The following is a 57,671-nucleotide window of genomic DNA, read 5'->3' as shown; positions in this document are numbered from 1 at the left end:
GGCAGCAAGGAGGAGGGATCGGCGCGCAGGGGGTTATCAATCGATTCACAGAAACTGTTGAAAATCATGGTCGTACCCCGGGCTTTGCCTTCAAGGCCGTAACCAGCAATATGTGGTGTAGCAAAGGCCAACAGGGGCAGCAATGACATATCCACTTCCGGCTCATGCTCAAACACATCAAGCACAGCGGTTAATGCCTGCGTATTGAGTGCATGTTTAAGATCATCATTACTGACAATCGGGCCACGGGCGGCGTTAATCAGTATTGCACCGGGTTTTAACCGAGCTAATCTCTCTTTGTTCATCAGATGATGCGTTTTATGCTCACCCTCTTTGGTCAGTGGAGTATGAATTGTCAATACATCGCACTGCTCTATCAGCGTGTCCAGTGAGTGAAATGGCCTTTGGTCTCCCTGCGACGCCTTTATCGGGTCACACAACAGATATTTAATCCCCAAAGCATCCAGACATCCCGCCAGATAGGAGCCAACTTGTCCGGCACCAACAATGCCGACAACCCGATTGGTGAAGGTAAAGCCCTGCTGTTGCCCCAACACCATGAGAGCGCTCAAGACATACTCTGCCACACCAACCTTGTTACATCCGGGCGCTGCAGTGAACGTAATCCCGCGCTCACTCAGCAGGGCCTGATCGACGTGGTCCATCCCAGCTGTGGCCGTGCCGACAAAAGTCAGTTGATTGGCCTTTGATAGCAAGGCTCTGTTCACCCGAGTCACAGAACGAATCATTAGGGCATCAATACCAACGAGATCGTCGGCCGTCAGATCACGGCCGGGTTTAGCAATAACCTCTCCCAGTTGACCAAATAACGCTTCGGCATACGGCATATTTTCATCAATCAGAATTTTCAAATTTCGCTCCATCACCTTTTGATTCTGTAAGGTATTCTACGTTTTTATCGTCAAGTTAAAACGAAAAAACCCGGCCGAAGCCGGGTAAATCCAGGACCTGAATAGCTTAAAACCAGCTCTCAATGGAGATAAGCCGTGTTTGATTGACTCGCCAGATGGTCTCTGACCTGTCATCCCTGGAAACTGGCGAGGGTTTTTAGCCCTCAGGTCTTACCGCAGTATCAACTGCAGAACAGGCATAATTGCATCCGTGCCCTTATTTAACCTTGATTAACCTTCATATTTTTGGAAGACCAGCGTAGCGTTGGTTCCCCCAAAGCCGAAGCTGTTTGACATCACTGTCTTGAGCGGTTGTTCACGCATTTCGGTAACAATATCCAGCCCGGCTGCAGCTTCATCAGGCGTATCAACGTTCACACTCGGCGCGATGAAACCATTCTCCAGCATCAAGGTCGAATAAATCGCTTCATGAACACCCGCGGCACCCAGTGCATGGCCTGTCATCGCTTTTGTCGCTGAAATTGCCGGGCTGTTGTTACCAAAAATTTCCTGAATGGCACCGAGCTCTTTCACATCTCCGACCGGCGTCGAGGTGCCGTGAGTATTGATGTAATCAACACCTTCAACATTCTGCATCGCCATGTTCATACAACGCACCGCGCCCTCACCAGACGGTGCAACCATGTCAAAGCCATCAGATGTCGCGCCATATCCGACGATCTCGCCATAGATTTTCGCACCACGGGCCAGCGCATGCTCAAGCTCTTCAATGACCATCATGCCGCCACCACCGGAGATCACGAATCCATCACGGTCAGCATCATATGTACGCGAGGCTTTTTCTGGTGTTTCATTATATTTCGTCGACAACGCACCCATGGCATCAAACATCATGGTCAGGGTCCAGTCTAATTCTTCACCGCCACCAGCAAAGACAATATCTTGTTTACCCAACTGAATGAGCTCAAGTGCGTGGCCGATACAATGCGCAGATGTTGCGCAAGCTGAACTCATGGTGTAATTGACACCACGGATTTTAAAAGGCGTCGCCAGACAGGCTGAGACCGTTGACGACATGGTTCTTGGCACCATGTATGGACCAATGCGCTTGACACCTTTTTCACGCAGGGTGTCTACGGCAATGGCCTGATTAACTGAAGATGCACCACCTGAGCCTGCAACCAGGCCAGTACGGTCATTCGATACCTGATGTTCTTCCAGACCTGCATCTTCAATAGCTTGTTCCATTGACAGGTAGGCAAATCCTGCTGCGTCACCCATAAAACGCATTTTTTTTCTGTCGATATGATCGGCAGGATTCAGTTTGAGGTCACCCCAAACATTGCTACGTAGTTTCATGTCTGCGAATTGCTGAGAGAACGAAATCCCTGATTTCCCTGCTTTCAGCGATTCCAGCACTTCCTTCACGTTGTTACCTATGCTGGAAACAATTCCCATACCTGTAATTACGGCTCGTTTCATCATTTTTCCCTACACGTCTAGTTCGCAGTGATAATAGCGGGTTTGCTGTTCTTAAGTGGTCAGCTTTCATCTTTACCGCTACAATTCCCTGCCCCACTTACTGTGATATTTTTGAAGGCTAGCCTGTGACAAACCCTCGCATTGAACACGCCCAGATCCACTGGAATGAAGCTGGAACGCCCGTCTCTAATAATTTTGACGATGTGTACTTCTCAAATGCCAATGGACTGGAAGAAACACGTTATGTGTTCTTGCAACAAAACCACCTACCCGACCGCTGGCGTCATTTTGAGCGTCCCCGCTTCGTCATTGCTGAGACTGGTTTTGGTACTGGCCTGAACTTTCTGGCCGTGTGGCAATGGTTTGAGACGTTCCGCACTCAACATCCCGATGCCGCAGTCCATCAATTGCACTTTATCAGTTTTGAAAAGTACCCAGTCTCTGTCGATGATCTCGTGAAAGCTCATGCCTCATGGCCAGAACTTGCTGAGTACGCAGCAGAGTTACGCAAATTCTACCCTGCAGCAGTGCAGGGCTGTCATCGTCTTGTTCTGGCGGATGGCATGATCACCTTAGACCTTTGGTTTGGTGACATCAAAGACGCATTGCCGCAAGTGTGGACTAGTTCTGACGGTATCATTGATTGTTGGTTCCTTGATGGTTTTGCACCAAGTAAAAACCCAGAAATGTGGAGTAGCTCTCTGTTTGAAGGCATGGCGAGACTTGCAAAAAGGGAGTGTACTGTCGCTACTTTTACCGCGGCTGGATTTGTCCGTAGAGGCCTGATTGATGCAGGTTTTACTATGAAAAAGGCAAAGGGGTTTGGTACAAAAAGGGACATGCTGGTCGGTGAAATGCAGACCAGAATTAACGTAAAGACTCAGGATCCTTGGTATCACAGACAGCCTGCCAGTCATTCAGATGATATTGCAATTATTGGCGGTGGTATCGCCAGTGCAGCTCTCGCGCTCTCGCTAGTAAAACGTGGTAAAACCGTTCATCTATATTGCTCGGATAATGAAGCAGGTCAAGGCGCTTCCGGTAACCGTCAAGGCGCGGTTTATCCATTACTCAACGGCAGTAATGATGCCCTTAGTCGTTTCTTTGCCCCCGCATTTTTATTTGCCCGGCAATTTATTGATCAGGCAGCGGAGAAGGCAGAGTTTCAGCATGACTGGTGCGGCGTCACTCAACTCGGCTGGGATCAAAAGAGTGCCGAAAAGCTGCAAAAAATGCTGAAGGGTGATTTCCCAACTGCACTTCTTACTGAGCTCAGTCACGAACAAGTTCTAGAAACCACAGGCCTTGAGACTGGCCATGCCGGTGTCAGCTATCCGCTGGGAGGATGGCTTTATCCGCAGCAACTGACCCAGCAACTTCTCCGACTGGCGGGAGAGAAAGGACAACTACATTGCCACTACAACAAAAACATTCTGTCGCTGGTAAGGGAAAATGATGGCTGGAATCTTGAGACAGAGAACAAAACGTATTTCCATCGCACAGTAGTGGTTGCTAATGGTCACCGATTTAGTCAATACCCGCAGACCCAGCCTATTCCTGCTTATTCCGTCCGTGGTCAGGTTAGTCATATCGATACAACGGCCTCGTTGAGTAAGCTGAAAACTGTCCTTTGCTACGATGGTTATCTGACGCCAGTTAACCCTCATACCGGCACACACTGCATAGGCGCAACCTACAGCCGAAATGATGAAGATATGTCTTTCAACGATAGTGATCAGGTAGACAACCGTGAACGTCTTATCAATTGCATCAACGCTGACTGGCCAAACGAGATCGACACCGATCATGGTGCTGGAAGGGTGGGAATCCGATGCGCCAGTCGTGACCATCTGCCCTTTGTCGGCGATGTCTGCGACTTTGAGGCCGTGTGTGCGCAATATCAGAATCTAAGAGACACTAGAGAAGATGCAGAGCCTGTACCGGTTTACTCTGGGCTTTACAGTCTATTGGCACTTGGTTCGAGAGGACTCACCTCTGCACCACTTATTGGTGAGTTGCTGGCTTCACAGATCTGTGGCGATCCACTGCCTCTGCCCGTTGACGTCCTCAACGCACTCCATCCGGGAAGGATGTGGGTCAGAAAGTTGCTAAAGGGGAAGCCTGCTGTTTCGTGAATGAATAAGCGTAGATAAGCAAAAAGGCGCTTCTGCGCCTTTTTCATTTGCCTTTAGAGCTCACCTTCGTCAGATAGGTTAACCTCTTTGACAAATTAACCGATAGCATCCTGAAGACGTTGCCAAAGGTTAGCAACAATACTCTGGTCAACCGGGCTCAGCTCACTGGCATTATCTTTCAGGCTTTTTGCCACCCTTATCTTTAACGAGAAGATATCTTCTTCACCGTCCTGTTCGCAGTCCGCAGCTGCCAGAGAAATATGTCCACGCAGATAACCACTGGCGAACAACTCATCATCTGACGCGGTTTCTACCATCTCGTCGATCAACTCGAGGATTTTCTCTTCATATTCTTCGATCATCGGTCTTTAAAGCCTCTTGGACTGTCATTATTCAGATTACAAGCTCAGCGTTTCGCTCAGCTTTCAAACGATTCAGGTGCTAATGGCGCAATATCATAAAACGCTCTCAGTGCATCTGAAAATATTTTTGCTCTGGGTGGCATACCTTCGCTGAGGTATACCAGCACCTGTTCTCTGACTTTGCGAGTAAAACCCGCTCTGTCTGGCTCAATACCGCTGAGATTGTCACAGCTTACCTGAAAACGAAATCCACAGCTTGCCGACAGAATCCATTCAACCGCCTGTGGTTTCACTTCCACTTTCTCAAACTCTGCCTGAGTCTTATCATCACGTCATCCGGATGATACCAGTAACCATAGTCTTCCAGCAGCCGACGCTGCGGGCCTGCAATGCACCAGTGCGCGACTTCATGAAGGGCTGATGCATAAAAACCACGGGCAAAAATTATTCTGTGGTGGCGATGCTCTTCACTGGCAGGAAGATAAATCGGCTCGTCGCCACCAAGCAATAACTCTGTATTGTGAGATGGCATAAATGTCTGATTAAAAACGCTGATCAGGTGGTTATAGTCGTGATTCATCAATGTAATGGATAAGTTAGGATTAACACATGATTTTCAGCCGCGCATTGTACCCTGACAGAGGCATTTTGTCGCCGTTAGAGGCAGATTTCCCCACTCGCCAACATGTTTAATATGCATGAATCAAATTAATGCATAAAGTGTTAACATTTCATTGGATAGCGATATAAATCGCATTTAAACTGCCAACATTGTCTACTAACACCATAACCGAAAAGAATCATTACCATGCTGCTGACCATACTTTACATCATAGGTATCACTGCTGAAGCCATGACAGGCGCATTGGCTGCTGGCCGTAAGCATATGGACTGGTTTGGCGTTATGCTGGTTGCCAGTGCAACAGCGATTGGCGGCGGCACTGTGCGTGATATTCTTCTCGGTCACTACCCACTTGGGTGGGTAGAAAACCCACATTATCTGATGATCACCTGCGTTGCAGGTGTGATCACAACCTGTATGGCTGGCTGGGTAGCAAAAAATCATAAGTTCTTTGTTTCCATGGACGCATTGGGCCTGATTGTATTCAGTATCATTGGCTGTCGTGTCGGCATGGATATGGGGCTCCCTGCTTTCATCTGTGTAGTATCAGGATTGGTCACAGGTGTTTTTGGCGGACTGCTGCGGGACCTTATCTGTCGTCGTCCGCCCATGGTGCTCCACAAAGAGCTCTACGCTTCTGTCTCTTTTTTGGCGGGCTGGATGTACTGGGCGATGATGCACTACGGCATAAATGAGCTTATTGCGACTGTCAGCACCTTGGTGGTCGGTTTTTGCTTCCGTATGGCGGCGGCTAGATTTGGCTGGAGCCTGCCCGTTTTTCGCTTCGATGCAGAGCCTGAAAACAGTCACTGACTATATCGATTAGCTGGCCATATATATCTGCGCATAGCCATCCAGTAAAAAAAGAAAAAGCCGCTTTATGCGGCTTTTTCATTATTAGTAGCCCAAAGAAATAAGCGTGTCAAAACCACTAAATCTTTGGGGTATCAGTTACTACGCCAGCATTTTGTGCCCGGTGACGCAGCAGGTGATCCATAAGAACAATGGCGACCATGGCTTCAGCAATCGGCACAGCTCGGATCCCCACACATGGGTCATGACGACCACGAGTGACGACATCAACCGTCTCACCATCAACATTGATGGTTTCACCCGGTACCGTAATGCTTGAGGTAGGTTTAAGCGCAAGATGAGCGACAATATCCTGTCCGGTAGAAATGCCTCCCAGCACGCCACCTGAGTGGTTAGACTTAAAACCGTTCGGGGTCAGTTCGTCGCGGTGTTCACTGCCACGCTGTTTGACCACATCAAACCCGTCACCGACTTCTACCCCTTTAACCGCATTGATCCCCATCAACGCATAGGCAATATCAGCATCAAGGCGATCAAAAACAGGCTCACCCAGACCGACCGGTACATTTTCAGCAACGACAGTCAGCTTAGCTCCAACTGAATCACCCTCTTTTTTCAGCTTGCGGATCAACTCGTCCAGCGCATCAAGCTTGTTCACATCAGGACAGAAGAATGGGTTTTCCTCCACCTGATCCCAGTCAACCTGATCGATAGTGACATCGCCCATCTGAGAAAGGTAAGCACGCACCTCAATGCCGAATTGCTCTTTGAGGTATTTTTTGGCAATGCCACCAGCAGCAACACGCATTGCTGTTTCACGTGCTGAAGAGCGGCCACCCCCACGATAATCACGAATCCCATACTTCTGGTGATAGGTGTAATCAGCATGACCGGGACGGAACCGATCAGCAATTTTTGAATAGTCTTTCGATCTTTGGTCGGTATTTTCAATCATCAGACCGATGGAAGTACCTGTGGTTTTACCTTCGAAAACACCAGACAGAAATTTTACTTCATCAGCTTCACGGCGCTGAGTAGTGTACTTTGATGTACCAGGGCGGCGGCGGTCGAGGTCGACTTGCAGATCGGCTTCATTGATCTCCAGCCCCGGAGGACAGCCGTCAATGATACAACCCAGCGCCAATCCATGACTCTCACCAAACGTGGTTACCCGAAATACTTGTCCTATTGTATTGCCTGCCATTACTTCCCCTGTTTTAAGCCACTCACAACAGCAAGTAGCTCTGTTCAATCAAAATCTGACTGTTAATGAACCATATCAGGAGAGGATAAGCAAAGTAATTTTGCACAACACTCTGTTAACACCTTGTCATAGCCAAGGATGCGTTCCAAAAGTAGTGAATAACAGGGGGTGATTCGGCACTAGAGCAGTGAGGTGATATTTTCTATAGTTTGCGAGGGCTAAGGGTGAAGCAACAACCGTCACTTGTGTACGATTGTTGCTTTTCTATCTGTTGGCTTCTGGCTCAGTCTTTGTAAAGTTTAAACTGCTCAGATACGCTGATAAGGTCTCGGTAAGTCATCATAAATACGCCATGACCTCCATGTTCAAACTCAAGCCAGGTAATCGGCAAGTCTGGGTATTGTTGCTCAACATGGATCATTGAATTGCCCACTTCACAAATCAGTACGCCCTGCTCAGTCAAATAATCTGGCGCGTTGGCGATGATGCGGCGCATCAGCTTGAGGCCATCACTTCCCGCAGCCAGACCCAGCTCAGGCTCATGACGAAACTCATCCGGCAACGCATCCATATCTTCCTGGTCGACATAAGGAGGATTGCTGACAATCAGATCGTACTTGTCTTTTGGCAGATCGCGGAACAAGTCTGAGCGAAGCGGAATAACCTGTTGCTCCATGCCGTGATCCTGAATATTAATTTCAGTCACTTCAAGCGCATCAGCGGAGATATCTACCGCATCCACTTCCGCTTCAGGGAAGGCGTAGGCACAAGCTATGGCAATACAGCCGCTTCCCGTGCAAAGGTCCATAATGCGTTTAGGTTCAACAGGCAGCATAGGCGCGAACTGATTTTGGATCAGCTCACCAATTGGCGAACGAGGAACCAACACCCTTTCATCAACGAAAAACTCCAGCCCACAGAAGTAAGCCTTGTTAGTGAGGTAGGCTACTGGTGTACGCTCATTGATCCGACGAACAACACGCTCGACAATACGATGACGCTCGCTGGTTGTCAGGCGAGAAAAACGGGTCTCCGCTGGCACGTCGATGGGCAGATACAAGGTAGGGAGTACCAACTGAACGGCTTCATCCCACGCATTATCCGTACCATGACCATAAAATAGGCCTGCGGCATTGAAACGGCTTACCGTCCAGCGCAGCATATCCTGAAGCGTCTGCAGTTCATTGACTACTTCATCGACAAAAATCTTATCCAAGGTGGCCTCCACTAGCCGTAACAATCGCTTTTACCCCATTCAGTATCATTTCACAGCCAAATAGATTCAAACATCACTCTGCGACAGCACAGTTGCCGCAACAGACAGAATTTGAGGTACAATGCCTGTATTGGTCGTTGGAATCCGTTTTATGAGTAAGAAAAACCCAGACTCTGAATTATATGATGACTTCTCACTGTTTCGAGAAGAGGTACAAGGCGTCAAAAAACTGCAGCAGGATACCATAAACCCGCCAAGACGCCAGATTAGCAAACAAACCAGAGAATCCTCTGGTGTTCGTCGCGCAGCGGATCACAGCTTCCACTTCTCCGATGAATTCGAGCCCCTTTTAAAGGAAGAGGGCCCGACGCAGTATGCTCGCAGCGACGTATCTAAATACGAGGTGAAGCGACTGCGACGCGGTGTTTATGTGCCTGATATATTCCTCGACATGCACGGTATGACTCAGCAGGAAGCAAAGCGGGAGCTGGGCGCGATGTTGGCTGAGTGTGTTAAAGAAGGCATTAGTTGTGCCTGTGTCATGCATGGCATAGGCAAACATATCCTCAAGCAGAAAGCACCGCTTTGGTTGGCACAACACCCCGACGTGATGGCTTTTCATCAGGCACCATTGGAATTTGGCGGTGATGGTGCATTATTGGTTCTGGTCGAGGTACAGGAAAAATAACCATACAGTATCTCGTCGCAAAAAAAGCCACCGATAGTCGGTGGCTTTTTCGTCATTAAAAGTCTTTAATTTCGGCACAGGCAAAGCGATATTTTTTATTCGCTTCAACAGCTAATGATGGACGTTTCCTCTTGCCATCACTCTCCCGCTGATAGGAATATGGGTTCGTCAATACCCTGAAATCACCTTTATGTGGATGATTTTCACCATCCTCCCGTATCATCAACACATCATTAGGTTTCGTTTCACGGAGGAAATTTTTTGCGCTGAATAAAAGTTTATACGCCGTATACTTTTTGGATTCTTCTGTACCATAGAGCGCCCCGATAAAGTCTGTGCCTGTCATTAGCCTCATGTTGTTGTTTCGACAGAAACGGGCAGCCACCTCTGGTTTCATCATTACGCCCTTAACGAATTTTGCTAAATATTCATTTGTATCTTCATCTGCATAGCTTATTTCAACTGCATCATAATGATCGTTATCGGCAGCCAAATCCTCTGCCGTAATTGGGCGGTGAATCCGGATCTTCGCTGATTTTTTGTTGGTCTTTAACCATCCTGTTGCAGCATATTCCCAATACCCCAAACGCCCTACACCTCGCTCAGGACTGTCAAGATTGATTCCACCTTTAACACCATGATAAATCGCAAGTTCTGTACAAAAATCTTCTGTTGTTATTTTATTTTCTTGTGTTCTTTCGATACATATATTGACTGGTTTACTTTGCTCATATGAGCGATTCCATCGTCCGCTAACACTCTTCCAGATATTGTGGAATGTCCACTCAAAGTCTCCTGTTCCATCAAAGTTTTCTGTTGAGGCCTGCGAGAATATACCGTCGGCCCTCACACCAATTCGACTAAAACCAGGAAAGTGTCTAAATTTTAGTGTTAACCCCGGGTAGATACTGAAAAACTTATTTATGTCGTCTAACTTTCTCGCTTCTTTCCATGTACCCATAGATGTATTATCCAGACGCCCGCTTACTGCCTCGATATGTGGGATATAGATTTTCTGACTGCTACCGACAAAATCTCCGGTTGAGCCATCTTTGTATCGAATTCGCACACGCATTTTCACTGTGATGGAGGGACCACTGGGATCTATCTCCTTTTGCCAGTTTTTATAAATCCCAGCAATCAATGCTCTGTCCACATTCAGCGCATTATTGTAAAAGCGAGCGTCAGGAATGGACTCCAGCTCGTATGTTTCCCCAACAATATGTGAACCAACGGGTTTCACTATTTCGCTATCAACCGTAATTGTCTGTTTGTCGAAAAAATAACCTTTTGTATGAATGTTATATAATCCAAACGGTCGGGTTTCGTTCTTGACACTGACTTTTTGGCTGCATTCTTTCTTCGATGTTTTCGGCAGGCCCGTTTTCGCTCTAGCTATAAGGCAAACGGATATTGTTTTGCCCTTAAGTTTTTCAGGGACTTCAAATGTGTGAGAGTTTGTTTGCAGGCCATTCCAGAAGATCTTCGTGTCTGCCTTATTTTCACTGTCACCGTCTCTGTCATAGTAGCGGTACGACAATGTGAGTGTCTCCCCCGGCAATACTTCACTGGGAGCCTTGCCATTACGCAAAATCTCAACTGAGGATACCTCAGGCGCTTTTCCTTCAATCCCTAGAAATACTTTCTTATCAGAGCACTGAGTTGCCTTTTTACGCTCGCTGTCCATAAGGCAGACAGATATTGTCTTGCCTTCATAAGACTTTTTAGCAAATAGCACTGTGCTTGTTGCTAGGTGAACAATTTTGCCATCAACGTACCATTGAAGATTTTTATCAGAGTGGATGTAAGGTACGTTTGCTTCGATAAATTCACCGTCAACTTGCCAGGATAATTTATCGGATTGGGTAGTGGGCTCTTTGGTTTTTCCCGTTTCAGGGCTCTCGCTGCCCCCCCCTCCGCCACCGCCACAGCCAATTAAAGAGGCCGCGATGATTGAAATAAGCGAAATCTTGTGAAACATCTTCTGTTACCTATACGACCCGATACTGCCAATTACGCCCTGAACAGCAAAAGGTTTTGATATTTACGCAATTCCTCCATGAATAAAACGCAGTGATATTCAGCTTAAAAAACAGCGTCCACAATATAAAAAACATCGTTCTTTTTATCAAGGTTTTTCGTTGGCTTTTTGAACAGCACAAGGCTTTGCAAGATGAAGGTGACTTAATTCGACTGTCAGTAATTAAATGGTTTTTACGCTGCGTAAATGAAGCGGATGGGTTTGATGAAAAGATATCCGCAAACGACCTGATGATACTCATATTCAGATCGTCTGGACGAAGAGCTTGGTGTGTTGAGCTGCCAGAATGGCAGCGGGTTCATTATGCCTAGTTGGATTACCGAGCGTTATTTAGTTTACCCGGGCTTTGCAACCAGAGGAGCTTACCCTTCTCAGTTTCCGGGTCATAGTCAACACAAGCGACCGCTGACGTTGAAAAAACAGGTGGCTGAATACCTAAGACCAGCTCAGATGTCAGATAGCCTACCAGGGGCAGGTGGGATACCAGAAGAATACTATCCGGCTTTTCAATACTGATCATCGCTCTCAGGTAATCGGCGACATCCTCACCGTCACCGTAAGGCGTGATCCCGTCGTCTGTGATCACTTTTCGTGGGGCAGGAAGATATTTTTCAGATACTTGCCAAGTTTGCTGAGCCCTTAAATATGGGCTTACAAGAACAGTATCGATGCCTTCTTTCAATTGAGAACTCAGCCAGTCTGCAATAATGGCAGTCTGTTCAGCACCATGCTCAGTCAAAGGACGTTGCTCATCGGATGCAGCGAAGGGTGTCGCCTCTCCATGGCGAAGGATATATATTTGCATACGGCAATAATCATCACATTACAACTAACAGGGATATGCTAGCAGTGAAATACATAATCGGGGAAGTGATTGTTTGCCTGTTTGCCAACCTCTCGTCATAATTGTCTGACCATATTTGCCAACCGTTGAAGGTGTCTTGTGCACAAAAGCCCAAATGATCACCGAGAATACCGCATTGTCACTCTGGCAAACGCACTCAAAGTACTGCTGATTCATGATGAACAGTCACCTAGAAGTGCAGCGGCGCTGACTGTCAATGTCGGCCATTTTTGCGACCCCGAAGACAGGGAAGGATTGGCACACTTTCTTGAACATATGTTATTCCTCGGTACAGAGAAATACCCCACCGTCGGTGAGTTTCAGTCATTTATCAGCCGACATGGTGGTAGCAATAACGCCTGGACCGGAACTGAAAACACGACGTTTTTCTTCGATATTCACCACAATTACTATGGCGAAGCACTGGATCGTTTCGGCCAGTTTTTCTCCGCACCTTTATTCAATGCGGAGGCCGTTGAGAAAGAACGTCAGGCCGTTGATTCTGAATACAAGCTCAAAATTCAGGATGATGTCAGGCGTATTTATCAAGTACAGAAAGAAACCATTAACCCAGCCCACCCTTTTGCCAAGTTTTCGGTCGGGAGTATTGATACGTTAGCGGATCGCGATGATAAAACGATTCGCGATGAGTTGATTGAGTTTTATCAGCAGCAATACAGTGCCAACTTAATGACTGCGGCACTGATCAGCCCCCTATCCCTTGATGATCTGGAAAAAGCGGCGACCCATTGCTTCGGTTCTATCCCAGATCACGGGAAAGAGCCGTTCCGATCACCAGAGCCTTATGTGCTTCCCGAGCAAATTGGTCAGATGGTCATTGTTGAGCCTTTGAAGGAGGTTCGTAAGCTCACTCTTGCTTTCTCATTGCCTGAAAACCGGCATCATTACCGCATCAAGCCATTGTCCTACATCGCCCACCTTTTAGGGTATGAGGGTCCCGGAAGCCTGATGTCGATGCTAAAGAACAAGGGATTTATTAATACTCTGTCAGCAGGCGGGGGAATAAGCGGCTCAAATTTCAGAGAGTTTGTCATCAGTATGAGTCTTACCGAGCTGGGTATGAGCCATATCGATGATATCGTCAGTTATGCTTTTCAAACCATCAACCTCATCAAACAACAGGGTCTTGATGAATGGCGATACGCGGAAAAGAAAGCGGTTCAGGAAATGGCTTTTCGCTTTCAGGAACCCTCTCGCCCTATTGATGCAGTGAGTCATCTGGTGATGAATCTGATGCACTATGAGCCTGAGGATGCCATGTATGGCGACTATATGATGGAGGGGTATGATGAGGAGCTAATCAATACCATGCTCTGTCATCTCAGCCCGGATAATCTTAGGCTGACTCTTATTGCTCAGGGATACCAGTACGACAAATTCGCTAAATGGTACAACACGCCTTACGCCGTAAAACCGTTCAGTGACGCTCAAAAGGAAAAATGGCAGTCAGCTCATATCTCTCCGGCTCTGGTGATGCCAGAGAAGAACCCTTTTATATCTTACCAACTCGAACCGCTGCCGCTGGAAGAGCCGGATCAATTGACGCCGCAAATGATTCAGGAATTACCGGGTTTCAGGCTCTGGCACTGTCAGGATAACGAGTTCAGGGTTCCTAAGGGCATGATCTATGTTGCCGTCGACAGCCCCCATTCGGTGTCTTCTGTTGAGAATATCGTCAAAAGCCGGGTCAGCGTTGAGATGCTGCTTGAATCCATCAATGAAGATGCTTATCAGGCAGAGATTGCTGGGCTGAGCTACAACCTTTATGCTCATCAAGGCGGGTTTACGCTGAAACTCAGTGGCTTTAATGAAAAACAACACCTGTTGCTGGCATTGATTCTAGAGAAATTCAAAGGCCGCAGTTTCAAGCCTGAGCGTTTTGATATTATCAAAACCCAGTTACTGCGTGGCTGGCGCAATTCGGCCCAGAACAAGCCTATAAGTCAGCTCTATAATGCGATGACGGGGATACTCCAGCCCAATAATCCTCCCTACTCTGCTTTGATTGAAGCACTGGAATCACTTGAAGTATCTGAGCTACCGCCGTTTATTGAGAAAGTGATGTCGGAGCTGCATGTTGAAATGTTCGTTTACGGCAACTGGCACCGGGAGAATACGCTTTCACTGGCTGAGACCATCAAGGATGCCCTGCGGGTTGATGAGCAGACCTATCAGGAATCGACACGGCCTCTGTTATTACTCCATCAGGCTGGTAGTCGAAGCTTTGAGTTCAACTGTGACCATCAGGACTCTGCTGTCATGGTCTATTTCCAAAGCCATGAGACAGGGCCAGAGAATATAGCCCTTTACACTTTTGCTCATCATCTGATGTCGTCTGTCTTCTTCAATGACCTGCGTACGAAGCAACAACTGGGTTATATGGTTGGGTCGGGTAACATGCCACTTAACCGACACCCTGGACTTATCTTCTATGTCCAGTCGCCATTGGCCGGCCCGAGTGTCCTGATCGATGCGATAGATGACTTCCTCAATGCATTTTTCATGATCCTACTAGAGCTCAGCGATGCTGAATTCCAGCAAAGTAAGCAAGGGCTGATCGCTCAGGTGGAAGAACCCGATGCTAATCTCAGGGCGAGATCTCAGCGCTACTGGATCAGTATTGGTAACAAGGACAATGAATTTTCCCAACGCAGAAAAGTAGCTGATACGCTCAAAAACATGCAGCGTTCAGATATGGTGAGGTTTATTGTCAACAAACTGAAACCAAGAACCTCTGATCGCCTCATCATGCACAGCTGCGGTTCCGCGCATCCAGATCAATGCTTAAATGACCCGAAAGGCAAACTCACTGATGTGCTGGCCTTTCGTGAGTCACGTTTAGAATCAGAATGATGTCTTGAACAATTCACTAAGATGCTAGACATAAAAAAGCCCCGAAGCGTATCTCGGGGCTTTTTTCGTTATGAATCAGAGTAGATTAATAGAATGTCTCTCCAGACTCTGCCATGGCGATGAGCTTCTCGCATGGCGCAAATCGATCACCGTATTTTTTACTGTGGTTTTCAAGCATCTCGACCACTTTCTTGATGCCCAAGGTATCCATATAACGGAAAGGACCGCCAAGGAAAGGAGGGAAACCAATACCGAAAATCGAGCCAATATCGCCGTCACGGGCAGACGCCACAACGCCTTCATCAAGACAACGGGCCGCTTCATTAAGCATCATCAGCGTACAGCGGATAGACAAATCTTTACCATCCATTTTGACCTGAGGAGTGATTTTCAGGATCTTATAGACATCTTTATCAACGGTTTTCTTTTTACCATTGTATAGATAAACCCCTTTACCACTCTTACGGCCCTTGCGTCCTTCCTCGATAAATGCATTGAAGATGTCTGGCGCTTTGAAACGCTCTCCAAGTTCAGCCGTCAGGATAGGGCCAATCTTCGCACCCACATCTATGCCTACTTCGTCGAGCAAGGTAACTGGCCCAACAGGGAAACCAAAGTCTACCAATGCATTATCAATGTGTTCTACCGGTTCACCTTCCAGCAACGTCATCGCCGCTTCGTTCATGTAAGGTGCAAGGATCCTGTTTACATAAAATCCGGCTTTGTCAGCGACAACAATCGGCGTCTTGCCTTGCTTACGTGCAAGTTTCACGACGGTAGAAATCGTCTCAGGTGAGGTCCCTTCATGTGAGATGACCTCAACCAGCGGCATTTTTTCTACCGGGCTGAAATAGTGCAGACCAACAATATTTTCAGGTCGGGCAGCATTCTGAGCGATTTGGTGAATAGGTAGCGATGAAGTATTGGTCGCGAAAATAGTATCTTCGCCCAATTCCTTCTCAATATCCGCGACCATGTTACGTTTGAGTTCCAGATCCTCAAATACCGCTTCAACCACCACGTTATTTCGCTTCATCCCCTGGAATGTGGTTCCAACAGAGATCTTGGACATTTGCTGCTGAACTTCTGACTTGCTGACGATGCGGCGTTTGCGCTTCTTGTCCAGCAGCTTGAAGTTGTACTGGAGTGCATTCAATGCACCATCATTGCTGACATCCTTAACATGAGCAGGTAATTTCGCTTTTGTCACAGAGACATGAGCAATACCCGCCCCCATCAAACCGCCACCAAGCACGTTCACACCAGTCAATGGTTTTGGCTCAGCGTCAGCGCCATTTTCTTTCTTCATCTCTGTCACAGCAAAGAAGATGCTGCGAAGTGCGGCAGATTCAGGCGTTCGAACGAGTTCACCAAAGCGTTTGGCCTCTTGAGCCAGACCTTTTTTCATGCCGTGCTCAAGCCCATGCTTGATCACTTCAAGAATCGCTTCTGTCGCAGGGTAATTACCCCGTGTCTTCTCACGGGTTTTCTTTGCTGCCTGATCAAAGACAAAGTTTCTGCCCAGACTATTTTTCGCCATTGCCCACTCTTTCCAGTCACCGCCTTTACGCTTAGGTTTTGACTTAAGCGCAAGCTCTTCGGCAATGTCGAGTAGCACTGACTTGGGCACACAGTCGTCGGCAACACCGAGTTTCTTGGCCTTCTTGGCGCGAAGTTGTTTCCCTGTAAGGATCATGTCCAGAGCATTAGCTACACCCACCAATCGTGGGAGTCGCTGGGTACCACCAGACCCCGGGAGCAGGCCAAGCTGTACTTCCGGCAGACCCAGTCGGGTTGCATCGTCGTCTGACACTACACGGCTGTGGCATGCCAGCGCCAGCTCAAGGCCACCACCCAGACAAGGGCCGTGAATGGCGGCAACAACGTGTGCAGATAAGGCTTCAAGTCTGGCAAATAATTCCTGACCACGACGGGCTAGCGTCTCCGCTTCTTCTGCGGTCTGACAAGCACTCAGCATTTTCACATCCGCACCAGCAATGAAGTTGTCTGGCTTACCTGAATAAATCACTAATCCCTTCAGGTCTTTTCGCGCTTCTAATGCAGTCAGCGCCTCACTCACCTCAGCATCGAAGGACGCCTGAAGTGTGTTCATCTTTTCACCCGGTACATCAATCGCCAGCCAGGCGACACCGTTATCAGCAAATCTCAGTGTGAAAGCGGATGTGCTTTCGCTTTGTTGTGCTACTTCTGTCATTACTCAGCCTCCAGAATCATTGCGGCACCCAAACCTCCCGCAGCACATGCGGTGTTGAGAGCCAGACCACCGCCACGTCTCTGCAGTTCACGCAGTGTCTGGGTGATCATACGCGCGCCCGTTGCGGCAAATGGGTGTCCGTATGCAATTGAGCCACCCAGCACGTTAAATTTGTCCATGTCTACTTCACCAATGGCACTGCTTCTGTTCAGCTCATCCTTGGCGAATTTATCTGATGCAAACATCTTGAGGTTAGCCAGTGTTTGAGCAGCAAACGCTTCATGCATGTCGATCAGAGTTAAATCAGATAATGTGAGTCCAGCCCGGTCAAGCGCAAGAGGCGTGGCATAAGATGGCCCCATCAGCATATCTTTTTCTACTTGCGTGGCAGTGAATGCAAATGAGCGAATGTATCCAATAGGCTCATAGCCAAGTTCTTTTGCACGACTCTCACGCATCAGCAGAACAGCTGCCGCGCCGTCAGTCAATGGTGTGCTGTTTGCTGCTGTCACTGAACCGTGTTTGCGGTCAAACGCAGGACGGAGTTTTTTGTATCCCTCGAGCGTTGAGTCCAAACGCACGTTGTTGTCTTTATCAAACCATTGTTTGTAGGGTTCAGGAAAAGCAGTCAGTACCTCATCGCGCACCAGACCGTCTTCCCATGCCTTTGCGGCAAGGCTGTGTGAACGGTGTGCGAGCGCATCTTGGTCTTCACGGCTAATACTGTGAGTTTTTGCCATTTGCTCCGCTGTTTGTCCCATAGAAAGGCCGGTTGAATATTCAGCAACCGCAGGAGGAACAGGCGCAAGATCTTTTAGTTTTAAATTGCTGAGCAACTTGAGACGCTTACTCAGGGTTTTTGCTTTTGATAAATCTAATAATGTGGAAGCGAGCTTTTTCGATACACCAATCGGAACAACAGAGGTCGTATCTGCGCCACCTGCCACACCAATATCAATGGTGCCAGCAACGATACTCTCCGCGACATTTGCTACAGACTGGAAGCTGGTCGCACAGGCGCGAGTCACACTGTATGCATCAGTTCCAATGTTCATACCTGTCCCGAGAACAATTTCGCGCGCAATGTTTGGCGCTTCTGGCATTTGAAGCACTTGGCCGAAAACAACCTGATCGATCAACTTGGGATCAATCTCGGTTTTGGTCAACAGTTCGCTGACCGCCATTTTTCCCAGATCAATCGCTGGTACATCCTTATAGGCGGTGCTCTGTCTGGCGAATGGTGTGCGAACGCCAGAGACTACTGCAATTCTCTCTCCCTGGCGGGTGGTCAGATTCTGTCGCTTGGTCATAGCTGCTCCTTAGCTGCTTATAAGAGGTCAGACCACCAAATACTAACCATTTTTTAATAAAAATAAAACATACGTTTGAATACAGTCTTCATTGTGAGACAAGACGCATTCGTTTGTCATATCGATTCATCATTATTATGTTGAATATTAACTATTTTATTATCTTATTTTGCACTGTCTCACATATGAAATCAGTTTATATTGGCTCTTTTTTTCGATACCCATATTGTTTGCAATTTAGTGAATATGTTATTCAGAGTATATTTTTACTTTCATGCGTTTTGTGCATTTTTAAAACAACATTGTTCTCATAATTACAACCCATCCAAAAAGCATGTCGTGTTTAACTACGCTGGGGAAAAGATACTAAACTCACTGGATGAGCTTTGGTTACTAGGGGGATTTATCACCTCTTTTCGGAGCCTTCGAGGAATGAAATGGAATGGCTATAAAAATTTTCGATAACTTGCGTAATAAAAAAGCACGTGAGAAAGTTTCCGAAGCCACTCATAAAGAAAAGCGCTATGAGGCGTTAGTCAGGGTCTGGCACAAGGACTTGTTCAGATACGCCTATTGGCTGACGAAAGATCGTAGTGTGGCTGAGGACTTGGTTCAGGAAACATGCCTGCGAGCTTGGCGCTCAATGGACAGTTTACAGGATGAAAATGCCGCGAAATCTTGGTTGATTACGATTTTACGCCGGGAAAATGCCCGCCGCTTTGAACGTAAACAACTTGAGCTGGTAGATATTGACGATCATCAGGTAGAAGCAGATCAGCTATCTGACGAGACAAAACTCGAGCATCAATGGTTACACAGACAGATCATGCGTCTGGCACCAGAATACAGAGAGCCTCTTGTTTTGCAGGTGCTTGCTGGTTATAGCGGAGAGGAAATTGCTAATATCCTCGACCTGAACAAAAATACCGTGATGACACGACTATTTCGTGCGCGCAGCCAGCTAAAAGATGTCATGGAGCAGCAAGAGACCGAGGCGGGAGGGAAACTGAGTGGACGAACTTGAATTTCGTCGACGTATTCTGGCGGATCCACAGGACAACAGTCCTGAGGTTCTGGAGATGCGCAAGGCTTCTGCATCAAATGAAAAGTTTCAAAAAGAGCTCGAGCAGTTTGATGAAATATTAGACGAAGCACTGCGTGTTGACGTTCCGGAAGACCTCGCAGATAAGATCATGTTTAAACATAAAAGCGAGATCGAGAAAAAACAGCTGAAACCTTCATTCAATATGTCTATCGCAGCGTCAGTTGCCTTTGTATTCGGCGTTGCCATTGGTCAATTTAACTGGTCGGACACTTTCTCCGAACCTTCACAGGATGTTGCGCAAACCAGCAAGAAAAGCCTCGGACAAATGGCGATCTCTCAGTACTACAAAGAGGTTGGCTTCTCAAAAGATAAGAATGAAAAGGCAACTCTTGAGCAGATCAACGCAAAGCTCTCCCCTTTTGGCGAATACTTTGATGCATTTCCGGGCAAAATAACCTTTGTCAATCATTGTAACTTTGGAGGACAGGGGCCCGCTTTGCACCTCGATATCATCACGGACGAAGGCCAAAAGATGACAATATTTATGGTGCCTCCGAGAGGGAATGTTCTGGAAGGCTTTGCTGATGATAAAATGAAAGCAGTGATTAAAGATTCCGCCAAGAACAGAGTGATTATCGTCGGCGATAAGGGAAGCGATATTGAGCCGGTAGCAAACGAGCTGGTTAAGCATATCAGGTCAATATGATGATGTACTTAGACCTGATCAATATTAAAAACGCCAGATGGCGTTTTTTAATATTCGATAAGACATAGCTAACTAGCGATCACTCATCGATTTCATCTAACAAACCCTCAAGGTCTTCATCATTCAGTTCTTCAACTTCCGTATCATTACCTCGCGCTTTGAAGTCTTGATTCTGCAAGTAGGCATCACGAACGAACTTATAAGGATCTGGAGAGCTATCTAACAACGCCTGCTGCTTTGATAACTCTGCCCGGGTTTCAAGACCACCAATCACGAACTTTGCGACGGCCTGAGGAAATGAAAGCAAAGCAAGTGGTGGATAAAGACCATCAACCACTTTACCCGCTGAGGCACGTACCGTTGTTGGTCCATAGCCAGGGATCATAAGGTAAGCACCATGACCAACGTCGTAATGACCAGCAGCATCGCCGAATTCACGATCACTCATTTTCTGTATATTGGCCGCTGAGGCAATATCAATAATGCCGCCAAGCCCGAACAAGGTATTTATCCAGAAACGGTTGAAATGATTCACCGCATCTTTGCCTTCAAGCATAAAAATACTGTTAATCATGCTGGCTGGCTCAGAGAGATTATCAATAAAATTAGACAGGCCTTTCCGGGTCCAGGAAGGTACGTAGCCGACATAAATATCCGACGCAGGCTTAACCAAATAAGGGTCAAGATAGTCGTAATTCACCGCCCACATGGCACGGTTGAACTCCTCTAGAGGATCGTCAGGGTTGGTCCTGACTTCAAGTCCAGCTTGCTCCTGAGGGGTTTGAACACAGCCAGTGACAATGAAAATAAGTCCTATGGCTAATATTAATCGCTTAAAATACAAAACTTTATCCAATTATAGATAACAAAACAGGCTGGCAAAATGCCAGCCCTTCCAAAGCTACCGCTCAATTATAACTGAGTTAGAAGCGTTTATTGATACTAACTTGAGACTTATCTCCCAGCTTTGTCGGTTTACTCTCGCCGTACCAGTCTCCCTTTTTCGTCGTCACATTGCCGTCGTTATCAAGTCGGGCTCTGACTACAATGCCAGACAATGACGACATTTTTCGGGCTTCAAGCATGTTATCGGCATCAGTCAAGGTTACAGTGACTGGGAAAGTAGATGCTTTTATTCGTTTTGCTGCATAGGGCATTGTCGCCCCATCAGCAGAATGCACAGAGACAATTAATGCTGCATTCTGCGGAACTTTCACCTCATCTGACAAAGAAACGGTCACTGTCACCGATGACGTATCGTCTGTTATACCGAGGCGTGCTTTAGCCTGCGCAATACTCATATCAAGCATCTTATGTCGTGAGTCATTTGCGGGTAAAAAGGCTTTCATTGCAGACCATGCATCAATCGCCTCGTCGAACGCTCCTCGGCCAAATGCTTCAAACGCCAGTAAAGAGTATGCTTGAGTATTGGTATGATCCTGACCGATCACTTCACGCAGGATTTTTCGGGACTGCGAGACATAGGTTTCATCGCCCGTGTACAACATTGCCTGTGCGTAACCGAGCTTCATTGTCATATCATTGGGTTTCAGTTTGTAGGCTTTTTCCATTGCACCCAATGCGGTGGTCATATCGCGGTTAGATAACCCTAAACGACCCAACAATAACCAACCTGTCGCGTCGTCAGGTGACTGCTGAAGTTTGGTTCGTAAAGCAAGCGTCAAATCTGTCATTTCCTGATCGCTCAGTGGCTCAGCCTCGCTGTCCATCAGGCGATCTGACAGTTCAGGCAGGTTCTCGGTCACCTGATACCAATGACTGACCTTGTCGCTATGCCCCTCAACAAAATACAAACCGTAGCTCAGACCAACCAGTACAATGATACCGGGCATTAGCATCCAGAGCTTCACACCTTGGCTCTGAACAACGTCTTTATTGGCCGGTATGTCATCGAGAAGGGATTTTTTTAGCTCAACTTCTAACTCAGACTTATCCTCGACCAAACCCTCGCGACTTTCCTCGTCGATTTCAGACATACGCTCGCGATAAAAGGCCTTATTGAGTTGGTCACGACTGGCTGCGACATCCTGATTTTTTCCGCTGAACATGGGCAAGACGAATATCAACACGGACAACAGCACAATTAAAGCAGTTGCCACCCAAAACCAGAGTTCGATCATTACTTCGGATCCTTTTGCTTCTCTTCTTTCTGGCTGTCTTCAAGTAAAGCGGCCAGTCTTTCCTCTTCATCATGGTTCAAAGCGTTATCTGACAACACAACTTTCTCTTTGCGCCGGCTGCGCAATACCAAGACAGAAAACCCCAACACGATGAAGAGAGCGGGACCAGCCCAGAGGATAAATGTAGAGCTGGTAACAGGAGGATTATAAGTGACAAAGTTACCATAGCGGGCAACCATGTAATCGATGATCTCTCTTTCTGATTTCCCTTGTTTGATCATCTGATAAACCTTCATTCGAAGGTCCTGTGCCAAACCGGCGTTGGAATCAGCAATATTGTTGTTTTGACACTTAGGACAGCGCAGCTCTTTTCCCAATGAATGGAAAAGGGCTTCTTGTTCCGGCGTATCAAATTGATAGACATCAACAGCAGCGCAGACTGAGAATGTCAGTATCACAGCGAAAAAACCTGTTAGCAGTCTGGTCATGATGCAGTCTCCGCTAACAGCTTTTCATACATAGGCTTCAGCGTTGAGTTCCAGTTCTGGTCATTAACATCGCCGACATGTCGGTAACGAATTATGCCATTTGCATCAATCATAAAGGTCTCTGGAGCACCATAGACACCCAGATCAAGCCCTAACATGCCGTTACCGTCAAACAAAGTAATAAGGTATGGGTTACCTAGGCTGTTGAGCCAGTTCATGGCTTTCAAGCGCTCATCTTTGTAGTTCAGACCAATAATTTTCACCCCATCAACAGCAAGGGTATTAAGAAAAGTATGCTCGCTGTAACAGGTAGGACACCAGGTTGCCCAAACATTCAGCAGTAATGGCTTACCTTTAAAAATGCTCTGATCGTAAAGCTTACCCGGCTCGGCCAGATCTTCGAGGCGAAATTCTGGAACGGTTTGCCCCACCAAAACAGATTCAAGTTTTGTAGGACCTTCCCCATCTATTATTCGATCGAATTCAAACAAAAATATAACAACCAGCACCATAAACGATATTAGTGGTACGTAGAAAAATGATCGATTCATTCACGGACTTCCTTCAGACGTGTCGGGGCAACCTGTTCTGATGTTTTTACTGCTTTACGGAAACGATAGCGTTTGTCAGACATTGCACAGACACCGCCAATCGCCATAATCAGGGCACCCAGCCAAATCCAACGCACGAACGGCTTGTAATACAGCCGCACTGCCCAAGCGCCATCATCCAATCGCTCGCCCAGTGCAACATAGAGATCACGGGTCAAACCTGCGTCAATGGCGGCCTCAGTCATCATGGAGCGCTGAACAGAATAGAAACGTTTTTCAGCATGTAATTGAGATATTTGCTCACCGTCGGCAAAAATCTTAAACACACCTTCATAACCTTCGTAGTTAGAACCATTTTTATCTCTCAACCCGGCAAAATAAAATTGGTATCCCTGAATTTCAACAGTATCGCCTGGTGCCATGCGGACATCACGTTCAATATCGTAATTCTGCACCATCGCGATACCTATTACGGTCACCGCCAGACCGAGGTGGCCCAGTACCATTGCCCAGTGACTTCGGCCTAGTTTGCCAAGCCCCGTCCATAGATCATGACGATGCGTAGCACGTTGATACGCCTCAACACCTTGCAATATCACTATCCACAATGCCATTACAGCGCCTACTGCCGCCAACGGCATGAAGGTGTCGGTGAACAACCAGACAAGCGCAACGCCACCCGGGACGGCAACGAGAGCCGTTACAATGAGCTCCTTGCGGAAGTTTTCCAGTTTGTCGCGTTTCCAGCGGATCAAAGGCCCAATACCCAGTAAAAAGGCGAACGGTATGGCTAGCCAAGTAAACAAAGTATTAAAAAACGGTTCGCCGATGGAGACGGAGCCCAGTCCAAGCTGTTTGTGAACCAGCGGCAGCAAGGTGCCCAACAGCACAACAATCAACGCCGCTACCAAGAATATATTATTGGCTAGTAAACCGTTCTCACGGGATAGCAGTTCAAAGTTTCCGCGAACACGTACCTGTGATGCCCGGAAGCCGTAAAGCAATAGAGAGCCGCCAATAACAAACACCAGAAAGGCAAGAATGAACAGGCCGCGAGCCGGGTCAGAGGCAAAGGCATGAACAGAGACCAACACACCAGAGCGCACTAAGAAAGTACCGAGCAGGCTGAGCGAGAAAGCAGAAATCGCCAGCAGAACAGTCCAAGCCTTAAATGTACCCCGCTTTTCAGTGACCGCTAATGAGTGAATCAGAGCGGTGCCCGCCAACCAAGGCATAAAGGAAGCATTCTCTACCGGATCCCAGAACCACCAGCCGCCCCAGCCAAGTTCGTAGTAAGCCCACCATGACCCCAATGCAATACCAAGCGTAAGGAAAACCCACGCTGCCATCGTCCATGGACGAGACCAGCGAGCCCATGCAGTATCTAATCTACCTGAGATCAATGACGCGATAGCAAACGCAAAGGCAACAGAGAAGCCCACATAACCCATATATAGCATTGGTGGGTGAATGATCAGCCCAGGGTCTTGCAGTAACGGGTTCAAATCACGTCCGTCAATAGGAAAGATAGGCAGGGTTCTGTCAAACGGGTTGGAGGTCAGAATGATGAACAGTAGGAAACCAACTCCTATCATTCCCATCACCGCCAAAACACGGGCAACTGATTCTAACGGCATATTACGGCTGAACATTGCTACGGCAACGGTCCAAATCGCCTGAATAAACACCCAGAGGAGAAGTGAGCCCTCATGGGAGCCCCAGATTGCAGTCAGACGATAGTACCAAGGTAAGGCACTGTTGGAGTTACTGGCAACGTAGGAGACAGTGAAGTCGTTAACATAAAACGCCCAGGCAAGGCTTAAAAACGAAAGTAACAACATCAAAAACAGGCCAACTGACAACGGACGCGCAGAGCGCATCATAGCCTGATTCCCGGTTTGTGCTCCCCAAAGCGGATAAATGCTCAGGAGAACAGAAAATGCCAGGGCAATAATAAGAGTAAAATGACCCAGTTCAGCTATCATAGACTGGTTCCTTGTTTCTGCTCATCGCTATATTTCAGCGGTTTGTGAGACTTTTCCATCGCTTCTGCAATTTCCGGCGGCATGTAATTCTCATCATGTTTTGCCAGCACTTCGTGTGCCATTACCGTCGTCGCGTTAACCAGTTCTCCCTGAGCAACGATGCCCTGCCCCTCTCGAAAAAGGTCAGGCAAAATACCGTTGTAGGTTACCGTGACTTCTGGGCCGATGTCCTTCACCCTAAAAGACACTTTAAGAGATTTAGGATCACGCTTTACAGACCCTTCAACAACCATACCGCCAATACGGAGACGTTGTCCCACGATAGGCTTACTACCGTCAGGCTTACCATTGACCAGCTCTGTTGGGGTATAAAACAAATCTATATTCTGATTTAACGCATACAGCATCAAACCTATCGTCGCGCCAGCACCCACTACAAGAGCAAGAGCCAGACCTAGGCGTTTCTTGCGTCTTGGGTTCATAGTGTGCTCTCCAACTCTTTAGCTTTTTTCATACGTTGTTCACGCGCGAGATTGTTTTTTATCTCACGCAGTAATTTACGGTGAGTAAGTGCTGACGTCATAATCAATCCAACCATTGCGAGGACTGTGATGCCAAAAGCACTCCATACGTAAGGGGCATATCCCCCCATGGCAAGAAAATCAGAGAAAGAATCAAAATACATATCAGTGCTCCTCAACCAATTTTCTCACCCACGGACGATGAGATTCTCGCTGGATAATATGGTTTCGAAGCCCCATTAGCGTTGCCCCACCAAAAAACAGAGCAAAGCCGAGAATATTCAGCAACAGAGGCCACAGCATTTCAGGTGCAATGGACGGTTTGGCGAATTTAGTGATGGTCGCCCCCTGATGAAGGGTGTTCCACCATTCAACTGAGAAATGAATGATCGGGAGATTAATAACACCAACCATCGCGAGAATCCCCGCAGCACGCCCACCGGTTTTGTGGTCATCGAATGCGTTATAAAGTGCAATCACACCGAGATAGAGAAACAGTAATATGAGCTCTGACGTCAGGCGGGCATCCCATACCCACCAGGCACCCCACATTGGCTTACCCCAAATAGCGCCTGTCAGCAAGGCAATAAAGGTGAAGACAGCTCCAACAGGTGCCATCGCTGCAGCAGCCCAGTCAGACGTTTTGATTTGCCATACGGTGCCAATGAAGGCGGCGATGGCCATCGACATGTAAGCACCCATTGACCAAATGGCCGCAGGCACATGGATATAAATGATTCTAAAGCTATCACCTTGCTGGTAATCAGCAGGCGCAAATAGCAAGCCCCATATCGTTCCTGTGATCAGAGATAAAATGCCAATGACCATGAACCATGGTGTCAATGTTGAGCACAGTTTGTAGCTTGCTTCGGGTTTCGCATAAGGATGAAGCCATTTCCACATTGCAATATCGCTCTACTTACAATTTTATAGTTAATGAATACTTACTCTTAGCCCTGCCGAAACGGCGAATGGGGCCAGTGTCACAGAGCCAGCCAGCATGGCACCGAGAATGGCAAGTTGCCCATTGATAGCCAGTCCCATAGCCGCTGCATCAATTGCTGACGTAGCAAAAATTAATACCGGAATAAATAGCGGTAGGATCAGCAAGCTAAGAAGCACACCACCTTTGCGCAAACCCACCGTCAGGGAAACACCAATAGCTCCGAGGAAACTGAGTGTGGGCGTACCGAGAAGTAAGGTCATCAACACCGCTTTGTATGTTTGTATATCTAAAGAAAGTAATACCGCGAGTAGAGGGCTGACGATTAACAGTGGCAGGCCAGTAAGAAGCCAGTGTGCCAGTATTTTGGCCAGAACCAATACAGAGAGAGGTTCGGGCATCAACAGCATCTGCTCTAGGGATCCATCAATAAAGTCATCCCTGAACAGTCGTTCTAACGACAGTAGCGCCGCCAGCAACGCAGCAACCCAAATAATACCGGGGGCAATATCCGCCAATAATTGAGGGCTGGGACCGACACCAAGAGGAAAGAGCGTTATCACTATGATGAAAAACCAAATTGGGTTCAGCACGTCAGCCTGTCGCCGAAACGCTATCATCAACTCTCGCCGGACCACGGTCAAAATAGCATCAATCATTCACCCCCCAATTTGATCTTACGCAAACTTTTGTCACTTTCGAACATATCCTGATGAGTTGTAAATAAAACCGATCCGCCGTTGTTAACATGATTCTTAAACAGCTTCTCAAGAACGTTAACACCATGTTTATCAATTGCTGTCAGCGGCTCATCCAATACCCATATCTTAGCAGTGGTTATCCATAGTCTGGCAAGTGCTATTCGACGATTTTGTCCTGCAGAAAGCTGAGCGGCCGGAATATCTTCACGTCCTGCGAGTCCTACACAAGCTAAAGCATGCCATAGCTTGTCCGGATCAGCAGAAATCTGGTGCATTTTGCAGTAGAAAGACAGGTTTTCGAAGGCGGTAAGCTCACGCTTTACACCAGTATTATGACCGAGGTAGAGCAAATCACTGTGGAAGTCATCGCGTTGCGTTCGAATAGCGACCCCATTCCATGAAATGGTGCCGTCGTCGGCCTCACCAAGACCTGTGATGATCCTAAGAAGTGTTGTTTTTCCAGCACCGTTCTGTCCTTCAATCTGAACCAGTTCACCATCTCCTACACTGAAACTCAGGTTTTCAAACAAAACGCGTTCACCGCGGATACTGGTTAGCTGCCGAACATCCAACATAAAAAATGCTGCTTCCTAATAAAGTAATAGTAATAAATACCGATAATATCATAGAGAAGATCGCCACTGTTAGCCGCTCCACCACTTCGCCAGAAAGGGAACTACGTCAGTGATAATTGGAAAAAAACCGCCGTTAGCAATGACGGAAAGCCAGGATGGCAACAAGGTAAACCGACAGAATCATGAGCTATTGGTCAAACAAATGCTCCTTGAATCTAACTTCACCCTATCATCGAAAGGTGCGACGTCAGAGTCACCGCTGTCTTCACAAATTCCCCGCATGACAGCGTTACTTCAATCATTGAACGTACTCCCGCTTTTAGCAAGACGTCTTGATGCTCAGGACTCTCAATTTCAGCCAGTATTACGTCAACTTTTCAAACAATTAATGCTGCCTAATGCTGGCGACACGCAATCTATCTCTCAATGGCTGAGACAACGTCCCGCGGACCAAACATTGGCATCACTGCTCACTATACTGACGAATCAAGCTCTTTCAGCAGACGATACAACGAGTACTGAATTAAAAGCGATGCTGATGTTAACGGCAGAGAAAAGGATTGCTGAATCCCCGCGTGACGGGCAGTTTCACTGGGTATTACCAGTTAATGAGCCTACATTGCCCCCAATTGAAATCAGAGCGTATCGGGAACAGAAACACGACACTCGAGATGAAGAAGATGAGCAGGCTTTTTGTATAAAAATCACCTTACCAATGAATAATGGTGCTTTGCTGGTTGCGGCCGCGCGACTGGATAAATCGTCACTGTCTCTCGATTTTCAATCATCAAATAATCTATTGACCCAAAAGGTACAAAAAGCCGTTCCTGTCCTTGAGCAGGTGCTTGCAGGTCATAACATTGTATTGGGTAACGTCAATGTCGAGACTAAACGCTCAGCACAAGAACCTCAAAACGTTTCCGGCATAAGCATCAAAGTATAAGGACAGACAGATGTCAGATGAAAATAACAAAGAGCTTTCCCGTCGTGTGACACGTCACGTTGCCTCAAAAAGCTCATTGGTTAGCGGAAATATGGGAAGCCAAGATCCAAAGCAAACAAGGTCACAGCAAGGCGTTCAGAAAATCAAAGCAGCAGTCGCACTTCACTATGATGGGCAAGGAGCGCCGTCAGTGGCAGCAAAAGGGTTTGATCACAGGGCTGAACAACTGATCGAGGACATGAAGAGAGAGGGTAAATTGATCCATGAAGATCATGAGCTGGTGCGCTGGTTGCAAAATATGGAAGTGGGTGAAACCATTCCAGAGAATCTATACATCGTGATTGCAGAACTGATTGCGTTTGCGTGGTATCTGGATGGAAAAAACCCTCCACAATGGGAGGGGAAGGTGTTGAATAAGAAGGTGTAACTTACCTTGACGCCCTTTGCTGTCGACGAATATTCATCAGCAATTCAGCTTCCGCTTTGGGTAAATCACACTCTTCCATCAATTCTTCAATGTCTGCCCCCAAATCAACCATTTTCGTCGCACGGCTGTAGAGACGCCCATCCGGGTCCAACATTTCTATTTCGTTCTGCTTCTCTACCAGCGAATCGAACTGGTCGCTCAGATCAGCGAGCTTTCGGCTCATGCCCATCGCTCCCGTGCGCAACTCGTTAAACTGATTCATCAGGTTATCGTGTTGTTTACGGTTATTTTTGAGAAGCAATTCCATTGCCTGCATTTTGGTTTCAATATCTTGCCGATGTTTGCGACTGCGGAGTAACACCAGCACTGATATCACGCAGGAAACAATAAGCAACACATAGGGTAACCAAAATAATGCAATGTCGAGCATTAGAGTCCCTGAACCTCAGACCATTCTTCATCTGTCAAAAGCTTATTCAGGTCGACGAGAATGAGCAGCTTACTTTCTCTGTTACATACGCCCAAAATAAACTTCGAACTTTCGTCAGTGCCTACGCTCGGCGTAGTATCCACTTCAGAAGCACGGAGTTCTACAACTTCAGCCACGCTATCCACGAGGATACCGATAACCTGAGATTCCGTTTCTATAACAATGATACGGGTATTTTCAGTTACTTCGCCATGGACAAGGCCAAATCGGGAGCGAGTATCGATAACCGTTACAACCTGACCACGCAGATTAATGATGCCCAACACATACTCGGGAGCACCCGGTACCGGAGCAATCTCTGTGTAACGCAGAACCTCTTTAACCTGCATGACATTGATGCCGTAGGTTTCATCTTCCAGATGGAAGGTCACCCACTGCAGGCCCTCGTCTTTTACTTCTTCTTCATGGAATTCAGCTACCTGAGACATTTCATTTCCTCTTTACGTGCTGTGCTTCGCTCTATTAAGCCAATGCTCGGGCATCTATACCCTGGTTAAACATATCGGTAAGCGCTTCGACGTGAATCAAAACGCACATTTGTTCCTTGACCAATCCAGCTAACCACGGCCGCCTTCCGGCTTGCTCTCGCCACTGCACTTGCTCTCCGTCAAGGGTTTCCGTACCAAGCAGGGTATTGCACGCTAATCCCCACATACTATCCCCTAGGATCACAATATAACTATAGTCATCGCGATGGCAGTTATCTGTTATTTTTTCGGGCATTACCCATTTAGCCAAGTCAACAACGTCTAATTTCTGGTCTTTCTCTGTCTGTAACCCAATGTACCAGTCAGGCCGACCCAGAAGGTGACTGCATTCACCCAGCGACAAGATGCCACCAAGGTGGGCTAACGGGACGGCGTATTTTACACCATGACATTCAAAAAACAGAACCTCGAATGAGAAGCCAAGGTCGACGTTTTTCCATCCCGGAGGATGACCATTGTCACTGCCTTCCTCCGTCTCAGGTTGAACATCCTGATCCAGATGCTTTTCTTCATCCTGTGCAGCCGATACTGGCTCCTCGGTTTCAGTCATCACATCGTCAGATTTCAACGTTTCAGTCTGAGACGTGGCCTGTGGCTCTGGCTCAGTAACAACGTTTGTAATGACGCTACTGGCAATCTCAGTATCACTATCCGTCCCTAATTCGGTATCGGCAAGCTGAGTGTTTTCTGCAGTGATCTCCTGCGCAATATCAATACGCTCTTCCTCTGCATCAGCAATAAGCACATCAGTGTCACTATCTGGCTGTAACAGTTGAGGACCATCATTTGTCTCATTAAGTCGGCTCAGTAGACGCTCAACATGCGATAAATCGGGAGCCACTCGCTTGAAAACAGTTTCAGGCAGTATAGGAGAAGATTCAGGTAAGGCAGCGACCAAGGCATCCAGGTGGGATTTTTGGCGTCTTTCAGGTATCAGGTGCTCTGCACGATTAGAATACTCGGACTGAGCGTCATCGGTTGGTTCGACAGGACTGTCATCAAGTGGCAGTTCCTGCTGATTAGGGTCGGATGACTCCGGGGCCTCTGGTAGTGAGTCTTCCGACTCATCCAGCAATGCCTCAAAATAATCATCCAGTGCCTGAACACTGGACATGGGGTGATTATTTCTCATCCTGCTCTAACCGCTCCAAATATCTAAGCAGAGTATGATAAGCGAACACTCCGCGACAGTTTTTTGCATAGTAAGAGGGTGGCAGGCTTTTTAAACTTGCATCCCTAAACTTAGTATCAATAGGTACTGCAGATGCCCAGACGTTGTCCGGATACATGGCTTTAAGTTGCTGCAAAGTTTCGAGAGAAGCACGGGTGCGCTTGTCATACATAGTAGGCACAATAGTGACTTTGAATGATGACGCGCGCGATTTTTGCATAATCTGCAACGTGCGCATCATTCGCTCGAGCCCTTTCATCGCCAGAAACTCGGTTTGTACCGGAATAATGATCCTATGACTCGCGGCTAACGCATTCACCATCATTACCCCGAGAATCGGTGGGCAGTCGATCAACGCGTAGTCGTACTCTTCAGCAAGACAAGCCAATGCTTTCTTCAACATCAATCCCATACCACCGCGATTCCCCATCGCCCGGTCAAGGGTTGCCAAAGACATGTGAGATGGCATCAGATCAATGTTGGCGTAGGAGGTGGAGAGGATGAGAGGCTTCACCGTATCTCGGTCGATACGGGGAAGCTGGAATAAATCAAACAGTGAGCCGGGCAACTCATCAGAGTCAAAACCCAGATAGGTCGTCAATGATGCATGAGGATCAGTGTCGATTAAGAGTACACGCTTACCTGACTGGCACAATAAACCAGCGAGTGTCACTGTGGTGGTCGTTTTACCAACGCCCCCTTTTTGGTTAGCAATACTCCAGACTTTCACGCCTGCCCCTTATACCAGATTAAGTTCGACCTTGATTCGCTCCGCAATGCGCGAGAGCGGCAAATCTTCCGTAGATATTCCCTCTTTAGCGACAGCTTGAGGCATACCATATACCACACATGAGTCCGCATCCTGAGCCCAGACGGTAGACCCTGCTGATTTAAGCATTCTTGCGCCTTCGCGTCCATCGGCTCCCATGCCTGTCATCACGATTGACAGCACACCATTGCCGTAGGTTTTCGCTGCCGAACCAAATGTAATGTCCACACATGGCTTGTAGTTCATTCTCTCACCACCATCGACAAGCTTAATGCGAGAAGAACCGGGACGTCCATCAATCATCATTTGCAAACCGCCCGGCGCAAGATATGCACTTCCTGGTCTGATCATTTCCCCATCTTCAGCCTCTTTGACTGTGATATTGCACAAACCATTAAGACGGGTTGCAAATGCAGCGGTAAACGTCGCTGGCATATGCTGAATGAGCACTATTGGCAGCGGAAAATTAGCCGGTAGCGCAGACAGCACTTTCTGCAGTGCAACGGGGCCACCAGTTGAAGTGCCAATAGCCAGTAACTGATAACGTTTTCCGGTCGCTTTAAAAACAGAAGGCGCGCGTTGTACCGGAGTCTTGGACTGCTTTATTTTTTCAGTCAGTGAATGACGTTTTTTTAGAGAGTCGGGCTTTTCCAGTGTTGTTGCTGTGCTTTTAGCCGGAGATAACACGGGAGAACGACGGAGGAAAATTCCTTTTCTGGCAATCTCTTTGACACGATTTTGAAGAAGACTTACCGCTTCGTCGCGGTTACAGGCAATATCTTCAAACTTCTTTGGCAAAAAATCCAGAGCGCCCGCATCGAGCGCGTCCAACGTTGCTTTGGCTCCCTCATGGGTGAGTGAGGAAAACATAAGGATGGGCGTCGGTTGACGCCGCATAATTTCCCTCACCGACGTGATACCGTCCATAACAGGCATCTCGATGTCCATTGTGATGACGTCTGGCTTTAGCTTTACCGTTTTATCAATGGCCTCTTTGCCGTTAACAGCACAGTCAACTACTTCGAGGCGAGGGTCTCCATTAATAATCTCACTGACTCGGCGGCGGAAAAAGCTTGAATCGTCCACCACCAAAACTTTAAGTGTCATGTGTTTCCTTCTTTCTAGTGCCGACCAGCATAACGCTGAAGCAAGTTAGGCACATCCAGAATCAGGGCGATGTGACCATCACTTGTAATGGTTGCACCCGCCATGCCAGGCGTCCCCTGTAGCAGGGTATCAAGAGGCTTAATCACTACCTCTTCCTGACCGAACAAAGAGTCAACAACAAAAGCAACGGGCTGGTGTCCAACCTGAATAATGACAACGTGACCGTGCTCTTTACCATCCCTGTCCCATGGACATAACCAGTCTCGCAAGTAGAACAAAGGTAATGCTCGCTCACGCACAATTAGTGTCAACTGGCCATCTACTGTATTTGTTCTATCGAGATTAAGTGGGATGATTTCCGAGACATTTGACAAAGGAAACGCAAATGGGTTGCTGCCCACACCGACCATCAATGTTGGTAGTATGGCGAGCGTCAACGGCACCTTAATTTCAATACGTGTACCGCGACCCAGCTTGGAATCGATATTGATCGTCCCGTTGAGCTGAGATATCGCCGTTTTCACTACGTCCATCCCAACACCTCGGCCAGAGATATCTGATATCTCGGTTTTGGTAGAGAAGCCGGGAGCAAAAATGAGGTTGTAGGCTTCGTTATCTGTCAAACGTGCAGCCGCATCAGCATCAAGTACACCACGGTTTACCGCAATGTCTCTCAGTTTATCAGGGTCCATACCGCCACCATCATCCTCAATGGTTAGCAAGATATGATCACCTTCCTGAGAAGCAGAAAGCGTCACCGTACCCACACGGGGCTTATCGTTCATTTCCCGGACATCCGGCATTTCAATGCCGTGGTCAACAGAGTTTCTCACCAAGTGGACCATGGGATCAGCGAGAGCCTCAACCAAGTTTTTGTCGAGGTCTGTCTCTTCGCCACGCATCTCAAGCACGATTTCTTTTTTCAGAGCACGGGCGAGGTCACGAACAACGCGAGGGAATCGGCCAAAGACTTTTTTGACAGGCTGCATACGGGTTTTCATCACCGAATTCTGCAGATCTGTTGTGGTGACATCAAGCTCGGTCACTGCGCGAGACATATTCTCGTCGCCGAGGTTCTGGGCTAGGTTTACCAGTCGGTTACGAGCCAATACTAACTCACCGACCATATTCATGATTTCATCGAGTGTCGACGTATTGACCCTTACCGTCTGCTCAGTTTGAGGGGCCGCTTTTTTCTCTTCAGATACTGCTGGCGATTTGGCTGCCGCGACAGGCGGTTTGGCTGCAGGTTTTGGTTCAGGTTTCAGAGCCGCTTTAGGCTTGTCCTCTACCTTAGGTTCAGCTTTTTTGTCGTCTTTGGAATCATCTTCGGAAGCGGTAACCTTGGGTCCCTGACCTTTACCATGAAGGTCGTCGAGCAGTTTTTCAAATTCGTCATCGCTTATTTCATCCGATGACGGACTTTCAACCGTCGAAGACTGGGGAGATGCAGGCTTATCACCATTGTCTCCGTTGGCAGGACCATTACCCGCACCATGCAACTCATCTAATAACTTATCAAACTCGTCGTCGGTAATGTCTCCCGACTCTGCCTTGGTATCAGCAACGACATCTGGCTCTCCGCCAACAGCAGGACCCTGCCCCTCGCCGTGCAGTTGGTCAAGCAGCTTATCAAATTCATCATCAGTGATTTCATCGACAGAGTCACCAGAGATCGCGTCATCGCCTGCATCCGCCGTAACTTCAGGTTCCGGCTCTGGCTCAGGTTCAACGACGGGCTCTGCTTCGTCTTCAGATTCTGGTTTGCTGTATTTGTGAAGTGCTGCAATGAGTTCGGGGTCCGCAGCTGGGATATCTTGATGCTGCTGAACACAAGCGAACTGCTCGTTCACCGTATCCAGCGCCTGCAGAATGATATCCATGACTTCGGGGGTGAGTTCGCGGCCACCATTACGGAGATTATCGAATATATTCTCCGCACCATGACAGGTCTCAACCAGTTCAGTCAATGACAGGAAACCTGCTCCACCTTTGACCGTGTGGAAGCCCCGGAAGATAGCATTAAGAAGATCTTTATCCTCAGGTGCCTTTTCCAGATCGACTAACTGCTCAGACAGAAGCTCAAGTATCTCTCCTGCCTCAATCAGAAAGTCTTGCAGGATTTCTTCATCCATTTCAAAACTCATATTTCACCCCTAAAACCCAAGGCTAGAAAGTAAATCGTCAACGTCGTCTTGACTCTGCATTACTGCTTTTTCTTGACGCTGTTGCTCATTAACGATTGGTCCCTCAGCCATCACAGCAGATTCTTTGTCGTGTACACACTCGGCAATATCTGCCGGGTGCTCGCTATTTTCTTCAGCCTGATGCATGCCAAATGCTGTCAGGATTTCAACTAACTGATTTTCCACTTCGTGAACCAAATCGATCACACGACGGATAACTTGTCCAGTCAGGTCCTGAAAGTCCTGCGCCATCAGGATTTCATGAAGTTGACTCTGGAGAGTCGATGTATCGCCCTCCACTTGACTCAGTAGCTCATCCATCTGATGACAAAGCGTCTTAAAGTGCTCGAGCTCAATGCGCCCATTCATCAAGTCATTCCATTGCGGGCGTACCTGAGAGAGACATGTAGATAAATTATCTGCAATTGGAAGCGTCGCCTCCACCGCATCCATTGTGCGATTTGCTGCCGTCTCGGTCTTTTCAATTACAAAATTAAGTCTGTCCTTCGCGTCGGGTATCTCGCTAGTCGCAAGATCACTGACCCGTTGATCAAGACTGAAATTCGTCAACGAATTGTGTAACTGCCGTGTCAGTTTTCCAACCTCATTGAAGAGCGGATTGCTAGCATCGTCGACTAACGATGCCAACATTGCATTCGCGTCTTCCTGCTTCCCTTCTTCGAGTAAACTGACCAGACTTTTAGCTTGGTCAAGAGAAATCATTACCTATCAATCCTTTACTGCAGGAAAGGGAATTACATGCGCTCGAAAATCTTATCCAGTTTTTCTTTCAAAGTAGCAGCAGTAAATGGTTTAACGATGTAGCCGTTAACGCCTGCTTGCGCCGCTTCAACAATCTGCTCACGCTTGGCTTCCGCCGTGATCATCAAAACAGGCAAATGACGAAGGCTTTCGTCGGCGCGGATGTGCTTGAGAAGCTCAATCCCCTGCATGCCGGGCATATTCCAGTCCGTAACGACAAAATCAATGCCACCCTGCTTTAAAATTGGTAAAGCGGTTAAACCGTCATCGGCCTCAACAGTATTGTTAAACCCCAGATCACGAAGAAGATTTTTAACGATTCGGCGCATTGTTGAGAAATCGTCAACAACGAGGATTTTCATATTTGTGTTCAAAGTTGCCTCCGGTGAGGTCTCTTATTGTTGTTAATACTTAATTCGACCAAGCCGATAGCTTGGTTCGTAACCGCTGCATTGCCTGATTCTGAATCTGGCAAACTCGGGATTCGCTAACCCCTATGATGGCACCAATCTCTTTGAGGTTAAGTTCCTCGTCATAGTATAGAGACAGTACCAATGCTTCCCTTTCTGGTAGCTTTCGGATGGCGTCTGCCAGATGGTGCTTGAAGCTGCCGTCCGATACTTCCTGAAATGTCGAATTTTCTTCTTGTGAGTCGTCAGCCGAGTAGACTTCATCCGTCATACCCAGATCTTCCATACCAACTAGCCTGCCACAATTAATGTCATTCTGAGCCTGATGGTACTGAGCCATCGACATTCCAAGCCGTTCCGCAATCTCGTTGTCTTTTGGATCTCGGCCGAGCTCACTTTCCAGCGAGGCAATTGCCTCACTGATTTGTCTGTTGTTCTTGTGTACAGATCGCGGTACCCAATCACCTCTGCGGATGTCATCTAACATGGCACCACGAATACGAATGCCAGCATATGTTTCGAAACTGGCCCCTTTAGAAGGGTCGTAATTTTGTTTGGCCTCAATCAAACCAACCATTCCGGCTTGAATCAAGTCTTCCACCTGAACATTGGGTGGCAAGCGCGCAATTATATGATGCGCAATGCGTTTTACCAATGACGAATACTGTTGGATCAGGGAATCCGGTGTTGTTCCCGCCCGATTGTAGGTTAATGCCCTATTCACTGAGGTATTCCCCCGTAGAGTCGTCTTTCACCAACAAACGCTCAACAAAAAACTCTAAGTGACCACTTGGACTGTACGGAACAGGCCAGGTCAATGCCTTGTTAGCCAGAGCTGTCATTGCAAGTGCAGCAGGCGAGCGAGGAAACGCATCGACAACCACTTTTTGCTTCCTGACAGATTGACGCACTCGTTCATCAATTGGCACACATGCTACTAATTCTAGATTAGCATTTAAAAATCTTTCTGTTACCCGAGTTAATTTTGTGAACAAATCTCGCCCTTCCCGGTAACTCCTGACCATATTGGCGACAACTTTGAACCGAGTAACCCCATGTTCGCGGCTTAGAAGCTTTATCAGCGCATACGCATCGGTAATGGATGTGGGCTCATCACAGACAACCATCAACACATCCTGAGCGGCTCTGGAAAAGCTGAGAACCATATCGGATATACCCGCCGCTGTGTCAACAATCAGTACATCAACATCTTCATCAAGCGTACCAAATGCACGGATTAACCCTGCGTGTTGGGCCTGAGTGAGCTCCGTCATACCTCTCATACCTGATGAGGCCGGTACAATCTTCATGCCATGCGGGCCTTCAACGATAATATCTTTCAGGTCACACACACCTTGCATTACGTGAGATAAATTTTTACCAACACGCAGCCCAAGTAACACATCTACGTTGGCAAGACCAAGGTCGGCGTCAAGTACCATGACTTTCTTCCCAAGTTTTGCCATCGAAGCTGCCATACCCAGGGTAATGTTGGTTTTACCCACCCCGCCTTTGCCACCAGTGACAGTGATGACCTTGGTCCGGGTTGGGGTTCTCAAGCGGCGGAGGCCGCTGGCTTGATCCTGCATGGTACTCTCAATCATAGAAGTCTGCCGAATTTGACTCTGGTACATCGTGGCTCCAGAAAGTGTGCTGTTGCTCATTGTCGCTGTCTAAAAGTTCACTGGCCCTAGTAACCAGATACTGCCCACTGGCATGACGAATATCTTCTGGAACCCGCTGCCCGTCGGCAAGGAAGGTAACCGGAAGTGCATTTTCAATGGTGACACTCAGAAGTTCACCCAGACTTAAGGACTCGTCCAGTTTTGTGAGGACGCATCCAGATAACGGTATTCTGCGGAAATGATCTATGGTTTCCTGCAAGACTCTTCGTTGCGCTGTCGCAGGCAACACAAGCAGACTTCGAATATGTGAGCCACTGTTCTGAATCAGAGTATCCAGTTGCTCAGTCAGTCGAATATCCCTTTGTCCCATCCCGGCAGTATCGAGAAATACCAAACGGCGGTGACGCAGTTGGTACAATATATCGGCCAGTTCGTCCGCATCTTTTGCAATTTTTACCGGACAACCAAGAATTCTTCCGTATGTCGATAGTTGCTCATGAGCACCGATGCGATAAGTATCTGTTGTAACAAGGGCAATCTCTTCAGGACCAAAGTCCATCGCGGCCCGAGCAGCAAGCTTGGCAATTGTGGTTGTTTTCCCGACGCCCGTCGGTCCAAGCAAGGCAATAACACCGCCATGCTCCAGTAAATTGTCTTCGCCAGTGATAACTTGGTCAGTGAGTAATTCAAGCACTGCGCTCCATGCATCAGCTGCTGGCGTATCTTCAGGTATGTAACCCGCAAGCTGATCGGAGAGAAACGGTGATAATCCCATCGCTTCGAGGCGTTTAATCAACATGGCGCGCAGAGGTTCTTTTCGTTCAACCTCCTGCCACATCAAGCCCGACAACTGATGCTCAAGAAGATTGCGAATAGAGGCCATCTCTTTCTTCATCGCCTCCATCTCACCACCTTGCTGAATACCACCACGGCTATCCATCATGGTCCGGTCTTGACGACGATCTGGCTGTCTACCGCCGCCATTTCGATCTTGGTGACGAAGCTCTTGCTCTCTGCGCATGGCAGGCAAGCCATCGGCACGGCCTTTTTGCTGCATTTTTTGCTGATATAAACGGTCAAGCTCTTGGCTTTTTTCCTGCTGCTGACGCGCATAATCTCCACCAAAGGCATGGTTGTGATTACGGGTACGTGTGAGAGCACCTTGCCTGTTCTGAGCAGGAGCAGGTTTTTGCGCCGCTTTTTGCTGACGCGCCAGTAGGCTTGTCAGGCTGTCAGCTGGCGGATCTTCTTCCGGGGGCTGCGCAGACTGACCCTGATAACGGTCTAACAGTGATGAGAATTTACTGCTGAGGGATGACTCGGCGCTGCGGGCGGGTTGCTGACTATGACGAATATCAACTTTGTCGTCAGCAAGACGACGCTGGGTATCACCCATGGCTTTCGCCACTTGAGAGCGCACTGCCTCTTTGCGGCTATCGCTCGGTGATGTTTCAGTGTCAATGGCTGCAACGATCTCGACTCCACCAGTGACCTTCTTATTCGACATGATCACAGCATCTGCGCCCAGTGCTTCTTTCACCTCACTGAGTGCCGTTCTCATGTCTTTTGCAAAAAATCGTTTAATTTTCAAATTCTTTGTCTCATATCACTGATTGACTATCAGTTGCCAACTGCATTCACTATTCTTATTTGTTTTTCATCCGGCACTTCCTGATACGAAAGGACACGTAATGCCGGAATGGTGTTTTTGACAAATTTCGCCAGTGTCGCTCTTAGCACACCAGATGTCAGTAACACCGCAGGTTCGCCCTGCAACTCTTGCTGTTGCGTCGCTTCAGAAAGTGACTGTTGCAGACGCTCGGCAAGCCCAGGTTCAATACCGGTCGATTCGCCTCCCGCTGCCTGCATAGTTTTATGCAATATCTGTTCCAGCTCAGGTGCCAAGGTAATGACCGGAAGTTCGGGCTCTATTCCGTTGATTTCCTGAACAATCATGCGGCGCAACGAAATTCTGACAGCCGCCGTCAAGATGTCAGGATCTTGACTCTTCGGCGCATACTCAGAGAGAGTCTGGACAATCGTTCTCACATCTCGAATTGGGATAGCTTCGTTTAGCAGGTTCTGGAGCACTTTAACGACCACGCCAAGAGAAATGAGGTCTGGTATCAGCCCCTCGGTCAGTCTTGGTGCCTGCTTGGCGAGCAAATCAATCAGGTTCTGTGCTTCTTCATGACCCAGCAAGCGCTCAGCATTGTTGGTTAGCAGCTGACTGAGATGGGTTGCCAACACAGTCGCGGAATCAACGACGGTATATCCCAGAGCCTGAGCATGTTCACGGTGTTTTTTATCAATCCATACTGCATCAAGCCCGAATGCTGGATCTTTCGTTTGTTCACCTTCCAGTGGCCCAAACACCTGCCCCGGATTAATCGCCAATTCCATGTCAGGACGGATCTCCGCTTCACCAGCTGCAACACCCATTAACGTGATACGGTAGTTATTCGGGGGCAACTCAAGGTTGTCACGGATATGAACCGCCGGGATCAGGAAGCCAAAATCTTGTGACAGCTTTTTCCTGACTCCCTTGACCCTGTCGAGTAGCTCGCCGCCTTGGTCACGGTCAACCATGGAAATAAGGCGATATCCCACTTCGAGACCGATCACATCGACAGGCATGACATCGTCCCAAGACAGCTCTTTCGGTTTCGGAGCGACCATATCCGTTGCTGGCGCAGCCTCTTCCGCAGCCTTGGCTTTTTTCTGTTGGCGAATCTTCCAATAGGAAAAGCTTCCGCAAATCAGCGCAAGGAATAGAAAGGGAATATGTGGCATACCAGGGACGACACCCATCACGAACAAAATGCCAGTAGCAATGACCAATGCTTTGGGGTTATCAATCAGTTGGAAGACAACCTGCTGTCCCATGTCTTCGTCGGTATTCTGACGGGTCACCATAATGGCGGCGCCGATAGACAGCAACAGAGATGGGATCTGAGCAACCAGACCATCACCAATTGTCAGCAAGGTGTATATTTCAATTGCCTTGGAGAAGCTGACATCGTGTTGAATCATACCGATGCTCAGACCGCCGATGATGTTGATGCCCAGAATCAAAATACCGGCGATGGCATCACCTTTGACGAACTTTGAGGCACCATCCATCGAACCGTAAAAGTCAGCTTCTTTGGTGACTTCCATCCTTCGAGTACGGGCTTGCTCCTGGTCAATTAAGCCAGCATTCAGGTCAGCATCAATTGCCATCTGTTTACCGGGCAAGGCATCAAGGGTGAAACGGGCCGAGACTTCTGAAATACGGCCAGCACCTTTGGTCACCACCATAAAGTTGATGATCATCAAAATGAGGAAAACCACCAGACCGACGGCGTAATTGCCCCCGATAACCACTTTACCAAAAGCGTCTATCACCTGACCCGCAGCTCCCGGTCCCTCGTGACCATGCAGGAGAACCACACGGGTTGACGCTACGTTAAGCGCAAGTCGCATCAAGGTGGCGATCAGCAGGACAGTAGGAAAAGCAGCAAAATCGAGAGGACGGCGGGTATAAACAGTAACCAGCAGGACGACCAGAGAAAGGGCAATATTGAATGAGAACATCAGGTCGAGCAGCATGGCTGGTACAGGAAGTACCACCATCGCTAACGTAGCCAATACCAAAATCGGCGCACCGATGGCTGGCATCCCTTGGTCAAACCGGAAAGGGACTTTTTCTGATACTTTGTTCAGTAACGGCAAGGCGAGTTTCATTGTCGTTTTCTTCGAACTCCAAAATCGATGATTGAGTTCTAAGCAAAAAGCGAACCAGCTTTTTTTAACGATATCAGTCAGTCACTTGGATATGTTATTCAGTACATAATGGCCTAGCGACGTAAATCTGACGGTATCGGTAATTGGTCAGGCTTAATCGCCTGGGGCCGTCGTCCACGACCTTTCTTGAACTGCTTCAACTGAAAGACATATGCCAGAAGCTGAGCAACTGCTGTAAACAGCCCGTCAGGAATTTGTTGTTCAAGTTCGGTACTGTAATATACCGCACGTGCAAGCGGGGGGGCAGGAACGATATCAATATCGTATTCAGTCGCTATTTCACGAATCTTCATTGCGGTAAAGTCGATGCCCTTCGCAACAACGACAGGCGCTCTGTCCATTGCGCTGTCGTATCGAAGAGCAACAGAGTAGTGCTCGGGGTTGGTGATCACGACATCGGCAGTCGGGATTTCCGCCATCATACGACGCTGGGCCATTTCACGTTGCAGCATCCGAATACGGCCTTTGACCTCAGGTTTACCCTCGGTATCCTTGAACTCGTCTTTGATTTCCTGCTTTGTCATTTTGAGCTGTTCGTTGTGCTGCCAAATTTGGAACGGGATATCAATGGCAACGACAATGAGCAGAGAGAGACAAATCAGCAACACGAAATCAAGCAGCATCTCCATCGCATGATACAAATTGGTAGGGAACTGCTCGAGAGTCAATTGGTGAAAGTCATCAAGATTTGACCACATGATCAAGACAGCCATGCCACTCACCAGAGTGACTTTGAGAATTGACTTGATCAGCTCAACCAGACTCTGTTTGCCAAACATGCGCTTGATGCCGCTGAGCGGGTTCATCTTAGACAGTTTAGGTCGCGCCGCCTCCCAAGAGAAACTGACTCCGCCGACCCCCGCAGCCCCCACCAGCGCAGCAACAAACAAGGTGATGAGAATAATGGCTAACGGCCAGAATAAATACCAGATAGAATTAGACAAGATTAGCCACAAACGATGAACATCGTAGATCTCTTCCCGACTCAGACTGAACATTTCTGCCATCACTTTCATTATGGCAGCACCAAGATCCTGACCGAACCACATTAATGCGATGGCTCCGATCACTAAGACTGAAGCTGACGCCAGTTCTCTTGAGCGCGGAACCTGACCTTTCTCCCGCGCCTGCTCCCGCCTTCGGGGGGTGGCTTCTTCTGTACGTTCCTGACCGTCACTCTCTGCCATTTCTTAATTCCTCAGAGATCACAGTTAAGACGAATCAGATCGCAGACCGAGCTGATACCTGTCTGCCAGTGCTGCTGATACTGTGGAAGGAGGCCTGCCATGATATACCAGCTGACAAAGAGACCCACGATAAGCGCAAAGGCAAAACCGAGGGAGAAGATATTTAGCTGAGGCGCGGCACGGGTCATAATACCGAACGAGATATTAATGGTTAACAAAGCAATAATGCCCACCAGCGAAATACTGAGTGCAACACTAAACATGATGCCAAACCAACCGGCCAATGCTTGATAGTTAACCGCAGACAACATGCTTCCCACAGGCAGTGTGTCAAAGCTCATCACCACGAGTTTCAGCATTTCCAAGTGACCGTCAGTGGCGAGAAACAGCATGGTGACCAGGAAGAGATAAATCTGACCAAGCAAAGGCGTATTCTGACCATTGGCGGGGTCAACCATGGATGCGAAACCCAGACTAGACTGCATACCCAATATCTGGCCGAGTAAAACGAAGGTTTGAATGACAAACTGGGTCACGGTACCCATGGCAACGCCAATCAGGACCTGTTGTGCCAGTATCAGAAACCCTGCGAAAGACACCAACTGAATATCGTCCGGCACCGCAGGGAGCGCTGGCATCACAGCAAAAGTGACGGCCAGAGACAGGTACAACCGCACTCTCACGGGTACGAACCGGGCACCGAAAAATGTCATGGTCATCAACATTGATGAAATGCGGGTCCACGGCCAGAAGTAATTCGCCATCCAGTCGAGGATCATTGCAGTTGGATATTCCATCGCCGCTCTCAATACAGAAGTTGAGGGATTTCTTCTATCAGATGGAAAAAGTATTCCATCAACATGCGAGTCATCCAGTGGCCGAAGAACATCAGGGCCAGCAAGGTCGCAATCAACCTCGGTAAGAAGCTCAGTGTTTGTTCATTGATTGAGGTTGCCGCCTGAAAAACAGCAACAATCAGACCAACCAGCAGACCCGGCACCACGATTGCGGACACCATGATCAGCACCATCTGGAGTGAATCCTGAAAAATACCGACAAAGAGTTCTGGAGCCATAATTTGCCTACCCTACCCGAAGCTGCCAGCCAGTGTAGACAGGATAAGATTCCAGCCATCCACAAGCACAAAGAGCATGAGTTTAAATGGAAGTGATACGATCATTGGAGACAGCATCATCATACCCATCGCCATCAATACCGATGCCACGACTAAATCAATAACCAGGAAAGGCAAAAAGAGCATGAAACCTATCTGGAATGCCGTTTTCAGTTCCGACGTGATAAATGCAGGTATTAAGACTGTCATCGGCACTTCTGACGGGTCTTTCGCTTGTGAGCCGGACATATTGACAAAGGTTTCGAGGTCTTTGACCCGGGTCTGCTTCAGCATGAAATCACGCAGCGGAACCTGTACTCGCTCAAAAGCTTCTTTAGCCGTGATGCTCTCGTTGATATAGGGCTGGATAGCATCAGTATTCATTCGGTCGATGACAGGAGACATAATGAAAAAGGTCAAAAACATGGATATACCAATGATCACCTGATTGGACGGGGTTTGTTGCAGCCCCATCGCCTGACGCAAAATTGCCAGTACCACCACAATCCGCGTAAAAGAAGTCATCAATATAACGATGGCAGGTAAGAAACCCAGCGCCGTCATCAACGCCAGAATCTGCAGCGTCACTGAATAGTCTTCGCTGCCATCCGGGTTTACTGTCATGGTGAGTGCCGGAATTCCGCCACCGCCATTACGCTGCTGTATCATTGACGCATCACCCGCTTTCTCTATCGAGGTAACGGCCTGTGCTGCCAAGTCTGACACCGTATCTTCTGCATGTGCCGGAAAACCGACAATCAACAGCGTCGTCAAAAAAATGGCGAAGAGTGATTTATACATTTTCATTTTTTTTCAATATCTGATTGAGGTGTTCACTGAAAGAAGTCGGCGTTGCCGGCGCTTCCATCGGCTCGTTCAGCGTTTTCAGAAGGGTGATTTGCTGACCAGTAACACCAATCAAAACTTGTTCCTTGTTCACCTCAACCACCATGACCCGTTCTTTCTGTCCGACAGCTAACTGACTGATAATACGCATACCTGACTGACCATTTGGTAAGCCGGGCACTTTCAATCGTTTGACGACCCAGCTCAGCGCAAGAATCAAACCAAGCACTAAAAAAAGTGAAATGAGCGTTGTTCCAAGTTTCAGATCTGCTTGTGGTGCTGCCATGACAGGCACAGAGAAGAAAGAGAACAAAAGGATGATTATCGGTTTTACCATCTGTCAGCCACTTGTTGAGAAACAGGTTAAAAGAGGGGGAAAGCAAATTTCAGGCCGAAAAAAAGCACCTCTTCAAAGAGGTGCTTTAAAACATGATAAAACAATTAGTTAGCTAAGCTTTTTAATTCGCTCTGTTTGGCTAATCACGTCAGTCAGTCGAATACCAAACTTGTCATTGACCACAACCACTTCACCATGTGCAATCAATGTTCCGTTGACCAGCACATCCAGTGACTCGCCAGCCAGACGATCCAACTCAACAACAGAACCCTGATTAAGTTGAAGCAGGTTCCGTATATTGATGTTTGTCCGGCCAACTTCCATCGCGATAGTTACCGGAATATCCATGATGGAGTCTAACTTACGCTGCTCATCTTCTGAGATGCTCACCGTCTCATCTGTCAGCTCGTCGAGCGGCGCAAGCTCCGCGCCGGACTCAACCTCTTCTTGCTCGGCAAGAGCCGCTGCCCATTCGTCTTCTACATCACTCATCGCAATTCACCATATCAATCAACTACGCCGCATATCGGGCGGCCCGGAAGTATCGACTCAGTCGTCATCTTCCCGATTTTTTGATTCTTTTTTCTCAAGCAACATGATGTCACTCTTCGCCACTTCAGGCCGCTTGAGTTCTTCAGTAATTTTTATCGCCATATTTTCATTTGACTGACCCATTTTGCCCCGGAAGGACGGCAAATCTTCAACATAAATCGTGCAATGCTCAGGCATTTTAACCGGAATGACATCCCCGGCTTCCATCTCCATCAGATCACGCAGTGAGAGCTGGGTTTCAAGTAACTTAGCCGTGAGCAGAACTTCTACGCCCATGATTTCCTCTTCCAGCGCCGTTGTCCAGCGATGGTCAGTATCCCCTTTGTCACTCTGGATACCCGCATCTAAGATCTCACGGATAGGCTCTACCATCGAGTATGGCATGACGATATGAAAGTCGCCGCCCCCGCCATCAAGCTCTATATGGAAAGAGCTGACAACAATTACCTCTGTCGGGCTGACTATATTAGCCATTGCCGGGTTCACTTCAGAATCGAGGTAATCGAATTCTACATTCATGACAGGTTCCCAAGCATCAATGTAGTCTTCAAAAATCAGCTTGAGCAGCATACGAATGACACGACGCTCGGTTGGGGTGAATTCACGCCCCTCAATCCGGGCATGAAAGCGTCCATCTCCGCCAAAAAAGTTTTCCACCAGAATAAATACCAGTCGGGCTTCCATGGTAATAAGCGCTGTCCCTTTTAAAGGACGGAAGCGAACCATATTCAGGCTGGTTGGAACAAAAAGTGTGTTCTGATATTCGCCAAATTTTAAGGTTTGGACACCATTAATCGATACTTCAGCTGTTTTACGCAGCATGTTGAAAATACTGATCCGCATATGGCGGGCAAAACGTTCGTTGATGAGCTCCAGAGTCGGCATCCGACCACGGACAATGCGGTCTTGCGACGAGAAGTCAAAGCTGGAGGCCTCGGAATCATCGACCTGTTCACTGCCAGTCTCTTCCTCATCAGGTGGATCTCCACCGCTGAGTAGCGCATCAATTTCGTCTTGACTGAGTAAATCCACGTTACACCTATTGCATTACAAAACCAGTGAATAACACCCGCTCAACCACGGCCTCGCCGATAGCATTTTCCATTGCTTTTTGAACGGATTCTGCCGCCATCTGACGGACTTCATCCTGTCCTTTTGCGGTTCGCAGCTGTTGTACTGTTGCCTTTCCAAACGCTTCCAGCAAGCTGGACTCAACCAGCGGTAAATTCTGCTGAACCAAAAACTGATGTGACTCACCTCTGACCATCAGTTGTATCTCAACCTGTACCAATCTGTGTGCCCGATCACCTGTCACATTAAAAATAAATGGCTGATCAAGCGTGACGTACAAAGCAGGGGCCGGAGGCGCATCTGATTCTGTTTTTTCCTGTGAAGCAGTCGCTTCAGGTGGGGCCTCATCGCCCCCAGACATCAAAAAGAAAGCTGCACCACCCCCGCCCGCTAGCAACACTACCGCAGCAATGATGATAATGAGCAGTTTGGATTTACCTCCACCGCCTTCTTCTTCAGTATTTTCTGTTTCTTCTTCCGCCATCTTTTACCTCAATATACATCAGCAGAGAACAATATTTAATCACATCAACACACCTTTCAGATGTCGATGTATCAGGCATAAAAGTCGACACCGTCAGACGATGGCCTGATGTAGACATCCCTGACGAGAGTATTTGTATCATCATCCAGTGATAAACCAGATCGACCCGAACTCGAGGATCCCTGGCCATCACCCTGCTGGCCCTGACCAGTGGATGCCTGCTGATTACCGTTACTTTGTTGCTGCACGGATGACTGAGACAACTGTAGGCCCTGCTGTTGCATCATCTCGCGTAATCTCGGCATCGCACTTTCCAAGGCATCTCTGGCGTGCTGGCTTGATACCGTAAACTGCACTGAGGCCTGTTGCTCACTGCCCATTGAGAGTTTTATTTGTACTCTGCCAAGCTCTGGCGGATCAAGTCTGATATCAACCTGCTTAAGGTTTTTTGACATCATAATATTTACCCTTTCCGCTAGTGCAGCAGCCGCTTCATTCTGGTTAGTACTGATTTGTAAAGGGCTCTGTGCGACACTGCTGTCCAGCTTGGCTGCAATAGTGCTGCCTTGCTGTCCGAAAGATGCTGCTAATTGCTGGGCCAGAGCCTCTGGTTTATTTTCTACCTGAGGCGCCTTGCTTCCCTCAGTCGCTGCCATAATATCTGTTTTCAGTGACTCTGGAGAGAGTCCCTCTCTAACCGCTTTCTGTAGCTGATTCTGACTAAATCCAGCTGCGCCAGCGAGTACAGGAGATAATTCCGGCTTTGCCTGTTGAGCAGTAGCCTGCTGTGGTGCAGTTTCATCCGCTACTATTTGGGTTGGCTGGCGTAAAGCAGGATCTTGCAGATGCTTGGTTGGTTCCGCTCTGGCGGCAACCTGCAAGTCTGACACTTTTACCTGCTGACCTGAAGATTCAGCCACTTTGTTCCGTACTTCACCGACTTCTTTTCCTGTCGCTTTTACATCTGCTTTCTCAACATCACCAGAGGCGACAGGAGTTGACGGCTGATTGGACTCTGTTATCAAGGTTTCTTTTAATTGGGTGAGAAGTTCAACCTGCTCACTCGTTAACTTTTCTGGAGACTCAGCTGCCAATGACAATGCCTGCTTCTGCTCATCAGTCAGGGCTGCTTCAAGTTCGGGAGACTGATGAACGAGTTTAACCAACACGTCAATATCTTTTATTGTCAGTGTTTCTTCCTGATGATCGCTTTTATCAGTGGAGACCTGCTCAATATCTTTCACGTGTTCGTGTTCACGATTGAAATGTTTAGCAAGCAAGAGTTCTGATTGCGGCAAGGTTTTGCCTGATGGCATCGCGTTCACCGTCAGAACATCGCCGCTCTCTTCTTCACCGTTATTCACTTTCACTTCGTCAGTATCAGCCGCAGATGGTTTCGCAGATAGGGCCGCTGAAGACATCGCCAGCCTGTCCAACAGAGCTTTGGTATCCATAATTGCCTGCTTTGAGGCAAGCTCAGCATCGGATTCTGTATTAGTTTTATCACCCTCGGAAACAGCGGTGTCGGTCTCAGATTTACCCTCAACAGGATCTTCTGACACCTGTTCGTTTTCGTCAGCGACCTTTGCTGTCTCCGGCTCTGCATTTTCAGCAACTTCTTTTGTATCAGCTGCATCGGCTGTTTCAGCATCTTTTATCTCTGCAGAGTCTACTGATTTATCCTGGTGGACAGCATGTTCCAAAGATTCTTTGAAGCGCTCACCGGCATCACTTTTTTCAACAACAGGCATACGCTCTGAAGCTGCTGGTGCCGCTTTCATTAAAACGCTCTGTAATGGAAGTGTGGGCTGATTCATATCGCTACCATCATCAGTGAAAAGGGTAAGGTTTACGCTGCACATCGCGGCGTTATCCCAATCTTTTTTGATTTACTGCTAGCTTAAAAGCAATTATCAGGCCAAGTTGGATTTTTTCTGTTGTTGGCGGAAATAAGAGAGGGTAGCAAACTCGTCCATTTGTTTCTGCTCGAGCTTTTCAGCCCTTATTTTTTCTTCGTTACGGCGTTTTTCACACAACCAATCAAGTGAACGGGTTTTCTCCCGACAGCTGTGCCAATAGGTGCGGCAATCTTCCACTTTTTGTTCAAATGCACCTGCCGCCTGGCGCTGTTTTGCCAGTGTCTCATCAAGCTGAACGATAAAGCGGTTGAGATGGCCGTAGTTACTGGCAGTCAGGCCCTGCTGACCACGGGCCGTCATCTGCTTGCAGTAATCAAAACGGTATTGTTCAATCTGCTCAAGCTGGCGGCGATACCCTTCCAGTTCCTGTTGCGCGGACACCAATGCCAGCTGGGCATTCTGCTCATCGCTTTGGGCTCTTTCAAGTAACAATTCCAGTGCCGAGTTCGCCATATTTTAAACCCTACCCCTGCAATGATGAACGGAGCATGTTGACACACATATCATAAGGCACCACCTCCTTCATACCCTGTTGGAGGTACTGATCTAGCTTGGGTTTAAACATGAAGGCCTGATCAATAGCCTGATCTGTTCCCGGCTTGTAGGCACCAATTGATACGAGATCCTGATTTTTACGACATACGGACAACACCTGACGGACAGCACGTGCCATCAACATGTGTTCTTCGTTAACTATCTGTGGCATCACCCGACTGACCGAGCGTTCGACGTCAATAGCAGGATAATGTCCGGCATCTGCCATTTCACGGGACAGCACAATGTGCCCGTCAAGAATCGCTCTTGCCGCATCCGCTATCGGGTCTTGCAAGTCGTCGCCTTCGGTCAAAACGGTGAAAAAAGCAGTAATTGATCCCTGACCGTCACTGCCATTCCCGGCACGTTCAACCAGCGCTGGTAACTTGGCAAATACAGAGGGTGGGTAGCCTTTTGTGGCTGGCGGCTCTCCGACTGACAGAGCAATCTCCCTCTCGCCTGAGCAAAGCGAGTTAGCGAGTCCATCAGCAGCAGCACATCCAGCCCCTGATCGCGAAAATATTCCGCGATAGTCAGTGCTGTCTGGCAGCCTTTCAGACGCATGAGGGGAGAGGCATCTGCAGGAGCCGCGATCACCACGGAGCGGGCACGTCCCTCGTCGCCAAGGATCTCATCTATGAATTCTTTTACTTCGCGGCCACGTTCGCCAATCAGTCCGACAACGACAACCTGTGCAGTTGTTCCACGGGTCATCATGCCAAGCGTGACAGACTTTCCGACACCTGAACCAGCAAAAAGCCCGATACGCTGGCCTTTGCCAACCGTCAACAGGCCATTGATTGCCTTAATACCGACATCAAGGGGACTGTCGATTGGTTTTCTGGCGAGCGGATTAATCGTCTGAGCGGTAAATGATGCTTTATTATCGGAGTAAATATCTCCTTTGCCATCAAGCGGATTACCGACACCATCAATGACTCGGCCCAGCAGTTGAGGGCCAACCGCAATGCCTTGTTCATGTACCAATGGCGTGACCCGGGCGCCGGGTAAGACACCGGTTAACTGCTCGCTGGGCATAAGGAAAAGGGTGTCACCGGAAAAGCCAACGACTTCAGCCTCGATATCACCATGTAACGTTTCAACCCGGCAAAGGCTGCCGACAGATGCCCGACAACCAATAGCTTCAAGGGTAAGTCCGACGACCCGAACAAGCCGACCTGATGCAACAGGCCGGGTAACAAGATTGGTCGTTTTAAGTGTCGAAAGGCGTTCAGAGAGATTAAGCATTACTGCTCTCATCGGCCGCCGAAAGCGTTGAGTTAATATTGTTGCTATCTTGCTGGCTCTGTTCAAACGCTTCGGTGCCAGTCATCAGACTGTCGTCGGAAGGCTCAGACACCATGGGATCTGCAGGCGCAGTATCAGACGAGTCTATTTGTTCGCTGCTCTCTTGGACTTGTTGCACTCTTGGCTCATCGAGCATGACGTTTTGCGCATCCTCGTCTGAATCCTGAGGCAGTGTCGTTTGATTCTGCCCTCTGAACTGACTCAGTAGATGACGAACTCTGTCTTCCATTCGGTAATCGACAGATGAGTCTTCGCAGTAGAGTTGAATGTCGCCAGTGTTCAGAGATGGCTCAGAGACGAGCTGCCAGTTGCGCTCTGCGATACCTTGTTCGCCATGAGCCTGCTCTACCCTCTCTCTGTCTTCAGGGTGAAGATATACGGTGACCTTTCGACCGGACACTGGCAATGACTGTACGGCTTCTCGTAGCGTAGCAAGAATCACCTGAGGATTCGTCTGCACCTCAACATCAATCAATGAGCGAGTCAGCGAAAGTACCAGTTCCAGCATCTGTTGCTGAATATCGGCATCAACCTGCTGCAACGGATAAACCAGTTTTTCAACCATGGCTTCAAGCTGCTGACATTTTTCATCAACAGCCTGTTTACCGCCTGCCAGACCCTCTTCAAAGCCCGCCTCTCGCCCTTCAGCGAAACCCGCCTCACGACCTTCGGCAAACCCCTCTTCGCGCCCCTGCTCAAAACCAGCCTGATGCCCCTCTTCCCTGCCTTCTTCAACAGCAGACGCATGAATTTCTTCGAGCGCATCAGCCGTCAGAGGTTTGACAGCAACTTCAGGTTCAGCATGCACATCTTCAAGAGCGGCCTCAGGAGACCAGCCCGGATCGAAGTTAAGCGCCGTTTCCCTTGGCGGTGGCTTTCTGTCATGGTGATCAGGTAAGGACCAGCGGGCAAACGTGTCTGACGGTACATCATCAGCGCGAATGTAGCCACGGCGACGATCATTAGACATAAACCACCTCAGCAGGATTAGCGTTTGTCATCAAGCCGAAACGATGGGAATGATTAGAGGAACTCGTCTGCACCGCCACCACCCAACATAATTTCGCCCGAGTCGGCAAGACGTCTTGCAACAGAGAGGATTTCCTTCTGAGCACCTTCCACATCGGCCACGCGAATGGGTCCCATTGCCTCAAGGTCGTCACGCAGCATTTCTGCAGCACGCGACGACATATTGGCGAATATTTTCTCGCGCAGACCTTCCTCGGCACCCTTGAGCGCTTTTTGTAGAGCTTCTTGAGGAACATCGCGAAGAATAGCTTGTATACCGCGATCGTCGACATCGGCAAGGTTGTCGAAGACGAACATGAGGTCCTGAATCTGAGACGCCATTTCTTCGTCGTTCTGTTCGATTTGCTCCATGAGTGCAGCTTCCATGGTTTTATCCATGTAGTTCATGATGTCGGCTGCTGCTTTCAGGCCGCCAATCTTGGCCGCTTGAGCGCCAGACTGACCAGCAAACTGTTTCTCCATAATTTCGTTTAGCTCTTTCAGTGCGGCAGGCTGCACTTCTTCAAGTGTAGCAATACGCATCACCAAATCTAACGCATCACGCTCAGCGAACTGAGTAAGAATTTCGGCAGACTGCTCGGGCTCCAGATATGATAAAACAATAGTTTGAATCTGGGGGTGCTCGTTGAGAATAATGGATGCCACCTGACGCGGATCCATCCATTTCAGGGCTTCAAGCCCTCGTGACGCACCACCCGATGTGATCTGGTCAACCAAATTATTGGCTTTGTCCTCACCTAAAGCGGCAACAAGGGCGTTGCGAACGAAGTCCTCACTGCCCATACCGATAGATGTGTACTGCTGTATCTCTTCGATAAATGCACTGTGGACTGCGGCAACTCGCTCCTGACTCAAGTCATTCATGGTTGTCATCGCCTGCCCCACTCTTTGAACCTGTTTTGGCTCAAGGTGGCGGATGATACTCGCAGCATCTTGCTCGGTCAGGCTGAGCAGCAATATCGCAGCCTTATCCAGCCCTGTTAGTGCTCCATCAGCGTTTTCGTTATCAGCCATGTTCACTTACCCAATTCTTAATAACCTGTGCGGCAAGGTCAGGCTCATTAGCCACCAATGCACGCACAGCTTTAAGCATATCTTCGTCTTTATGCAGATCAGGCAGTCCCATACCCGAGTCGCCAATTGAGAAATCTCCGCTGCCGTCCAGGTCAGCGCCAATAAGACCAATCTCATCATCAGGATTAAGCGGCAATCCGTCCGGCCCAAGCATTTCGCCATTGGGGCCAAGTGCGCCATCATCGTCCTGCTCTGGGTACATGAGTTTACTCAGTGCAGGTCTTATCAGTACCATAATCACGACAATAACAATCAGAGAAGCAGCTAGCCAGCGAATCCAATCGTTGAAGTTCGGATGTTCCCAGATAGGCACATCACCAATCTTCTCAACCTCAGGCTTAACAAAGGGCACCGATATCACTTCAAGCACGTCGCCTCGGGCCTGTGAAAAACCAACACCCCCCATTAATAAACGACGAATTTTTTCCAGCTCTGCATCTGCTACGGGACCAAACGTCGCTTCACCCGTTTCTTTATTGATGCCCTGAATATAATTTACGGCAACCGAAACCGTCTGACGCTGAACGGTACCCGTCTGAGAACGCTGGTGACTGATGGTGGTATCCAGTTCATAATTTCGGGTCGTTTCACGACTCAGCGAGCCATTTTCACCTGCTCCGGCTTTGTTCAGCGTCTTAACATCTTCCGGTATTGCTGAATCAGCTGGTGGTTGGTTACTCAGTGCTCCGGGAATACCCGCCACCAAGTCACTGTTGTTGTAATCTTCTCGGTTATACTCGCTTCGAGTAGCAGGCGTCGCCGGGTCAAAACGTTTCCGGGTTTCCTCTACCTTGGTAAAATCGAGAGTAACGTCAACCTGAGAGGTATAGTTGCCCAGTCCGAGCACTGGAATCAAAATAGAGTCAATTTTTTCGCGTAATGATTGTTCTTGCTTACGCTCAAGTTCATATTCTTTTCTCTGCACCGCAGAGAGTGGATCCTGACTCCCCGAGCTGAGCAAGCGGCCATGCTGGTCGGTAACCGTCACCCTGACAGGCTTGAGGCCCGGCACAGCGGAGGCCACCATGTCTACGATTGAGTCCACTTCTTCCTGACCCAATGTCGAGCCATTTCGCAATGTCAGCAGAACACTTGCTGAAGCTTCTTCATTGTGACGGACAAAAACGCTGCGCTTTGGCAAGGCAAGCAGAACTCTCGCCTTTTTGACCCGCTGAATTTTTTCTATGGCTGCAGCCAGCTGTCGCTCTCGACTCAGTTTAAGGCGCTCTCTCTCCAACTGTTGCGACACGCCAAATCCCATATCTTTCAGAAGAATATCATCGCCTTCTTCTGTTCTTTGGTTCAGGCCAGCTCTCGCCATATCGAGCTTGATATCACCGTACTCGCCAGCAGGCACCATGATCGTATTACCATCCAGACGATAATCAATTTTTTTGCTATCCAGATGGTCAAGGATGGGGATAAGGTCTTCAGTCTCGTATTGCCCCAGCGGTCTTAATTCCGGCTCTCTAATCCAGAAAAAAAGCATAATGATCAAGGAAATGAAAATCGCCAGTGCAGTGACCAAAATCAACTGACGGGCAAAATCCATCCCTCCAAGAACACTGGATGAGTCTGTTGCGGGTGCGATAACAAGATCCGTTTGGTCATCGGCTGCTGCAGGCAAAGCTGCGACGGTATCGGTTACCGCCAGATCTGTATTTTGACTTTCTACCGCCACGGTTCAGTTCCCACCTTATACAGGCATGTTCATCAGTTCTTTATAAGCTTCAACAAGCTTATTTCTCGTTTGAACTGTTGCATCAAACGCTACGCTCGACTTATTTCGGGCAATCATAACATCGGAGAGACTGACACTGCGGTCGCCCTGATCGAAACGCGTCGTGAGTTCAGAAGATGTCTTTTGGAGTCCGTTGACATTATTGATGGCGTTTGACAGCAACTGACCAAAATCTTCACCGACCTGCTGACCAGTAGCCGGGCGAGTCATGCTTTGTGCTTCGGCTGCCAGTACCTGCATTTCCTGTTGCATTGTGTTGACTTTCATTTGCCACCTTCTCTGTCAAACTTTTGACTTCTTGCGTCTTTGATTAAAAAAATGTTCGCTTTTATATCAGTTGATGCAAAAAGCACACCAAGTAATGAAAAAGTCAGTTAGACTACCATCAGCCCGGTAACTCAATACCAGCGTCACGCATTTTTGCCAGTTTGTACCTCAACGTCCTAGGACTGATCCCCAGTTTTTCTGCTACATCTTTTCGTCTGCCTTCGCAGGCTTTCAGTGCATCCAGAATAATGGCAAATTCTTGCTCTCTAAGTTCACCACCCAGACTTTCTGTTGTGGCAGAAGGGACTTCAAAAGGAATCGGCTGAGCCTGTGGCTCAATATCCGGAACAACCGTCGGGGAAACCGTCTGTTTTTGTTCGCTGGTATATTGCCAGTCAAGACCCTCAAGCAAAATGTCATCAGACCTGATGTGCTTGTCGTTACAGAGGATCAGCGCACGCTGAATCACATTGTCCAGCTCCCTGACATTGCCCGGCCATGGGTACGAGGTGAGTTTATCTGCTGCACAAGTTTCAATATCCGGCACTCTGAGACCAGCTTTCATACAATGTCGCTGAATCAGATGTGTCGCCAAAGGTAAGATATCTCCTGCTCTGTCTTTTAATGGCAGCCAACTGATGGGAAAAACATTAAGACGATAGTAGAGATCCTCACGGAAATTACCCTGCTCAACGTAGTGCCTTAAATCACGGTTACTGGTGGCCAGAACGCGAACATCCAGCTCTATACTTTTTCGTCCACCGAGACGCTCTACTTCTCGCTCCTGCAGCACACGGAGTAATTTGGCTTGTAATGACAAATCCATTTCACTGATCTCATCCAGTAAAATGGTGCCTCCCTGTGCCTGCTCAAATTTCCCCGGGCAAGCCTGAACAGCACCGGTAAACGCACCCTTTTCATAACCGAAAAGCGTCGCTTCAAGCATATTTTCCGGAATGGCGGCGCAATTAATAGCGACAAAAGGCCCCTCTGACCGCAAAGAATAACGGTGGATATGCCTCGCCATCACCTCTTTACCCGAACCACTGGGGCCAAGAATCATTACGTTAGCGTCTGTCTTTGCCACTTTGTCAGCCAAAGCCATCAAGGCCTTGCTCTTAGGATCTGCCACAATGGCATCTACCCTGTCGACCTGCGGGGGGGCATAGCGGCTGATCATGTTCAGCAGTACTTCCGGCGCAAAAGGTTTAGCCATGTAATCAATGGCTCCCTCTTTCATTGCCGAAACAGCATCAGAAATATTGGCGTACGCAGTCATCAAAAGCACAGGTAATTTGGGATGGCTAAGTTTAAGGTTTCGCAATAGCGCTAGGCCATCCATTCCTGCCATTTGTACGTCTGACACCACAATATCAACAGATTCTTTCTTCAGCATCAGCAGTGCCTGTTCACCGCTGTCAGCCTCTATCCACTGATAACCAGCAAGGGATAACGTATCGACCAGCGCCTCTCGTAAACCTGCATCATCCTCTACGATCAGTACTTTGCTCTGTTTCATTCCGCTTCTCCTGCTAAATGTGGGTGATCACTGCCATCAGAATCCAAAATGGGGAGACATAAGGTAAAACATGCCCCCTTTCCAGACTCGGAGTGGACGGTGAGCTCACCTTTATGAGCTCGACAGACCATTTGAACGACAGTCAGGCCAAGGCCGGTTCCTTGTTTACGCGTTGTAAAGAAGGGTTCAAA

At 48.2% G+C, this 57,671-nt stretch carries 55 protein-coding genes and 2 pseudogenes (1 of these 57 running past the window's edge); 8 read left to right on the top strand and 49 right to left on the bottom strand.

All coding sequences use genetic code 11. The annotated features are described in order from the left end of the window. Both A8L45_RS16165 and fabB read right to left on the bottom strand, forming a co-directional pair. A protein-coding gene (locus A8L45_RS16165; protein ID WP_068904147.1) for a 4-phosphoerythronate dehydrogenase crosses the window boundary here: on the bottom strand, positions 1-872 show its 5' portion. The gene continues 271 nt to the left of window position 1, outside the view; only the first 872 of its 1,143 coding nucleotides appear in the window; its start codon is at positions 870-872; its stop codon lies beyond the left edge, outside the window. Between the two features lie 270 nt (positions 873-1,142). Further along, positions 1,143-2,354 (bottom strand): beta-ketoacyl-ACP synthase I, encoded by a 1,212-nt coding sequence (gene fabB, locus A8L45_RS16160; protein WP_068904145.1) that lies wholly within the window; start codon positions 2,352-2,354, stop codon positions 1,143-1,145. A 125-nt stretch (positions 2,355-2,479) separates the two neighbouring features. Between fabB and mnmC the strand changes: the two genes are divergently transcribed. Further along, positions 2,480-4,489, top strand: coding sequence for a bifunctional tRNA (5-methylaminomethyl-2-thiouridine)(34)-methyltransferase MnmC2/FAD-dependent 5-carboxymethylaminomethyl-2-thiouridine(34) oxidoreductase MnmC1 (mnmC, locus tag A8L45_RS16155; RefSeq protein ID WP_068904143.1), 2,010 nt, complete (start codon positions 2,480-2,482; stop codon positions 4,487-4,489). Between the two features lie 95 nt (positions 4,490-4,584). Here mnmC and A8L45_RS16150 read toward each other — a convergent pair whose 3' ends face one another. Beyond that, on the bottom strand, positions 4,585-4,851 hold the full coding sequence (locus A8L45_RS16150; RefSeq protein WP_068904141.1) for a YfcL family protein: 267 nt from the start codon (positions 4,849-4,851) through the stop codon (positions 4,585-4,587). 56 nt (positions 4,852-4,907) lie between these two features. Continuing rightward, a pseudogene (locus tag A8L45_RS16145) lies at positions 4,908-5,431 on the bottom strand (elongation factor P hydroxylase). Positions 5,432-5,659: 228 nt separating this feature from the next. Between A8L45_RS16145 and A8L45_RS16140 the strand changes: the two are divergent. Beyond that, positions 5,660-6,286 (top strand): trimeric intracellular cation channel family protein, encoded by a 627-nt coding sequence (locus tag A8L45_RS16140; protein ID WP_068904139.1) that lies wholly within the window; start codon positions 5,660-5,662, stop codon positions 6,284-6,286. A gap of 118 nt (positions 6,287-6,404) precedes the next feature. Here A8L45_RS16140 and aroC read toward each other — a convergent pair whose 3' ends face one another. Together aroC and prmB are read right to left on the bottom strand one after the other, a co-directional pair. Further along, positions 6,405-7,490: a chorismate synthase gene (gene aroC, locus A8L45_RS16135; protein WP_068904137.1), complete on the bottom strand. Its 1,086-nt coding sequence runs from the start codon at positions 7,488-7,490 to the stop codon at positions 6,405-6,407. A gap of 283 nt (positions 7,491-7,773) precedes the next feature. Beyond that, positions 7,774-8,706, bottom strand: a complete 933-nt coding sequence (gene prmB / locus A8L45_RS16130) for a 50S ribosomal protein L3 N(5)-glutamine methyltransferase (protein WP_068904135.1) — start codon at positions 8,704-8,706, stop codon at positions 7,774-7,776. A 151-nt stretch (positions 8,707-8,857) separates the two neighbouring features. Here prmB and smrB point away from each other — a divergent pair, with 151 nt between their 5' ends. Next, entirely contained in the window at positions 8,858-9,394 is a 537-nt protein-coding gene (gene smrB / locus A8L45_RS16125) for an endonuclease SmrB (RefSeq protein ID WP_068904160.1), read from the top strand. 55 nt (positions 9,395-9,449) lie between these two features. On the opposite strand, the gene A8L45_RS16120 is transcribed toward smrB, so the two are convergent. Both A8L45_RS16120 and sixA read right to left on the bottom strand, forming a co-directional pair. Next, entirely contained in the window at positions 9,450-11,375 is a 1,926-nt protein-coding gene (locus tag A8L45_RS16120; RefSeq protein WP_068904133.1) for a hypothetical protein, read from the bottom strand. Between the two features lie 376 nt (positions 11,376-11,751). Further along, a complete protein-coding gene (gene sixA, locus A8L45_RS16110; RefSeq protein ID WP_068904130.1) occupies positions 11,752-12,240 on the bottom strand; it encodes a phosphohistidine phosphatase SixA in 489 nt (162 codons plus the stop codon). Positions 12,241-12,378: 138 nt separating this feature from the next. Here sixA and A8L45_RS16105 point away from each other — a divergent pair, with 138 nt between their 5' ends. Then, the gene (locus A8L45_RS16105; RefSeq protein WP_139122400.1) at positions 12,379-15,153 is read left to right on the top strand and encodes an insulinase family protein; all 2,775 of its coding nucleotides are present in this window, start codon (positions 12,379-12,381) and stop codon (positions 15,151-15,153) included. 85 nt (positions 15,154-15,238) lie between these two features. Here the strand turns inward: A8L45_RS16105 and fadJ are convergent, their stop codons facing one another. Together fadJ and fadI are read right to left on the bottom strand one after the other, a co-directional pair. Then, positions 15,239-17,368, bottom strand: a complete 2,130-nt coding sequence (gene fadJ, locus A8L45_RS16100) for a fatty acid oxidation complex subunit alpha FadJ (protein ID WP_068904129.1) — start codon at positions 17,366-17,368, stop codon at positions 15,239-15,241. Continuing rightward, on the bottom strand, positions 17,368-18,678 hold the full coding sequence (gene fadI, locus A8L45_RS16095) for an acetyl-CoA C-acyltransferase FadI (RefSeq protein WP_068904128.1): 1,311 nt from the start codon (positions 18,676-18,678) through the stop codon (positions 17,368-17,370). The genes fadJ and fadI overlap by 1 nt, the downstream gene beginning before the upstream one ends. 442 nt (positions 18,679-19,120) lie before the next feature. Here fadI and A8L45_RS16090 point away from each other — a divergent pair, with 442 nt between their 5' ends. Both A8L45_RS16090 and A8L45_RS16085 read left to right on the top strand, forming a co-directional pair. Beyond that, positions 19,121-19,702, top strand: a complete 582-nt coding sequence (locus A8L45_RS16090) for a sigma-70 family RNA polymerase sigma factor (RefSeq protein ID WP_068904127.1) — start codon at positions 19,121-19,123, stop codon at positions 19,700-19,702. Next, positions 19,689-20,429: a DUF3379 family protein gene (locus tag A8L45_RS16085; protein WP_068904125.1), complete on the top strand. Its 741-nt coding sequence runs from the start codon at positions 19,689-19,691 to the stop codon at positions 20,427-20,429. The genes A8L45_RS16090 and A8L45_RS16085 overlap by 14 nt, the downstream gene beginning before the upstream one ends. A gap of 79 nt (positions 20,430-20,508) precedes the next feature. Here A8L45_RS16085 and A8L45_RS16080 read toward each other — a convergent pair whose 3' ends face one another. The 10 genes from A8L45_RS16080 to ccmA form a co-directional block, all read right to left on the bottom strand. Beyond that, positions 20,509-21,273 (bottom strand): MlaA family lipoprotein, encoded by a 765-nt coding sequence (locus A8L45_RS16080; RefSeq protein ID WP_068904123.1) that lies wholly within the window; start codon positions 21,271-21,273, stop codon positions 20,509-20,511. Between the two features lie 79 nt (positions 21,274-21,352). Further along, positions 21,353-22,570 (bottom strand): c-type cytochrome biogenesis protein CcmI, encoded by a 1,218-nt coding sequence (gene ccmI / locus A8L45_RS16075; protein ID WP_068904121.1) that lies wholly within the window; start codon positions 22,568-22,570, stop codon positions 21,353-21,355. After that, a complete protein-coding gene (locus A8L45_RS16070) occupies positions 22,570-23,028 on the bottom strand; it encodes a cytochrome c-type biogenesis protein (RefSeq protein ID WP_175402003.1) in 459 nt (152 codons plus the stop codon). Before A8L45_RS16070 ends, ccmI begins: the two co-directional genes overlap by 1 nt. A gap of 26 nt (positions 23,029-23,054) precedes the next feature. Further along, entirely contained in the window at positions 23,055-23,609 is a 555-nt protein-coding gene (locus tag A8L45_RS16065) for a DsbE family thiol:disulfide interchange protein (RefSeq protein ID WP_068904117.1), read from the bottom strand. Continuing rightward, entirely contained in the window at positions 23,606-25,594 is a 1,989-nt protein-coding gene (locus A8L45_RS16060; RefSeq protein ID WP_068904115.1) for a heme lyase CcmF/NrfE family subunit, read from the bottom strand. Before A8L45_RS16060 ends, A8L45_RS16065 begins: the two co-directional genes overlap by 4 nt. Next, a complete protein-coding gene (gene ccmE / locus A8L45_RS16055) occupies positions 25,591-26,076 on the bottom strand; it encodes a cytochrome c maturation protein CcmE (RefSeq protein WP_068904112.1) in 486 nt (161 codons plus the stop codon). Before ccmE ends, A8L45_RS16060 begins: the two co-directional genes overlap by 4 nt. After that, positions 26,073-26,279, bottom strand: a complete 207-nt coding sequence (gene ccmD / locus A8L45_RS16050) for a heme exporter protein CcmD (protein ID WP_068904110.1) — start codon at positions 26,277-26,279, stop codon at positions 26,073-26,075. Before ccmD ends, ccmE begins: the two co-directional genes overlap by 4 nt. Position 26,280: 1 nt before the next feature. Continuing rightward, positions 26,281-27,018: a heme ABC transporter permease gene (locus tag A8L45_RS16045; RefSeq protein ID WP_068904108.1), complete on the bottom strand. Its 738-nt coding sequence runs from the start codon at positions 27,016-27,018 to the stop codon at positions 26,281-26,283. A 30-nt stretch (positions 27,019-27,048) separates the two neighbouring features. Next, positions 27,049-27,717 carry a heme exporter protein CcmB gene (gene ccmB / locus A8L45_RS16040; protein ID WP_068904106.1) on the bottom strand — a complete coding sequence of 223 codons (669 nt, stop codon included), beginning with the start codon at positions 27,715-27,717 and terminating at the stop codon, positions 27,049-27,051. Continuing rightward, complete coding sequence (ccmA, locus tag A8L45_RS16035; protein WP_068904104.1) at positions 27,714-28,334, bottom strand: cytochrome c biogenesis heme-transporting ATPase CcmA; 621 nt, start codon at positions 28,332-28,334, stop codon at positions 27,714-27,716. The genes ccmB and ccmA overlap by 4 nt, the downstream gene beginning before the upstream one ends. A 109-nt stretch (positions 28,335-28,443) precedes the next feature. On the opposite strand from ccmA, the gene A8L45_RS16030 reads away from it, so the two are divergent. Beyond that, positions 28,444-29,277: a hypothetical protein gene (locus tag A8L45_RS16030; protein WP_068904102.1), complete on the top strand. Its 834-nt coding sequence runs from the start codon at positions 28,444-28,446 to the stop codon at positions 29,275-29,277. A 10-nt stretch (positions 29,278-29,287) separates the two neighbouring features. Continuing rightward, on the top strand, positions 29,288-29,704 hold the full coding sequence (locus A8L45_RS16025; protein WP_390336260.1) for an EscU/YscU/HrcU family type III secretion system export apparatus switch protein: 417 nt from the start codon (positions 29,288-29,290) through the stop codon (positions 29,702-29,704). 1 nt (position 29,705) lies between these two features. Here A8L45_RS16025 and A8L45_RS16020 read toward each other — a convergent pair whose 3' ends face one another. The 29 genes and pseudogenes from A8L45_RS16020 to A8L45_RS15880 form a co-directional block, all read right to left on the bottom strand. Continuing rightward, positions 29,706-30,134, bottom strand: a complete 429-nt coding sequence (locus A8L45_RS16020; protein ID WP_068904100.1) for a DUF2802 domain-containing protein — start codon at positions 30,132-30,134, stop codon at positions 29,706-29,708. Continuing rightward, positions 30,134-30,622, bottom strand: a complete 489-nt coding sequence (locus A8L45_RS16015) for a chemotaxis protein CheW (protein ID WP_068904097.1) — start codon at positions 30,620-30,622, stop codon at positions 30,134-30,136. Before A8L45_RS16015 ends, A8L45_RS16020 begins: the two co-directional genes overlap by 1 nt. A gap of 34 nt (positions 30,623-30,656) precedes the next feature. After that, positions 30,657-31,814 carry a chemotaxis protein CheW gene (locus A8L45_RS16010; protein ID WP_068904095.1) on the bottom strand — a complete coding sequence of 386 codons (1,158 nt, stop codon included), beginning with the start codon at positions 31,812-31,814 and terminating at the stop codon, positions 30,657-30,659. Next, entirely contained in the window at positions 31,804-32,583 is a 780-nt protein-coding gene (locus A8L45_RS16005; protein WP_068904093.1) for a ParA family protein, read from the bottom strand. Before A8L45_RS16005 ends, A8L45_RS16010 begins: the two co-directional genes overlap by 11 nt. 9 nt (positions 32,584-32,592) lie before the next feature. Beyond that, positions 32,593-33,729 (bottom strand): protein-glutamate methylesterase/protein-glutamine glutaminase, encoded by a 1,137-nt coding sequence (locus A8L45_RS16000; RefSeq protein ID WP_068904091.1) that lies wholly within the window; start codon positions 33,727-33,729, stop codon positions 32,593-32,595. 14 nt (positions 33,730-33,743) lie between these two features. Continuing rightward, positions 33,744-35,876: a chemotaxis protein CheA gene (locus A8L45_RS15995; protein ID WP_068904089.1), complete on the bottom strand. Its 2,133-nt coding sequence runs from the start codon at positions 35,874-35,876 to the stop codon at positions 33,744-33,746. Positions 35,877-35,885: 9 nt separating this feature from the next. After that, positions 35,886-36,638: a protein phosphatase CheZ gene (locus A8L45_RS15990; protein ID WP_068904087.1), complete on the bottom strand. Its 753-nt coding sequence runs from the start codon at positions 36,636-36,638 to the stop codon at positions 35,886-35,888. A 32-nt stretch (positions 36,639-36,670) separates the two neighbouring features. Next, positions 36,671-37,039 (bottom strand): chemotaxis response regulator CheY, encoded by a 369-nt coding sequence (cheY, locus tag A8L45_RS15985; RefSeq protein WP_068904085.1) that lies wholly within the window; start codon positions 37,037-37,039, stop codon positions 36,671-36,673. Between the two features lie 49 nt (positions 37,040-37,088). Beyond that, positions 37,089-37,811: an RNA polymerase sigma factor FliA gene (locus tag A8L45_RS15980; protein WP_068904083.1), complete on the bottom strand. Its 723-nt coding sequence runs from the start codon at positions 37,809-37,811 to the stop codon at positions 37,089-37,091. Beyond that, positions 37,804-38,691: a MinD/ParA family protein gene (locus A8L45_RS15975; protein ID WP_068904153.1), complete on the bottom strand. Its 888-nt coding sequence runs from the start codon at positions 38,689-38,691 to the stop codon at positions 37,804-37,806. The genes A8L45_RS15980 and A8L45_RS15975 overlap by 8 nt, the downstream gene beginning before the upstream one ends. Then, positions 38,684-40,303, bottom strand: coding sequence for a flagellar biosynthesis GTPase FlhF (gene flhF / locus A8L45_RS15970; RefSeq protein ID WP_068904081.1), 1,620 nt, complete (start codon positions 40,301-40,303; stop codon positions 38,684-38,686). The genes A8L45_RS15975 and flhF overlap by 8 nt, the downstream gene beginning before the upstream one ends. Before the next feature lie 29 nt (positions 40,304-40,332). Then, entirely contained in the window at positions 40,333-42,372 is a 2,040-nt protein-coding gene (flhA, locus tag A8L45_RS15965) for a flagellar biosynthesis protein FlhA (RefSeq protein ID WP_390336286.1), read from the bottom strand. 179 nt (positions 42,373-42,551) lie between these two features. Next, a complete protein-coding gene (gene flhB / locus A8L45_RS15960) occupies positions 42,552-43,685 on the bottom strand; it encodes a flagellar biosynthesis protein FlhB (RefSeq protein ID WP_068904078.1) in 1,134 nt (377 codons plus the stop codon). An 11-nt stretch (positions 43,686-43,696) separates the two neighbouring features. Further along, positions 43,697-44,482, bottom strand: coding sequence for a flagellar biosynthetic protein FliR (fliR, locus tag A8L45_RS15955; RefSeq protein ID WP_068904075.1), 786 nt, complete (start codon positions 44,480-44,482; stop codon positions 43,697-43,699). 8 nt (positions 44,483-44,490) lie between these two features. Next, positions 44,491-44,760 carry a flagellar biosynthesis protein FliQ gene (fliQ, locus tag A8L45_RS15950; protein ID WP_068904073.1) on the bottom strand — a complete coding sequence of 90 codons (270 nt, stop codon included), beginning with the start codon at positions 44,758-44,760 and terminating at the stop codon, positions 44,491-44,493. Positions 44,761-44,772: 12 nt separating this feature from the next. Continuing rightward, entirely contained in the window at positions 44,773-45,606 is an 834-nt protein-coding gene (gene fliP / locus A8L45_RS15945) for a flagellar type III secretion system pore protein FliP (protein WP_068904071.1), read from the bottom strand. Continuing rightward, positions 45,593-45,982, bottom strand: a complete 390-nt coding sequence (fliO, locus tag A8L45_RS15940) for a flagellar biosynthetic protein FliO (RefSeq protein ID WP_068904068.1) — start codon at positions 45,980-45,982, stop codon at positions 45,593-45,595. Before fliO ends, fliP begins: the two co-directional genes overlap by 14 nt. Before the next feature lie 108 nt (positions 45,983-46,090). Beyond that, entirely contained in the window at positions 46,091-46,474 is a 384-nt protein-coding gene (gene fliN, locus A8L45_RS15935) for a flagellar motor switch protein FliN (protein ID WP_068904066.1), read from the bottom strand. Between the two features lie 57 nt (positions 46,475-46,531). Further along, positions 46,532-47,566 (bottom strand): flagellar motor switch protein FliM, encoded by a 1,035-nt coding sequence (gene fliM / locus A8L45_RS15930; RefSeq protein WP_068904063.1) that lies wholly within the window; start codon positions 47,564-47,566, stop codon positions 46,532-46,534. A 7-nt stretch (positions 47,567-47,573) separates the two neighbouring features. Beyond that, positions 47,574-48,089, bottom strand: a complete 516-nt coding sequence (gene fliL / locus A8L45_RS15925; RefSeq protein WP_068904062.1) for a flagellar basal body-associated protein FliL — start codon at positions 48,087-48,089, stop codon at positions 47,574-47,576. A gap of 71 nt (positions 48,090-48,160) precedes the next feature. Further along, positions 48,161-49,951: a flagellar hook-length control protein FliK gene (locus A8L45_RS15920; RefSeq protein ID WP_068904060.1), complete on the bottom strand. Its 1,791-nt coding sequence runs from the start codon at positions 49,949-49,951 to the stop codon at positions 48,161-48,163. Between the two features lie 51 nt (positions 49,952-50,002). Next, the gene (gene fliJ / locus A8L45_RS15915) at positions 50,003-50,461 is read right to left on the bottom strand and encodes a flagellar export protein FliJ (RefSeq protein ID WP_068904058.1); all 459 of its coding nucleotides are present in this window, start codon (positions 50,459-50,461) and stop codon (positions 50,003-50,005) included. A 10-nt stretch (positions 50,462-50,471) separates the two neighbouring features. Next, positions 50,472-51,790: pseudogene (gene fliI, locus A8L45_RS15910) on the bottom strand (flagellar protein export ATPase FliI). After that, positions 51,783-52,820 (bottom strand): flagellar assembly protein FliH, encoded by a 1,038-nt coding sequence (locus tag A8L45_RS15905; protein ID WP_068904056.1) that lies wholly within the window; start codon positions 52,818-52,820, stop codon positions 51,783-51,785. Before A8L45_RS15905 ends, fliI begins: the two are co-directional and overlap by 8 nt. Positions 52,821-52,873: 53 nt before the next feature. Then, positions 52,874-53,893, bottom strand: a complete 1,020-nt coding sequence (gene fliG / locus A8L45_RS15900; RefSeq protein ID WP_068904054.1) for a flagellar motor switch protein FliG — start codon at positions 53,891-53,893, stop codon at positions 52,874-52,876. Further along, entirely contained in the window at positions 53,886-55,634 is a 1,749-nt protein-coding gene (gene fliF / locus A8L45_RS15895; protein WP_068904052.1) for a flagellar basal-body MS-ring/collar protein FliF, read from the bottom strand. Before fliF ends, fliG begins: the two co-directional genes overlap by 8 nt. A gap of 15 nt (positions 55,635-55,649) precedes the next feature. Continuing rightward, positions 55,650-55,961: a flagellar hook-basal body complex protein FliE gene (gene fliE / locus A8L45_RS15890; RefSeq protein WP_068904050.1), complete on the bottom strand. Its 312-nt coding sequence runs from the start codon at positions 55,959-55,961 to the stop codon at positions 55,650-55,652. 118 nt (positions 55,962-56,079) lie between these two features. Then, positions 56,080-57,480, bottom strand: coding sequence for a sigma-54-dependent transcriptional regulator (locus A8L45_RS15885; RefSeq protein WP_068904047.1), 1,401 nt, complete (start codon positions 57,478-57,480; stop codon positions 56,080-56,082). Then, positions 57,477-57,671 (bottom strand): ATP-binding protein (locus tag A8L45_RS15880; protein ID WP_245680746.1); only part of this gene is annotated, 195 nt, incomplete at its 5' end. The genes A8L45_RS15880 and A8L45_RS15885, both read right to left, overlap by 4 nt.

Origin of the sequence: Veronia pacifica, from assembly GCF_001707825.1 — a bacterium.
GTDB classification, from domain to species: Bacteria; Pseudomonadota; Gammaproteobacteria; order Enterobacterales; family Vibrionaceae; genus Veronia; species Veronia pacifica.
The sequence above is the reverse complement of the archived record's forward strand: the minus strand, read 5'-3'. Positions and strand labels throughout refer to the sequence as shown.

Bases quoted from the DNA above. Each gene is read 5' to 3' on its own strand.
- fabB (WP_068904145.1), bottom strand. From the start codon at position 2,354: ATGAAACGAGCCGTAATTACAGGTATGGGAATTGTTTCCAGCATAGGT.
- A8L45_RS16150 (WP_068904141.1), bottom strand. From the start codon at position 4,851: ATGATCGAAGAATATGAAGAGAAAATCCTCGAGTTGATCGACGAGATG.
- A8L45_RS16140 (WP_068904139.1), top strand. From the start codon at position 5,660: ATGCTGCTGACCATACTTTACATCATAGGTATCACTGCTGAAGCCATG.
- aroC (WP_068904137.1), bottom strand. From the start codon at position 7,490: ATGGCAGGCAATACAATAGGACAAGTATTTCGGGTAACCACGTTTGGT.
- smrB (WP_068904160.1), top strand. From the start codon at position 8,858: ATGAGTAAGAAAAACCCAGACTCTGAATTATATGATGACTTCTCACTG.
- A8L45_RS16120 (WP_068904133.1), bottom strand. From the start codon at position 11,375: ATGTTTCACAAGATTTCGCTTATTTCAATCATCGCGGCCTCTTTAATT.
- sixA (WP_068904130.1), bottom strand. From the start codon at position 12,240: ATGCAAATATATATCCTTCGCCATGGAGAGGCGACACCCTTCGCTGCA.
- fadJ (WP_068904129.1), bottom strand. From the start codon at position 17,368: ATGACAGAAGTAGCACAACAAAGCGAAAGCACATCCGCTTTCACACTG.
- fadI (WP_068904128.1), bottom strand. From the start codon at position 18,678: ATGACCAAGCGACAGAATCTGACCACCCGCCAGGGAGAGAGAATTGCA.
- A8L45_RS16090 (WP_068904127.1), top strand. From the start codon at position 19,121: ATGGCTATAAAAATTTTCGATAACTTGCGTAATAAAAAAGCACGTGAG.
- ccmI (WP_068904121.1), bottom strand. From the start codon at position 22,570: ATGATCGAACTCTGGTTTTGGGTGGCAACTGCTTTAATTGTGCTGTTG.
- A8L45_RS16065 (WP_068904117.1), bottom strand. From the start codon at position 23,609: ATGAATCGATCATTTTTCTACGTACCACTAATATCGTTTATGGTGCTG.
- A8L45_RS16060 (WP_068904115.1), bottom strand. From the start codon at position 25,594: ATGATAGCTGAACTGGGTCATTTTACTCTTATTATTGCCCTGGCATTT.
- ccmE (WP_068904112.1), bottom strand. From the start codon at position 26,076: ATGAACCCAAGACGCAAGAAACGCCTAGGTCTGGCTCTTGCTCTTGTA.
- ccmD (WP_068904110.1), bottom strand. From the start codon at position 26,279: ATGTATTTTGATTCTTTCTCTGATTTTCTTGCCATGGGGGGATATGCC.
- A8L45_RS16045 (WP_068904108.1), bottom strand. From the start codon at position 27,018: ATGTGGAAATGGCTTCATCCTTATGCGAAACCCGAAGCAAGCTACAAA.
- ccmB (WP_068904106.1), bottom strand. From the start codon at position 27,717: ATGATTGATGCTATTTTGACCGTGGTCCGGCGAGAGTTGATGATAGCG.
- ccmA (WP_068904104.1), bottom strand. From the start codon at position 28,334: ATGTTGGATGTTCGGCAGCTAACCAGTATCCGCGGTGAACGCGTTTTG.
- A8L45_RS16025 (WP_390336260.1), top strand. From the start codon at position 29,288: ATGTCAGATGAAAATAACAAAGAGCTTTCCCGTCGTGTGACACGTCAC.
- A8L45_RS16020 (WP_068904100.1), bottom strand. From the start codon at position 30,134: ATGCTCGACATTGCATTATTTTGGTTACCCTATGTGTTGCTTATTGTT.
- A8L45_RS16015 (WP_068904097.1), bottom strand. From the start codon at position 30,622: ATGTCTCAGGTAGCTGAATTCCATGAAGAAGAAGTAAAAGACGAGGGC.
- A8L45_RS16010 (WP_068904095.1), bottom strand. From the start codon at position 31,814: ATGAGAAATAATCACCCCATGTCCAGTGTTCAGGCACTGGATGATTAT.
- A8L45_RS16000 (WP_068904091.1), bottom strand. From the start codon at position 33,729: ATGACACTTAAAGTTTTGGTGGTGGACGATTCAAGCTTTTTCCGCCGC.
- A8L45_RS15995 (WP_068904089.1), bottom strand. From the start codon at position 35,876: ATGAGTTTTGAAATGGATGAAGAAATCCTGCAAGACTTTCTGATTGAG.
- A8L45_RS15990 (WP_068904087.1), bottom strand. From the start codon at position 36,638: ATGATTTCTCTTGACCAAGCTAAAAGTCTGGTCAGTTTACTCGAAGAA.
- cheY (WP_068904085.1), bottom strand. From the start codon at position 37,039: ATGAAAATCCTCGTTGTTGACGATTTCTCAACAATGCGCCGAATCGTT.
- A8L45_RS15975 (WP_068904153.1), bottom strand. From the start codon at position 38,691: ATGATTGAGAGTACCATGCAGGATCAAGCCAGCGGCCTCCGCCGCTTG.
- flhA (WP_390336286.1), bottom strand. From the start codon at position 42,372: ATGCCAGCCATCGGTGCGCCGATTTTGGTATTGGCTACGTTAGCGATG.
- flhB (WP_068904078.1), bottom strand. From the start codon at position 43,685: ATGGCAGAGAGTGACGGTCAGGAACGTACAGAAGAAGCCACCCCCCGA.
- fliR (WP_068904075.1), bottom strand. From the start codon at position 44,482: ATGGAATATCCAACTGCAATGATCCTCGACTGGATGGCGAATTACTTC.
- fliQ (WP_068904073.1), bottom strand. From the start codon at position 44,760: ATGGCTCCAGAACTCTTTGTCGGTATTTTTCAGGATTCACTCCAGATG.
- fliP (WP_068904071.1), bottom strand. From the start codon at position 45,606: ATGAAAATGTATAAATCACTCTTCGCCATTTTTTTGACGACGCTGTTG.
- fliO (WP_068904068.1), bottom strand. From the start codon at position 45,982: ATGGTAAAACCGATAATCATCCTTTTGTTCTCTTTCTTCTCTGTGCCT.
- fliN (WP_068904066.1), bottom strand. From the start codon at position 46,474: ATGAGTGATGTAGAAGACGAATGGGCAGCGGCTCTTGCCGAGCAAGAA.
- fliL (WP_068904062.1), bottom strand. From the start codon at position 48,089: ATGGCGGAAGAAGAAACAGAAAATACTGAAGAAGAAGGCGGTGGAGGT.
- A8L45_RS15920 (WP_068904060.1), bottom strand. From the start codon at position 49,951: ATGTGCAGCGTAAACCTTACCCTTTTCACTGATGATGGTAGCGATATG.
- fliJ (WP_068904058.1), bottom strand. From the start codon at position 50,461: ATGGCGAACTCGGCACTGGAATTGTTACTTGAAAGAGCCCAAAGCGAT.
- A8L45_RS15905 (WP_068904056.1), bottom strand. From the start codon at position 52,820: ATGTCTAATGATCGTCGCCGTGGCTACATTCGCGCTGATGATGTACCG.
- fliG (WP_068904054.1), bottom strand. From the start codon at position 53,893: ATGGCTGATAACGAAAACGCTGATGGAGCACTAACAGGGCTGGATAAG.
- fliE (WP_068904050.1), bottom strand. From the start codon at position 55,961: ATGAAAGTCAACACAATGCAACAGGAAATGCAGGTACTGGCAGCCGAA.
- A8L45_RS15885 (WP_068904047.1), bottom strand. From the start codon at position 57,480: ATGAAACAGAGCAAAGTACTGATCGTAGAGGATGATGCAGGTTTACGA.